52 protein-coding genes and 1 pseudogene are annotated in these 52,400 nt (G+C 62.7%); 27 read left to right on the top strand and 26 right to left on the bottom strand.

All coding sequences use genetic code 11. The annotated features are described in order from the left end of the window. Positions 1–407: 407 nt before the first annotated feature. The 5 genes from tcuB to JQ629_RS30245 all read right to left on the bottom strand — a co-directional run bounded on the left by tcuB (position 408) and on the right by JQ629_RS30245 (position 6,691). A complete protein-coding gene (gene tcuB, locus JQ629_RS30265; protein WP_212415721.1) occupies positions 408–1,514 on the bottom strand; it encodes a tricarballylate utilization 4Fe-4S protein TcuB in 1,107 nt (368 codons plus the stop codon). An 87-nt stretch (positions 1,515–1,601) separates the two neighbouring features. Beyond that, positions 1,602–2,633 carry an alpha/beta hydrolase gene (locus JQ629_RS30260; protein ID WP_212415720.1) on the bottom strand — a complete coding sequence of 344 codons (1,032 nt, stop codon included), beginning with the start codon at positions 2,631–2,633 and terminating at the stop codon, positions 1,602–1,604. Positions 2,634–2,789: 156 nt separating this feature from the next. Then, positions 2,790–4,190: an FAD-dependent tricarballylate dehydrogenase TcuA gene (tcuA, locus tag JQ629_RS30255; RefSeq protein ID WP_212415719.1), complete on the bottom strand. Its 1,401-nt coding sequence runs from the start codon at positions 4,188–4,190 to the stop codon at positions 2,790–2,792. A gap of 140 nt (positions 4,191–4,330) precedes the next feature. Further along, the gene (locus tag JQ629_RS30250; protein WP_212415718.1) at positions 4,331–5,641 is read right to left on the bottom strand and encodes an MFS transporter; all 1,311 of its coding nucleotides are present in this window, start codon (positions 5,639–5,641) and stop codon (positions 4,331–4,333) included. Positions 5,642–5,791: 150 nt separating this feature from the next. Continuing rightward, positions 5,792–6,691 carry a transcriptional regulator GcvA gene (locus JQ629_RS30245; RefSeq protein WP_212415717.1) on the bottom strand — a complete coding sequence of 300 codons (900 nt, stop codon included), beginning with the start codon at positions 6,689–6,691 and terminating at the stop codon, positions 5,792–5,794. 115 nt (positions 6,692–6,806) lie between these two features. On the opposite strand from JQ629_RS30245, the gene JQ629_RS30240 reads away from it, so the two are divergent. Together JQ629_RS30240 and JQ629_RS30235 are read left to right on the top strand one after the other, a co-directional pair. Beyond that, complete coding sequence (locus tag JQ629_RS30240; RefSeq protein WP_212269718.1) at positions 6,807–7,010, top strand: DUF1127 domain-containing protein; 204 nt, start codon at positions 6,807–6,809, stop codon at positions 7,008–7,010. Between the two features lie 70 nt (positions 7,011–7,080). Continuing rightward, complete coding sequence (locus JQ629_RS30235) at positions 7,081–7,698, top strand: GNAT family N-acetyltransferase (protein WP_212415716.1); 618 nt, start codon at positions 7,081–7,083, stop codon at positions 7,696–7,698. Positions 7,699–7,764: 66 nt separating this feature from the next. On the opposite strand, the gene JQ629_RS30230 is transcribed toward JQ629_RS30235, so the two are convergent. Next, the gene (locus JQ629_RS30230; RefSeq protein WP_212415715.1) at positions 7,765–8,604 is read right to left on the bottom strand and encodes an oxidoreductase; all 840 of its coding nucleotides are present in this window, start codon (positions 8,602–8,604) and stop codon (positions 7,765–7,767) included. Between the two features lie 120 nt (positions 8,605–8,724). Here JQ629_RS30230 and JQ629_RS30225 point away from each other — a divergent pair, with 120 nt between their 5' ends. Then, complete coding sequence (locus tag JQ629_RS30225; protein WP_212415714.1) at positions 8,725–9,627, top strand: LysR family transcriptional regulator; 903 nt, start codon at positions 8,725–8,727, stop codon at positions 9,625–9,627. A gap of 2 nt (positions 9,628–9,629) precedes the next feature. Here the strand turns inward: JQ629_RS30225 and JQ629_RS30220 are convergent, their stop codons facing one another. Both JQ629_RS30220 and JQ629_RS30215 read right to left on the bottom strand, forming a co-directional pair. Continuing rightward, entirely contained in the window at positions 9,630–10,457 is an 828-nt protein-coding gene (locus JQ629_RS30220; RefSeq protein ID WP_212415713.1) for an enoyl-CoA hydratase, read from the bottom strand. 111 nt (positions 10,458–10,568) lie between these two features. Next, complete coding sequence (locus JQ629_RS30215; protein WP_212415712.1) at positions 10,569–11,273, bottom strand: SDR family NAD(P)-dependent oxidoreductase; 705 nt, start codon at positions 11,271–11,273, stop codon at positions 10,569–10,571. Between the two features lie 189 nt (positions 11,274–11,462). On the opposite strand from JQ629_RS30215, the gene JQ629_RS30210 reads away from it, so the two are divergent. Next, on the top strand, positions 11,463–13,247 hold the full coding sequence (locus JQ629_RS30210) for an acyl-CoA dehydrogenase family protein (protein ID WP_212415711.1): 1,785 nt from the start codon (positions 11,463–11,465) through the stop codon (positions 13,245–13,247). Between the two features lie 48 nt (positions 13,248–13,295). After that, positions 13,296–14,384 carry a Zn-dependent alcohol dehydrogenase gene (locus JQ629_RS30205; RefSeq protein WP_212269724.1) on the top strand — a complete coding sequence of 363 codons (1,089 nt, stop codon included), beginning with the start codon at positions 13,296–13,298 and terminating at the stop codon, positions 14,382–14,384. A gap of 174 nt (positions 14,385–14,558) precedes the next feature. Here the strand turns inward: JQ629_RS30205 and JQ629_RS30200 are convergent, their stop codons facing one another. Together JQ629_RS30200 and JQ629_RS30195 are read right to left on the bottom strand one after the other, a co-directional pair. After that, the gene (locus tag JQ629_RS30200) at positions 14,559–14,912 is read right to left on the bottom strand and encodes a nuclear transport factor 2 family protein (RefSeq protein ID WP_212415710.1); all 354 of its coding nucleotides are present in this window, start codon (positions 14,910–14,912) and stop codon (positions 14,559–14,561) included. A 113-nt stretch (positions 14,913–15,025) separates the two neighbouring features. Then, the gene (locus JQ629_RS30195) at positions 15,026–16,498 is read right to left on the bottom strand and encodes an amidase (RefSeq protein ID WP_212415709.1); all 1,473 of its coding nucleotides are present in this window, start codon (positions 16,496–16,498) and stop codon (positions 15,026–15,028) included. Positions 16,499–16,672: 174 nt separating this feature from the next. Here JQ629_RS30195 and JQ629_RS30190 point away from each other — a divergent pair, with 174 nt between their 5' ends. After that, positions 16,673–17,674: an ABC transporter substrate-binding protein gene (locus JQ629_RS30190; protein WP_212415708.1), complete on the top strand. Its 1,002-nt coding sequence runs from the start codon at positions 16,673–16,675 to the stop codon at positions 17,672–17,674. Here JQ629_RS30190 and JQ629_RS37315 read toward each other — a convergent pair. Further along, positions 17,661–17,909 carry a hypothetical protein gene (locus JQ629_RS37315; protein WP_249135379.1) on the bottom strand — a complete coding sequence of 83 codons (249 nt, stop codon included), beginning with the start codon at positions 17,907–17,909 and terminating at the stop codon, positions 17,661–17,663. The genes JQ629_RS30190 and JQ629_RS37315 overlap by 14 nt on opposite strands. Between JQ629_RS37315 and JQ629_RS30185 the strand changes: the two genes are divergently transcribed. After that, positions 17,821–18,192, top strand: coding sequence for a GNAT family N-acetyltransferase (locus JQ629_RS30185; RefSeq protein ID WP_249135378.1), 372 nt, complete (start codon positions 17,821–17,823; stop codon positions 18,190–18,192). The two genes, JQ629_RS37315 and JQ629_RS30185, sit on opposite strands and share 89 nt — an antisense overlap. Before the next feature lie 162 nt (positions 18,193–18,354). Here JQ629_RS30185 and JQ629_RS30180 read toward each other — a convergent pair whose 3' ends face one another. Further along, positions 18,355–19,509 carry an alpha/beta hydrolase gene (locus tag JQ629_RS30180; RefSeq protein ID WP_212415707.1) on the bottom strand — a complete coding sequence of 385 codons (1,155 nt, stop codon included), beginning with the start codon at positions 19,507–19,509 and terminating at the stop codon, positions 18,355–18,357. Between the two features lie 473 nt (positions 19,510–19,982). On the opposite strand from JQ629_RS30180, the gene JQ629_RS30175 reads away from it, so the two are divergent. Further along, positions 19,983–20,435 (top strand): hypothetical protein, encoded by a 453-nt coding sequence (locus tag JQ629_RS30175; protein WP_349631348.1) that lies wholly within the window; start codon positions 19,983–19,985, stop codon positions 20,433–20,435. 52 nt (positions 20,436–20,487) lie between these two features. On the opposite strand, the gene JQ629_RS30170 is transcribed toward JQ629_RS30175, so the two are convergent. Both JQ629_RS30170 and JQ629_RS30165 read right to left on the bottom strand, forming a co-directional pair. Then, complete coding sequence (locus JQ629_RS30170) at positions 20,488–22,032, bottom strand: acyl-CoA synthetase (protein ID WP_212415705.1); 1,545 nt, start codon at positions 22,030–22,032, stop codon at positions 20,488–20,490. A 199-nt stretch (positions 22,033–22,231) separates the two neighbouring features. Beyond that, positions 22,232–23,404 (bottom strand): acetyl-CoA C-acetyltransferase, encoded by a 1,173-nt coding sequence (locus JQ629_RS30165; protein ID WP_212415704.1) that lies wholly within the window; start codon positions 23,402–23,404, stop codon positions 22,232–22,234. A 148-nt stretch (positions 23,405–23,552) separates the two neighbouring features. Between JQ629_RS30165 and JQ629_RS30160 the strand changes: the two genes are divergently transcribed. The 8 genes from JQ629_RS30160 to JQ629_RS30125 all read left to right on the top strand — a co-directional run bounded on the left by JQ629_RS30160 (position 23,553) and on the right by JQ629_RS30125 (position 32,704). Beyond that, positions 23,553–24,221 (top strand): TetR family transcriptional regulator, encoded by a 669-nt coding sequence (locus JQ629_RS30160; protein WP_212269733.1) that lies wholly within the window; start codon positions 23,553–23,555, stop codon positions 24,219–24,221. 99 nt (positions 24,222–24,320) lie between these two features. Then, complete coding sequence (locus tag JQ629_RS30155; RefSeq protein ID WP_192737070.1) at positions 24,321–25,079, top strand: SDR family NAD(P)-dependent oxidoreductase; 759 nt, start codon at positions 24,321–24,323, stop codon at positions 25,077–25,079. 152 nt (positions 25,080–25,231) lie between these two features. Next, positions 25,232–26,038: an enoyl-CoA hydratase/isomerase family protein gene (locus tag JQ629_RS30150; protein ID WP_212415703.1), complete on the top strand. Its 807-nt coding sequence runs from the start codon at positions 25,232–25,234 to the stop codon at positions 26,036–26,038. A 51-nt stretch (positions 26,039–26,089) separates the two neighbouring features. Then, entirely contained in the window at positions 26,090–27,961 is a 1,872-nt protein-coding gene (locus JQ629_RS30145; RefSeq protein ID WP_212415702.1) for an AMP-binding protein, read from the top strand. 154 nt (positions 27,962–28,115) lie between these two features. Further along, complete coding sequence (locus tag JQ629_RS30140) at positions 28,116–29,243, top strand: acyl-CoA dehydrogenase family protein (RefSeq protein WP_212269736.1); 1,128 nt, start codon at positions 28,116–28,118, stop codon at positions 29,241–29,243. A gap of 134 nt (positions 29,244–29,377) precedes the next feature. Beyond that, entirely contained in the window at positions 29,378–30,625 is a 1,248-nt protein-coding gene (locus JQ629_RS30135; RefSeq protein ID WP_212275905.1) for an acyl-CoA dehydrogenase, read from the top strand. A gap of 118 nt (positions 30,626–30,743) precedes the next feature. Beyond that, the gene (locus tag JQ629_RS30130) at positions 30,744–31,988 is read left to right on the top strand and encodes an acyl-CoA dehydrogenase (protein WP_212415701.1); all 1,245 of its coding nucleotides are present in this window, start codon (positions 30,744–30,746) and stop codon (positions 31,986–31,988) included. 2 nt (positions 31,989–31,990) lie between these two features. Then, the gene (locus JQ629_RS30125) at positions 31,991–32,704 is read left to right on the top strand and encodes a nitroreductase (protein WP_212415700.1); all 714 of its coding nucleotides are present in this window, start codon (positions 31,991–31,993) and stop codon (positions 32,702–32,704) included. 83 nt (positions 32,705–32,787) lie between these two features. Here the strand turns inward: JQ629_RS30125 and JQ629_RS30120 are convergent, their stop codons facing one another. The 3 genes and pseudogenes from JQ629_RS30120 to JQ629_RS30110 form a co-directional block, all read right to left on the bottom strand. Further along, positions 32,788–33,045, bottom strand: a complete 258-nt coding sequence (locus JQ629_RS30120; RefSeq protein WP_212269740.1) for a hypothetical protein — start codon at positions 33,043–33,045, stop codon at positions 32,788–32,790. A 296-nt stretch (positions 33,046–33,341) separates the two neighbouring features. After that, positions 33,342–34,127 (bottom strand): enoyl-CoA hydratase/isomerase family protein, encoded by a 786-nt coding sequence (locus JQ629_RS30115; RefSeq protein ID WP_212415699.1) that lies wholly within the window; start codon positions 34,125–34,127, stop codon positions 33,342–33,344. A 33-nt stretch (positions 34,128–34,160) separates the two neighbouring features. Further along, positions 34,161–34,316: pseudogene (locus tag JQ629_RS30110) on the bottom strand (cyclic nucleotide-binding protein); the annotation flags it as partial. 243 nt (positions 34,317–34,559) lie between these two features. Between JQ629_RS30110 and JQ629_RS30105 the strand changes: the two are divergent. Together JQ629_RS30105 and JQ629_RS30100 are read left to right on the top strand one after the other, a co-directional pair. Then, positions 34,560–35,228, top strand: coding sequence for a Crp/Fnr family transcriptional regulator (locus JQ629_RS30105; RefSeq protein WP_212415698.1), 669 nt, complete (start codon positions 34,560–34,562; stop codon positions 35,226–35,228). 17 nt (positions 35,229–35,245) lie between these two features. Then, entirely contained in the window at positions 35,246–36,130 is an 885-nt protein-coding gene (locus JQ629_RS30100) for a DUF6537 domain-containing protein (RefSeq protein ID WP_212415697.1), read from the top strand. Here JQ629_RS30100 and JQ629_RS30095 read toward each other — a convergent pair whose 3' ends face one another. After that, on the bottom strand, positions 36,131–37,534 hold the full coding sequence (locus JQ629_RS30095) for a TAXI family TRAP transporter solute-binding subunit (protein WP_212415696.1): 1,404 nt from the start codon (positions 37,532–37,534) through the stop codon (positions 36,131–36,133). It lies immediately after the preceding gene. A gap of 413 nt (positions 37,535–37,947) precedes the next feature. On the opposite strand from JQ629_RS30095, the gene JQ629_RS30090 reads away from it, so the two are divergent. After that, positions 37,948–38,301: a DUF3307 domain-containing protein gene (locus JQ629_RS30090; RefSeq protein ID WP_212269744.1), complete on the top strand. Its 354-nt coding sequence runs from the start codon at positions 37,948–37,950 to the stop codon at positions 38,299–38,301. Between the two features lie 331 nt (positions 38,302–38,632). Further along, a complete protein-coding gene (locus tag JQ629_RS30085) occupies positions 38,633–39,037 on the top strand; it encodes a hypothetical protein (protein WP_212415695.1) in 405 nt (134 codons plus the stop codon). Between the two features lie 139 nt (positions 39,038–39,176). Here JQ629_RS30085 and JQ629_RS30080 read toward each other — a convergent pair whose 3' ends face one another. Both JQ629_RS30080 and JQ629_RS30075 read right to left on the bottom strand, forming a co-directional pair. Beyond that, positions 39,177–39,497 carry a YkgJ family cysteine cluster protein gene (locus tag JQ629_RS30080; protein ID WP_212415694.1) on the bottom strand — a complete coding sequence of 107 codons (321 nt, stop codon included), beginning with the start codon at positions 39,495–39,497 and terminating at the stop codon, positions 39,177–39,179. Positions 39,498–39,648: 151 nt separating this feature from the next. After that, entirely contained in the window at positions 39,649–40,347 is a 699-nt protein-coding gene (locus JQ629_RS30075) for a helix-turn-helix transcriptional regulator (RefSeq protein ID WP_211999372.1), read from the bottom strand. Between the two features lie 114 nt (positions 40,348–40,461). Between JQ629_RS30075 and JQ629_RS30070 the strand changes: the two genes are divergently transcribed. Both JQ629_RS30070 and JQ629_RS30065 read left to right on the top strand, forming a co-directional pair. Next, positions 40,462–40,710, top strand: a complete 249-nt coding sequence (locus JQ629_RS30070; RefSeq protein ID WP_212415693.1) for a hypothetical protein — start codon at positions 40,462–40,464, stop codon at positions 40,708–40,710. A gap of 67 nt (positions 40,711–40,777) precedes the next feature. Then, positions 40,778–41,509, top strand: coding sequence for a glutathione S-transferase family protein (locus tag JQ629_RS30065; protein WP_212415692.1), 732 nt, complete (start codon positions 40,778–40,780; stop codon positions 41,507–41,509). A gap of 86 nt (positions 41,510–41,595) precedes the next feature. Here the strand turns inward: JQ629_RS30065 and JQ629_RS30060 are convergent, their stop codons facing one another. The 4 genes from JQ629_RS30060 to JQ629_RS30045 form a co-directional block, all read right to left on the bottom strand. Continuing rightward, the gene (locus JQ629_RS30060) at positions 41,596–42,816 is read right to left on the bottom strand and encodes an ABC transporter substrate-binding protein (protein WP_212415691.1); all 1,221 of its coding nucleotides are present in this window, start codon (positions 42,814–42,816) and stop codon (positions 41,596–41,598) included. Between the two features lie 290 nt (positions 42,817–43,106). Beyond that, on the bottom strand, positions 43,107–43,424 hold the full coding sequence (locus tag JQ629_RS30055) for a hypothetical protein (RefSeq protein ID WP_212415690.1): 318 nt from the start codon (positions 43,422–43,424) through the stop codon (positions 43,107–43,109). A gap of 214 nt (positions 43,425–43,638) precedes the next feature. Further along, entirely contained in the window at positions 43,639–44,484 is an 846-nt protein-coding gene (locus tag JQ629_RS30050) for a dienelactone hydrolase family protein (RefSeq protein ID WP_212415689.1), read from the bottom strand. A 135-nt stretch (positions 44,485–44,619) separates the two neighbouring features. Beyond that, a complete protein-coding gene (locus JQ629_RS30045; RefSeq protein ID WP_212415688.1) occupies positions 44,620–45,249 on the bottom strand; it encodes a pyridoxamine 5'-phosphate oxidase family protein in 630 nt (209 codons plus the stop codon). Between the two features lie 126 nt (positions 45,250–45,375). Here JQ629_RS30045 and JQ629_RS30040 point away from each other — a divergent pair, with 126 nt between their 5' ends. After that, on the top strand, positions 45,376–46,269 hold the full coding sequence (locus JQ629_RS30040) for a LysR family transcriptional regulator (protein ID WP_212415687.1): 894 nt from the start codon (positions 45,376–45,378) through the stop codon (positions 46,267–46,269). 82 nt (positions 46,270–46,351) lie between these two features. Here JQ629_RS30040 and JQ629_RS30035 read toward each other — a convergent pair whose 3' ends face one another. Both JQ629_RS30035 and pobA read right to left on the bottom strand, forming a co-directional pair. Further along, on the bottom strand, positions 46,352–46,795 hold the full coding sequence (locus JQ629_RS30035) for a PaaI family thioesterase (protein ID WP_212415686.1): 444 nt from the start codon (positions 46,793–46,795) through the stop codon (positions 46,352–46,354). Between the two features lie 235 nt (positions 46,796–47,030). Next, positions 47,031–48,200, bottom strand: coding sequence for a 4-hydroxybenzoate 3-monooxygenase (pobA, locus tag JQ629_RS30030; protein ID WP_212415685.1), 1,170 nt, complete (start codon positions 48,198–48,200; stop codon positions 47,031–47,033). A 270-nt stretch (positions 48,201–48,470) separates the two neighbouring features. Between pobA and JQ629_RS30025 the strand changes: the two genes are divergently transcribed. The 4 genes from JQ629_RS30025 to JQ629_RS30010 all read left to right on the top strand — a co-directional run bounded on the left by JQ629_RS30025 (position 48,471) and on the right by JQ629_RS30010 (position 51,980). Continuing rightward, positions 48,471–49,487, top strand: coding sequence for a TRAP transporter substrate-binding protein (locus tag JQ629_RS30025; protein WP_212415684.1), 1,017 nt, complete (start codon positions 48,471–48,473; stop codon positions 49,485–49,487). A 194-nt stretch (positions 49,488–49,681) separates the two neighbouring features. Then, positions 49,682–50,191, top strand: coding sequence for a TRAP transporter small permease (locus JQ629_RS30020; protein WP_192737094.1), 510 nt, complete (start codon positions 49,682–49,684; stop codon positions 50,189–50,191). Between the two features lie 6 nt (positions 50,192–50,197). After that, positions 50,198–51,514, top strand: coding sequence for a TRAP transporter large permease (locus JQ629_RS30015; RefSeq protein WP_211999387.1), 1,317 nt, complete (start codon positions 50,198–50,200; stop codon positions 51,512–51,514). A gap of 4 nt (positions 51,515–51,518) precedes the next feature. Continuing rightward, positions 51,519–51,980 carry a DUF3237 domain-containing protein gene (locus tag JQ629_RS30010; RefSeq protein ID WP_212415683.1) on the top strand — a complete coding sequence of 154 codons (462 nt, stop codon included), beginning with the start codon at positions 51,519–51,521 and terminating at the stop codon, positions 51,978–51,980. The last annotated feature ends 420 nt before the right edge of the window (positions 51,981–52,400 follow it).

Here is a 52,400-nt window from a genome sequence, read left to right as displayed (position 1 = left end):
GAGAGCACGGCATAAGCCGTAAAGCCATTGCGCAGGGAAGGCCGGGTGTTCTCCGCTGCCCTGTATGCTCGTGTGCAGCCTACTTAGTGCTAACCGCACACGGGACCGCGGGTGCAGCGCGCACCCGGTCTTCCCTGCGCCCTCTGTATTTAGGGCGGGAAGTTTCTGGCAAACCTCGGGCGCTGTGCGTCGCGAGAACGGGAAAGCGTGGTTTGGATAACGGCGCAACAACAAACACCGCCGTCGTCCCGGCCTTGAGCCGGGACCCATACGCCGCGGCCCATCCGTGAGATCGCTGGCGTTAGAGACCTTCTGCTAACAATGACTGCCGCGGAGTATGGGTCCCGGCGTTCGCCGGGACGACGCGTGGAGGAGCTGAGAGCCGCTGACGACGTCGGATGGCGGTGTCAAACATGCCCCATCATCCGCCGCTCCCGCGCATAGCGCACCAGGGCGACGAACCGATAAATGCCATGCACGAATTTGCCATAGGGCATGGTGACGAACAGCGAGAACACCACGCCGAGATGCAGCGCCAGTAGCGGTCCCATCGCCGGTGTTGCGCGCAGGAACAAGAGCGCCATGCCGGTCAGGCTGGTCAGGAACAGCATCACGATGAACGCGACATCCATGCCGAGGCGTTTTTCATCGACCAGCACAGGATCGCGCTTCCATTTTTCGAGGAGCAGTCCCACGGGTCCAATCAACAGCCCAATGCCGCCAAGCGTGCCCAGCACGACAGGCAGGTCCCACCACGGGTAGGGCGCCTGACGCGCCAGGAAATAATGATAGAGCGTCGCGACACTGGTCGAGGCAAAGCACAGTCCAAAACCGTAGAAGGTGAGGTGGTGATAGATCTTGCGGCGGTCGGTCGGGCGGTCGTCCTCGTTGAAGCAGCCGACGCCGCCGCCATCGAGATAACGCAACTCGCCGGCGTCGCGGATCGCCTGCCAAATCGAGCCCGCATCGGCGCGCATGCCAACGGGCTCGCCGATATCGCGCCAGAACGCGCGCACCCCCATGACAAGCGCCACGATCGCATAGAGGAAGGCGGCGCCGAACAGCGCCGCCATCGCGTTGTGCGGCATCAATTTGTAGAACGCGCCGGGGCCGGTGTGGACGCCGAACAGCACTTGCCGGTCGTGGAAGGCGGCAAAGCCGAAGATGAAGGCGGCGACGCTGAGCGCGGCAACGATGCTGATGACGAGGCCGTTGCGCGCGAAGGCGCCGGAAAAGGCGCGGGGCCAGACGTAAGCGGCATAGGACTCGTTTCGCGCGACGGCAAGCGTCTGCGGCACATTGACGTTGAATTCATGCGGCGGCGAGAACTGGCAATCGGTGTAGCACGCGCCGCAGCCGTGGCAGAGATTGGCGAGGTAATTGAGGTCGCCGTCGGAAAACGCGCGGCGCATTTCCATCGCCGGAAACACCGCGCAGAGCCCCTCGCAATAGCGGCAGGAGTTGCAGACCGTCATCAGGCGGTCCGCCTCCTCCAGAATTCTCGTTCCGTGCATTGCGCTGTGCTCTTCTTGTCTGACGCGTTTTCTTCACGCGAACCGGTGGCCACTTCGCTTGAAAACGCTATGCTTTCGACGCGTCGGTTACTTGGTGAGACCCTTGCCTTCGAGCCATTTCTGGATCAGGGCCGCAACCTCGGCATTGTTCTTGTCCATCATCACCATGTGCGAATTGCCCTTGATGCCGGCTTTCGGCAGGTCGACGACATCGACGCTGCCGCCGGCGGCCTTGATGCTTTCCGCAAAGGCGACGCCGGTGGCGCGGATCTTCGGCCAGCGCGAGTCCTGCTCGATATAGTCGCCATAGATCATCAGCGTCGGGATGTTCTTGAGCACATCGACCTTGGCGGGATCGCCGACCCCGGCCGGTTCGATCGCGATCAGCGCCTTGACCTTGTCGGGGCGCGCCTGCGCCACCTTGAAGCCGAAGCTGCCGGCCTGGCTGTGGAACAGGATGACGGAGGGGCCGACGCGGTCGATCTCGGCGATATAGGCGGCAATGATCGCGTCGTCGGTGGTGGTCCAGCGCGGCACGTTCTGCTTGACGAAATTCTCATAGCCGTCGTTGGGAAACTGGCTGCCCGGCATCAGCTTGCGCTTGGCCGGATCGGCATTGTAGGAGCCGGCGCCGTCGCCGATGCGAAAGCGCTCGAACGGATTGGCTGTGGTGAGGAACACCGGCTCGCTCTTGAAGATATCAGGATATTGCGCCCAGCCGGCGCGGCCGCGCTCGACGGCATCCGAATTGTAGACGGCCCAGCCCTTGCGCAGAAAATAGTTCAGCCAGCCTTCGCGTCCGTCCGGCGTGGTCTCGTAGGTGACGCCGGTCAGCCCGCCGCCATGCCACATCAGCAGCGGATAGGCGCCCTTCTCAACGGCGGGCAGAAAATACTGCACGTACATCTGCTCGACCTGGTAGGTGCCGTTCGGATCGACCTTTGCGGGCACGCCGCCCGGCGTGAACGTCACTTCCTTGACCGGCTTGCCGGAGATTTCGACCAGCCGTCCGCCGACATGGAACGAGCCCATGTCGCGCAACGCGATCGGCTCGGCGGCATTGGCCAGCGTTGCGTTCATCAGAACTGCCGCAGCAGAAGCAATTGCAAATCGAGACATGAACCCTCCCTTTATCTTCTCCCTCTCCCCGCACTTCGCGGGGAGAGGGTTGGGGTGAGGGGCTCTCGCCGCAGACCGTGCTCGCGGAGAGAGCCCCTCACCCGGATTGCTTCGCAATCCGACCTCTCCCCGCGAAGAGCGGGGCGAGGTAACTCACTAATTCTTCGCATTTCTGGCCGCTTCCCGTCCCGCCACCCGTCCGAACACGCTGCCGATGGTCATGCCGATGCCGGCGGCGTAGCCCTTGCCGAGCACGTTGCCGGCCATGATCTCGCCGGCGGCGAACATGTTGGCGGAAGGCTTGCCGTCCTTCATCAGCATGCGCGACTGCTTGTTCACGCGGGTGCCGAGATAGGTAAACGTAATGCCGGGCCGCACCGGATAGGCGAGGTACGGTGCGGCCTCGATCTTGCGCGCCCAATGCGTTTTTTGCGGCGTGATGCCTTCGGTGCGGCAATCATCCAGGATGGTGTGGTCGAACGTGCCGGGCTGCACCGCGGCGTTGAAATCGGTGATGGTCTTTTCCAGCGCGACCGGGTCGAGCTCAAGCTTGGTGGCGAGCTCGGCGATGGTGCCGCCCGCGATCGGCGGGAACAGCGTCGGCATGAAGCTCGTGACGACAGCCGAATCGAAAATGATGTAGGCGATCTGGTCGGGCTGGGCCGCCACCAGCCGGCCCCAGATCGCGTAGCGCTTCGGCCAGATGTCCTCGCCCTCGTCGTAGAAACGTTGGGCGTGCTTGTTGACGACGATGCCGAACACGACCGAGTCGTGTCGTGTAATGATGCCGCCGTCGAATTTCGGCGCGCGGGCGTCGATTGCGACCGCATGGCATTGCGTGGGATCGCCGATGTCCTGCACGCCCTTGGCCAGCAGCATTTTCAGAATGGAGCCGCGGTTATAGGGCGTGCCGCGAATGAGAAAGTTGTCGGCCGCTTCGCCCCAATATTCCTTCAGCCATTCGATGTTGGCTTCAAAGCCGCCGGCGGCGGCGACCAGCGCCGAGGCGCGGATTTCTGTGGCCCCATCGATCGGCTGCTTCAGGTGAGCTGCCAGGAACATGCCGTCCTCGATGTGGAGATCAGCGATCTCGGCGTCATAGATGATCTGGACGCCGAGCTGTTCGGCGGTCAGATACAGCGCGTTCAGCATCGCGCGGCCGCCGCCGAGGAAGAACGAATTGGTGCGGCCGAGGCTGAGCGTGCCGCCGAGCGACGGCTGCCAGCGCACACCCTGTTCGACGATCCAGTTCAGGATGTCCTTGGACTCCCGGATCATGAATTTTGCCAGCTCTTCGTCGGTCTCGCCGCCGGTCACCAGCAACAGATCCTGCCAGAATTCCTCTTCGGTGTAGGGCCCGGTGAGGATGTCGGTCGCCGCGTCATGGGCGCAGCGCATGTTGCGGGTGTGGCGGGTATTGCCGCCGCGATAGAATTTTGGTGCGCCCTCCAGCACCAGCACCGAGGCGCCGGACCTGCGGGCGCTGATCGCGGCGCACAGCGCGGCGTTGCCGCCGCCGATCACCAGAACATCGAACCTGCGTTTCAAATCCACCATGCGCTCTTGTTATCGTTGTTTGCATGGAAATCAAATTGGCGGCCGCGCGACATGCGACAATGTCGGATGCCGCACGCATCGCGGAGTTACAACTCCTGCGCCGCCGGACAGTCCATTGCCCGGCGCATCCTTGCAACGCTCTAGGCGGGAACGGCGTCACGGGTCGCGATCGTTTCTCCGTCGCGATAGATGGCGAGCGCCGCGATGATGCCCAGCGCCGCGGCGCACATCAGCCAGTAGGCGGGGGATGCCTTGTCGCCGGTGTGACCGATCAGCCAGGTCGACGCAAATGGCGTAAACGTCCCGAACAGGCCTGCGGCGAGCGCAAAGGCCAGCGAGAAACAGGTGGTCCGGACGTTCGCCGGCACCACCTCGACCAGCGCGCCCAGCATGGTGCCGCTGTAGATGCCGAAATAGAACGAGAACATCATTTCGACGGCGAGCATCTTGCCGAAGGTGGGCGCCGCGATCAGCCAGTGCAGTGCCGGATAGGCGGTCACCAGGGACAGGCATGCAATCGCCAGCAATACCGGCTTGCGCCCGATCCGGTCGGACAGCGCGCCGCCGACCGGATTCCAGATGAAATTGGCCACGGCCACCAGGAGGGTGACGAGGAGCGCGTCCGGCGTAGACAGCTTCAGCACGGTCTTGCCGAAGGTCGGCGTGTAGACGGTGACGAAGTAGAAGGTCGTGGTGGTCAGCACCGCCATCATCATGCCGAGAATGACGATGCGCCAGTTTGCCACCGCGGACGCGAACACTTCCGATGCGGTCGGATGCGTCTTCATGGCGAGGAAGGCGGGCGTCTCTTCGAGCGTCCGCCGCAGCACGAAAATGAAGGGAATGATGAGGCAGCCGATGAAGAATGGAATGCGCCAGCCCCAGGCTGCGACCGTTTCTGCCGGCATCACCTCGCTCAGCACATAGCCGAGGATCGCGGCAACAAAAATGGCGACCTGCTGGCTGGAAGATTGAAACGAGGTGTAGAAGCCCCTGTTGCCGGGGGTGGCAATCTCCGCCAGGTAGACCGAGACACCGCCGAGTTCGACGCCGGCGGAAAATCCCTGCAGCAGCCGGCCAAGCAGCACGATGACGGGAGCGGCGATGCCGATCGTCTCAAACCCCGGACAGAAGGCGATCACGACCGTCCCGATCGCCATGATCCCGAGCGTCACGATCAAACCCCGGCGCCGGCCGATGCGGTCGATATAGGCGCCGAGCACGATGGCGCCGACCGGGCGCATCAGCGCGCCGAGCCAGAACACCCCGAACGCATTCAGCAGCGCCGCCGTTTCGTTCTGGGCAGGAAAGAACGCCTTCGCGATGGCGCTGGCGTAAAATCCGAACAGGAAGAAATCGAATTGCTCGAGGAAATTGCCGCTGGTCGCGCGCAGGATGGCGCCGATACGCGATTTGATCTGCGGTATTTCCGAACCACTTGCCTGCGCCATGACGCCGTCCTCCCGCTATGTTGCCGCCGGCGCAAAAAGCCTCGCTGGCCGAGACAGTTAGCCTGCCTACTGCGACAATTTGGCACAGTTGGGCGTGACGGCAACCCGCAAAACGTGGAAGGTGCCCTGAGAACGCGGAATGTCGGGCTTTCAGGGCTTGTTCTGCACCGAGGCAATCAGCCATTGCCGGAACGCCGCCAGTTTCGGCGGGTCCGTTCGTCCCGCCGGCGAGACCAGATAGAAGCCGGCATCGGTCGGCAGCGTGATCTTGAAGGGCACGACGAGGCGGCCCTTGGCGATGTCGTCCTCGACATAGGCCGAGCGGCCCATCGCGACGCCGAGGCCGTCGATGGCGGCCTGCACCGTCATGAAGATGAGGTCGAAGGTCACGCCCGGCTGTTTGGAAAAATCCGCCGGCAGGCCGGCCGCTGTCAGCCACAGCCGCCAGTCGTCGCTGTTGAAATTGCTGGTGTGCAGCAGCACGTGGTCGCGGAGGTCTTCCGGGCATTTCAGCGGCTTGCTGCCCTTCAAGAGGTCCGGGCTGCATACCGGGAAAAGCTCGTCCGCCATCAGCCAGTCGGCGCGCAGGCCCGCCCATTGGCCGCGGCCGTAGCGGATCGCGGCATCGACATTGTCGCGCTGGAAGTCGACCAGATTGGTCGAGGTGGTGATACGCACGTCGATCCCGGGATGCGCTTCCTGGAACGCGGCAAGGCGCGGCAGCAGCCATTTGGCGGCGAGCGAGGCCAGCGTCGAAACCGTCAGCACATGGTCGTCGTCCTTGCGCAGCAGCCGGTCGGTGGCGAGCCGCAGGTCGTTGAAGGCGGCGCGGATGCCGGGCAGGTAATCCACCGCCTGCGGCGTCAGCGTCAGCGCCCGGTTCTGGCGCACGAACAGGCGGACGCCGAGCTCTTCTTCCAGCCGCTTGATCTGATGGCTGATCGCGGTCTGCGTGACGTTCAGCTCGGCCGCCGCCTGCGTGAAACTCAGATGCCGGGCGGCAGCCTCGAAGGCGCGCAACCCATTCAGCGACGGCAGCCTGGCGGTCATCTCCAGCACTTCCCCAATATGAGTTTTTATCATCCGAAGCGGTACAAAGTGTCGTTTGTGAAAGGCCTTGGGAGCGCAGATATTAGCGTCAACAGATTAGAGATAGGAGCTTCAAATGTCTACTTTCACGCATGAATCGATGATAAATCATCATGGACAGAGCCTTTTCAGCCAGGTCGCCGAACTGATCCATGTCTGGCGGCAGCGTTCCGCGGCTCGCCGGGAACTGGCCAACTGGTCCGACCGGGAACTCCACGACATCGGCGTCTCCCACGGCGATGCCATCTACGAAGCCTCAAAACCATTCTGGCGGGCCTAAAGGCAGCCAGGCCGGCGTCGCCTCATCAGGGGGACGCCGGCCATTTTTTCGGGAGCAATGGGAGCGTGCGATGACGACAATGCGTTTCGACGATCTCAGGCAATATTCGGACCTGCTGCGCGCGCGCAGCGGCGAGGCCCTGACCGTGCGTTTCGTCGAGCCGCGCGATGCCGAGGCGCTTCAAAATTATTTCCGTTCGCTGACGATCCGCTCCCGCTACAACCGCTTCCTCGGCGCCACGCGTGAACTGCCGCCGTCGGTGCTTGAGGATTTCATCCATATCGGCGAAGCCGACCGCTTCAGCGTGGTCGCGAGCATGCTGGTCGATGGCCATGAGATCATCGTCGGCGAAGCCCGCTACGCGTTCGAGAACGGCAGCATCGAATTCGGCCTGTCGGTTGACGACCGCTGGCAGGGCCATGGCATCGGCAAGGCGCTGTTGAAGAATCTCGAATGCCGCGCGGCCTCATTCGGCGCCGAGCGAGTGTTCGGCGATACGCTGCGTTCCAATGAGGCCATGATCGGCCTCGCCCGCAAATCCGGCTATGCCTTCATGCCGGCCCCCGGCGACTGGAAGCTGGTGCGTTTCGAAAAGCATATCGACGTCGAACCGCAAGACATCCCCTGTGCAAGCTGGCGGCTCGCCGCCCTCTCCCGCCAGGCCACTATGTCCTCGGTTGCGGTTTGACGAAACTAAGCCCGGTTCTGGCTGACCAGAACCGGGCTATTTTTAGGCCCCGGCGTTCAGCAACATTTACGCAGCCTCTTCAGTCCAGTCGGTCGACGTTGAAACCTCGCGCCAGGCCGCGAGCTCCTTGGCGACGAACGCGTTCTTGGCCTCGATCCGCTCCACCGTGTCGCTGCCGAGCGGCAGCCGCAGCGGCGGCGTCTTGGTGTTGGCAAGCCTGATGAAGGCCTGCGCCAGCTTGCGCGGATCGCCGCGCTGGCCGTGATTGACGTCATCCGCGTGCGCGCGGGTCTTGCCGACGCTGTCGGCGTAATCCTCGATATGCTGCGCGGTGCGCGCCAGCGAGGACTCGTCGAGGAAATCGGTGCGGAAGAATCCGGGCTCGACCACGGTGACATGGATCCCGAGCGGCGCCACTTCGCCGGCCAGCGCTTCGGAAATGCCTTCGACCGCGAATTTGGTCGCGCCATAGACGCCCCAGCCCGGGAAGCCAGCGTAGCCGCCGACCGACGAGATATTGATGACGTGACCCGCGCGCTGCCGTCGCATGTGCGGCAGCACCGCACGGGTAACACCGAGCAGGCCGAACACGTTGGTGCCGAACAGCTTTGCTGTCTCCGCGGCGCTGGCTTCCTCGATCGCACCCAAGAGGCCGTAGCCGGCATTGTTGACGAGGATATCGATGCGGCCGAACTTGCGGACCGCCGCGCCCGCGGCCTCGTGCGCCTCGGCCTCGCTGGTGACGTCGAGGCGGGTCGCCAATAAACGCTCATGCGAACCGAGCCGGGCGGTGACGGTGGAGGGATCGCGCGCGGTCGAAACCACCGCATCGCCCGCTTTCAACGCGGCTTCCGCGATCAAAGCGCCAAACCCCCGGGAAGCTCCTGTGATGAACCAGACGCGCATGTTCTTAGCCCTTTCGTTGCTGCCCGGCGCTTGCGCCGGGCCGATGGGCAATCATTAGCGGCTGGCCATAGATGAGATAATACGTTAAGTATTTCACAAGCTACTGAGCAAAATTCATCAATGCGAATTGACCCTTCCGACCTCGCAACCTTCCTCGCGATCGCCCGGCACCGCAGCTTTCGCGCGGCGGCGACCGAACTCGGCGTCTCGGCCTCGGCGCTCAGCCACGCGCTGCGCAATATCGAGGAGCGGCTTGATCTGCGCCTGATCAACCGCACCACCCGCAGCGTCGCGTTGACCGAGGCCGGCCAGCGCCTCTTCACGCGCATCAGCCCGGCGTTTCGCGACATCGACGACGCGCTGGAGGACCTGAACAATTTTCGCGGCAAGCCGGCCGGCACGCTGCGCTTCAATGCCGCCCGGCAATCCACCCAATTGGTGCTGTTGCCGATCGTGACGGAATTTCTGAAAGAATTTTCCGACGTCAGCGTCGAGATCGTGATCAACGATGCGCTGATCGACATGGTCTCGGCGGGCTTCGACGCCGGCGTCAGGTTTGGCGAGACGGTCGCCGCCGACATGATCGCGGTGCCGATCGGCCCGCGGCATCGGTTTGCGGTGATCGGCTCGCCCGGCTATTTCAAGCGGCACAAGCCGCCGGCGACGCCGCATGATCTGAAGGGCATGCCGTGCATCCGCTACCGCTTCTCCGGCGGCGCGCTCTATCGCTGGGAATTCGAGCGTGGCGGCATCGAGGTCGAAATCGACGTCGCGGGCCCGCTGACGCTGAACGACCAGGATCTGATGGTGGATGCGGCGCTGGAAGGGGCAGGACTCGCTTTCGTATTCGAAGGCCAGGTCGCTGACTTGATCGCCAAACGCAAACTCGTACGCGTACTCGCCGACTGGTGTCCCGCCTATCCCGGCTTCTTCCTGTATTACCCGAGCCGCCGCCAACTCCCGGCGGCGCTGCGCGCCTTCGTCGATTTCGCAAGATCGCCTGCGAAGACGCCTGCGAAATAGATCTAGCCGCCCCTGAACACCGGCTTGCGCTTTTCGATGAAGGCCTGCACCGCTTCCTTGTGATCCGCCGTCACCTGGGTGCGGATCATGCGTTCGGCTTCATGATCGCGCGCGGTGGCGAAATCGAACATCAGGGCTTCGTCGAGATTGTCCTTCATGTAGCGGATCGCGATCGTCGGACCTTCAGCGATCGATTTGGCGAGCGCAAAGGCTTCGGCCTGCAGCCTGTCGTCCGGCACCACGCGGTTGACGAGGCCGATCGTCTCGCATCTGGCGGCATCGACGCGCTCGCAGGTGAACATCAATTCGCGGGCGCGCGAGGTGCCGACGAGGCGCGTCAGCAACCAGGCGATGCCATAGTCGCCGCTCAGTCCCACCTTGAGATAGCCGGTGGAAAGGAACGCCGATTGTGCGGCGATACGGATGTCGCAGGCCATCGCCAGCGCAAGCCCGGCGCCGACCGCGGGGCCGGGCAGGGCCGCAATGGTCGGCTTGCGCACCGAGACCAGGGCGCCGGTCAGCAGGCGCTGGCGTTCCTGCAGATCGGCGACCCGCTCGTCATGCGACATTTCGAGCTTCTTCTTGTCGCGGTTGGCACCCATGCCCTTGACGTTGCCGCCGGCGCAAAATGCGGTGCCGGCGCCGGTGAGCAGCAGCGCGCCGACTTCGGGATTCTCGCCGCAGGTCTTGATCATGTTGCGCAGCGCCGGCGTCAGATGATCCGACATCGCGTTGCGCGCTTCGGGGCGGTTCAGCGTGATGATGGCGACGCGGTCGCGGATCACGCACAGCAATTCATTGGTGCCGGTGTCGACGGTGATTTCGGTCATGCTTCCCCCAGCATTTCTTTTGTTCGTCATTCCGGGGCGATGCGAAGCATCGAACCCGGAATCTCGAGATTCCGGGTCTGGTCCTTCGGACCATCCCGGAATGACGGCGCACTAAAACTTCTCCACCCATGGCCGCAATTCCAGTTCCCACGTCCAGGCGCTGCGCGGCTGTTGCAGCACGTTCCAGTAACTCAACGCAATGGCGTCAGGGTCTAGCATCGAATCCGGCCGGTCGGCGGGCTCGGTGCGGGCGGCGCTGCGGATGCCACCATCGATGACGAAATGCGCGACGTGAATGCCCTGCGGCGACAATTCGCGCGCCATGCTCTGGGCAAGGCCGCGCAGCGCGAACTTGCCCATCGCGAACGGGGCTGACTGCGGATAGCCCTTGACGCTGGCGGAGGCGCCGGTGAACAGGATCGCGCCATGCTTGTTGGGCAGCATGCGCAACGCCGCCTGCTGCGCCACCAGGAAACCGCCGAAGGCGCTGACCGCGATCGCGTTGGCGACGTCGGCCGGCACCAGGTCGGTGAAGGGGCCGCGCGCCCGCCCGCTGGCGTTATAGACAACGAGATCAGGCGTAGCGATCTCGCGCTCGACCTGACCGAACAGCCGTTCGACGTCGTCGGCGTTGGTGGCGTCGCAGGCATAGGCGCGGGCGCCGGTTTCGGTGCACAGCGCGCCGAGTTTTTCGATTTTGCGGGCGGCCAGCGCGACGCGGATTTTTTCGCGCGCGAAGAGCCGCGCCAGCGATGCGCTCAATCCCTCGCCGGCGCCGACGATCAGGGCGGTTTTGTAGGTTGGCGGGGTCGGCATGGCGGCTCTCCAGAAATGACCGGGAACAGGTATTTAGGGGCGTAATTCCGCCAGACAACCCGCCGGGTCACGGCGAGGCTGATATCCGTCCGCCATGGGGTGACCCTCCAATTATGCTTGTTGACGGCTTGATCGCCTGCGTTATCGGTAGATGATCAATATCGGGCGGAACGAACAAGAGATAAAAAAATGCAGCAACCCCTCACGCATGATCGCAGCACGGCCGCGGCCGACAAGCCAGGATTGCTTGCGCCTGATACCTCGGGGATGAATTTCTACCGGGCCGATCCGGCGCTGACCGATCTGCTGCGGCTGCATCTGCCGGAGCCGCTGTTTCGCCACATCGAACCGCATCTCGACCGGCTCGGCGGGCTTGCCGGCGGTCATCTCGACGAATGCGCGCGGCTCGCCGACCGACACACGCCGGTGCTGCACCAGCGCGACCGTTTTGGACGCGATTCCCAGTATATCGAATATCATCCGGCCTATCGCGAACTGGAGAAGGCCGCATTCGGCGAGTTCGGCATTCACGCGCTCTCGATCCGCAAGGGCATCATGGGATGGCCGGACAAATATCCCGTTGTCGCCAAGCACGCCTTTACGTTCCTGTTCAATCAGGCCGAGTTCGGGCTGGGCTGCCCGATCAACGTCACCGATGGCTGCGCCAAGCTGTTGAATAATTTCGGCAGCGAGGCGCTGAAGGCAAAATATCTCGACGGCCTGACCCAGACCGACATGAACAAGCTGACCCAGGGCGGTCAATTCATGACCGAGAAGGAAGGCGGTTCCGACGTCGGCACGCTGACCACGACGGCCGTGCAGGAGGGCGATCACTGGCGGCTGCATGGCGAGAAATGGTTCTGCTCCAATGCCGACGCCGAAGTGGTGATGCTGCTGGCGCGCCCGGAAGGCGCGGGGCCGGGTACGCGCGGCGTCGGTCTGTTTTTGATGCCGCGTCGGCTCGAGGACGGATCACAAAATCACTACCGGATCGTTCGCCTGAAGGACAAGCTCGGCACCCGTTCGATGGCCTCGGGTGAGATCAAGCTGGAGGGCGCGATTGCCTATGCCGTCGGCAAGCTCGATCGCGGCTTTGTGCAGATGGCCGAGATGGTGAATTCGTCCAGGCTTTCCAATGGCGTCAAATCCACCGCGCTGATGCGGCGCGCGTGCCATGACGCGATGACGGTGGCGCGAAATCGGGTGGTGTTTGGCCAGCGCATCATCGACCTGCCGCTGGCGCGGCGGCAATTGATGAAGATCATGCTGCCGACCGAACAGGCGCTGTCGATGAGCTTCCTCACCGCTGACGCGCTCGACCGCGCCGAGGCCGGTAGCCAGGATGCCGCGGCGTTGCTGCGCATCCTGACGCCGACCTTAAAATTCCGCGCCACCCGCGATGCCCGCAAGGTCTGCGGTGATGCGCTCGAGATGCGCGGCGGCATCGGCTACATTGAGGAATTCGCGACCCCGCGCCTGTTGCGCGACGCACATCTCGGTTCGATCTGGGAAGGCACCGGCAATATCGTCGCGATCGATGCGCTGAAACGCGCGGTCGGCCGCCACGGCGCCGATGCGGCGCTCGCCGCCGATCTGCACGCCCGCCTCGATGACAGCGCCAATGTGCCGCAGGCTTGGCGCAACCGCCTGCGCGAACTGACCGACCGCGCTATCGGCTTTGCGCGCGAGGTCGCCAGCAAGTCGGATAACGAAGGCGATGCGCGGCGTGCGACCAGCCTGCTTTATCATGTCGCCAGCGCCGTGGCCTTGGCATGGGAGGGCGGCCGCATCCATGAGATGCGCGGCGATGCCAAGCGGCTGCTGCTTTCGCGCATGGTGATCGATCACCGGGTCTCTTCGTCAGATCCGTTCCGCTTGGCGGAAAATGCCACGCAGCGTGCGATCACGGAGCACCTGCTCGGCGAACGCGCGGTGGGCATGGCCGAGGTTGGCGAATTGCTCACCGCAGCGTAGGCTTCCGACCACGCTGATATTCAAGAAAAACAATCAAGGGAGTACCCGATGAAGGCCGCCGTTCTGCATGAAGTCAATCAGCCGCTCGTGATCGAGGATGTCAGCGTGCCGAATCCCGGCCCGCGCGAAGTCCTGATCCGCACCCGCGTCGCCGGTCTCTGTCACTCTGATTTGCATTTCATGGAAGGGCTTTATCCGCATCCGCTGCCCGCGGTGCTCGGCCATGAATCGGCCGGCGTGGTGGAGAAAGTCGGCTCCGACGTCACCTATGTGAAGCCCGGCGATCATGTCGTGACGTGCCTGTCGGTGTTCTGCGGCACCTGCGACAATTGCACCACCGGCCGCACCGTGCTCTGCACCGACACGACGGTAAAAATGCTGCCGGGCGTGTCCAACCGGCTGTCCTGGGCGCGCTCGGAGAAACTCAACCAGTTCCTTAATCTGTCGTCGTTCGCCGAGCAGATGCTGGTGCACGAAAACGCCATCGTCAAAATCCGCAATGATATGCCGCTCGAACTGGCCGCGCTGATCGGTTGCGGTGTCATCACCGGTTACGGCGCGGTCGTGAACACGGCCAAAGTCACCGCCGGCGAAACGGTCGCGGTGATCGGCTGCGGCGGCGTCGGCATGGCCGCGATTAACGGCGCTGCGATCGCCGGCGCCGGCCGCATCATCGCGATCGACACCAATCCCGCCAAGCTGCAGCTTGCGACCAAACTCGGCGCCACCGACATCGTCGATCCCCGCAATGGCGACGTCGTGCAGCAGGTGCGCGAACTCACCAAGGGCGGCGTCAACCATTCCTTCGAAGTGCTGGGCCGCAAGGAGACCGCGGAGCAGTCGTTCGCGATGCTGGCCGCCGGCGGCACCGCGACCATCGTCGGCATGATCCCGTTCGGCCAGAAGATCGAGCTGCACGGCTTCGACTTCCTGCGCGAGCGCCGGATCCAGGGCTCCTCGATGGGCTCCAACCATTTCCGCGTCGACATGCCCCGCCTGGTCGAATTCTACATGCGCGGCAAGCTGCATCTCGAAGACTGGATTTCGGCCAAGCTGAAACTGTCCGAAATCAACGAGGGTTTTGCGGCGATGAAGGCGGGCAAGACCGTGCGCAGCGTGATCATGTTCGATGCGTGAGTGAACTGCAGTAGAATGCGCGGACGCGAGCCGCGCATTCTATGTCGTCCCGGCCTTGAGCCGGGACCCATAACCACCGGCGGCACTGTTTTGCGCGCTGGTCGTTGTGTTCCTTATCCAATCACGCGGGCCGCGGCGTATGGGTCCCGGCCTTCGCCGGGACGACAACTGGTGTCACCGCGACACGTGCGCCGAAACCGCCAGCCACTTCCCGTTCTGTTTCGCCCAGCAGTCCGTATAGCGCCCACGACCTTCCTGCCCATCCGCCGTCGTGTAGCGCGTTGCGGCGTGGATAATGGCGAAATCGCCGAGGATGCGAATCTTCACGTCTTCGGCTCGCAGATTCCGGATCGTCACCGGCACGGCGGTCTGCTTGAGAAAGCCTGATCGGTCGACCAGCGATTTGTCGGGATTGGAGCAGTAGAAATCCTGCGCCAGAATCTGGTCGAAGCGTTTGACGTCGCAATTCTGCACCGAAGCGACATAGTCGCGGTTCAGTGTGGTGAGTTCTTCGATGTCGTTGCTCATGGGTCTTCGTTCCTCGTCATTCCGGGGCGCGCGAAGCGCGAACCCGGAATCTCGTAGTAATAATTTCTGGATTCCGGGTTCAGCCCTGCGGGCTGCCCCGGAATGACGACCAACTAATCATCCAACATCGGCGGCGGCTTGAACCCGCCGAATTCGCGCTCGATCAGTTCGGCGAGCCTCAAGGGCGTGCGGTCCTCCAGCCAGGGGCCGACGATCTGCACCCCGATCGGCAATCCGTCCGGCGCGAAGCCGGTCGGGATCGCGGTGGAGGGCAGGCCGGGCAGGGTGGCGATGCCGGGCCAGGCGAGCTGATCGGAATAGACGTGGTCCTTGCCGTCGATCCTGATGCGGCGTTGTTCCTGGTCGGCGGAGTGATCGTGCGGATAGGCCGGTGTCGGCATGATCGGGCAGATCACGGCGTCAAACGTCTTGAACAACTCGCGCCACTGCGCGCGCAGACGCACGCGCCCGCCGTCCGCCATCAGCCAGTCGCGATGGCTGAGCGCGATGCCGCGCAGCCGTTCGGCGCCGAGGCTGGTGTCGTCGGCAGGAAGTGAGGCCGCGGCAGCCTGCGCGCCGGCATAGACCTCGGGCGCAAAGGATGCCGCGAGGAACGACATCAGCATCCGCATATAGAGCCGGGATGATGCGGCGAAGTCCGGCAGCAGCCGGCTTTGCCGCTCGATCCTGACGCCGGCCTTGGCGAGATTGGCGGCAAGCGTTTCCAGCGTTCCGCGCACAGTCTTGTCGGTCGGCATCAGCGGATCGGTATCGATCAGCAGCACGCGGAAATCCTTCAACGCGGTGTGGCGCGCCGCTGGCAGTTCCAGTCTGTAACCCTTGCCGGCGTCGAGCGGATCGGGGCCGGCCATCACGTCGAGCAGCAGCGAGAGATCGGCCGCGCCGCGCGCCATCGGTCCGATCACGGAAAGGTCGCGGTTGGACGGCAGCGGCGGCAAGGGCGGCGGCGTGTGGCCGCGCATGGCCACGAGGTCAAAGGTCGGCTTGTGCGCATAGATGCCGCAGTGAAACGCGGGAACGCGCAAGGAGCCGCCGATATCGGAGCCGAGCGACAGCGCGCCGTAGCCGGCTGCGAGTGCCGCCGACGATCCGCCGGACGAGCCGCCCGGCGTGCGGCCGAGATCGAACGGATTGTTTGTCGTGCCGTAGATGTCGTTGTAGCTCTGCCAGTCGGCGAGGGCGAGCGGCACGTTGGTCTTGCCGAGGATCACGCCGCCGGCGGCCTTGACGCGAGAAATGGGGAGCGCGTCTTCGGTCGGCTTGAAATCCTTCTGTGCCGGAATGCCCCAGGTCGTCGGCAGGCCCGCGATATTGAAGGATTCCTTCACCGTCATGGGGATGCCGAGCAGCGGCTTGCTGACGCCGCGCGCCAGTTCCGCGTCGGCGGCACGCGCAGCGGCGAGGCCGCTCTCGAAATCGCGCACGCAGACCGCATTGATCTTGGCGTCATGACGTTCGATGCGGCCGATCGCATCCTGCGCCAGTTCGACGGCGGAAATCTTTCTTGCAGCGAGCGCTGCCGATAGTTCAACGGCGGTCTTGAAGCTCCATTGCGACTTGGCCAAGGCTTGCTCCCGGTCTGTTCTTGATGAGGCGGCGATGATGCTCAGTTTGGCGAGGTGCCGCAAGAGCAATAGCTGTACAGCGGCAGGGCCGCCATGCTGCCAATGCTATTGGCGCGCTCGCCTTTCGCGCGCTAGTCTCCCGATCAACAAAAAATGAAAAGACGGGAGACGACCATGAGGATCACTTGGGTGGCAGCTGCCGCGATCGCTTTCGTCATCGGCAGTGCAACGACGACGGCCGGTGCGGCCGAGATCAGGTTGGCCGAACAGTTTTCGATGGGCTACCTGCAATTCAACGTCATGAAGCGCGGCAAATTGATCGAGAAATACGCGTCGCAACGCGGCCTGAAGGATTTCAAGGTGTCCTGGCAGCGCTTCAACGGACCGGTGGCGATGAACGAGGCGTTGCTGTCGAACTCTACCGACATCGTCAGCGGCGGCGTGCCTGGTCTGATCACGCTGTGGGACAAGACGAAAGGCACTTCGTTTGAAGTCAAGGGCATCTGCGCGCTCTCTTCGCAGCCGTTTCTCCTGAACACCGCTAATCCCGATATCAAATCGATCAAGGATTTCAGCGAACGCGACCGTATCGCGGTGCCCTCGATCAAAGTGTCGGTGCAGGCAGTGCTGTTGCAGATGGCGGCGGCGGAAGCCTTTGGCGAGGCCAACTACGCCAAGCTTGATCCGCTGACGGTGTCGATGTCGCCACCGGATGCGACCATCGCGTTATTGAGCGGCGCGGGCGGCGTCTCCTCGGCCTTCAGCGTGCCGCCGTTCCAGTTCCAGCAACTCGAGCAGAAGAACATCCGCACCATATTGACCTCGTTCGACGTGCTGGGGCCGCATACGTTCACGGTGGCATGGACCTCGGCGCGGTTCCGCAAGGACAATCCCGAACTCTACGCTGCCTTCCTCGACGCCGTGAAGGAAGCCACCTCGATCATCGCCGCCGATCCGAAGGGCACCGCGCAAAGCTGGATCAACGATTCCGGCTCCAAGCTGCCGCTCGAGATGGTGACGAAGGTGGTCACCGGGCCCAATGTCGAATGGACCATGACGCCGGCGGCGACGATGAAATTCGCCAGATTCATGCGCAAGGTCGGCACCACCAGGAACGAGCCGGCGTCATGGAAAGACCTGTTCTTTCCGGAGATCGGCGACCTCAACGGCAGTTGAGGCCGGAGCGCAAACTCTGCGAAGCAAAATCAAAAGAGAGATATTCCATGCCACCGACCGCGAGCCGGAAATTTCCCCTGTTGTCCACCAAGCGGCTGACGTTACGGGCCGCGACGCCAAAGGATGTTCCCGCATTTCGCGCGCTGATGTCGGTTCCCGATGTAACGCGTTTTTCCAACTGGCCCGATGCGCCGTCCACAACGCGGGTCGAACGCGCCTTGCGCTGGATGTCCAAGCTCCACGGCTCCGGCAAGGGCTGTGGCTGGATCATCGAGATCAGCGGCACAAAGGCGCTGGCCGGCGCAATCCGTTTCAATAGTTTCGAAAAGAAATGGCGCTGCGGCCAGGTCGGCTACGAGTTGCATCCGGATTATTGGGGCAAGGGCCTGATGACGGAGGCGGTCAAGGCTGTCGTGGCGTGCGGTCATCAAACGTTTGGGCTCAATCGCATTGATGCCTGGACGTTGCCAGGAAATACCGCATCCGACCGTGCTGGAAAAATCGGGCTTTCAGTATGAAGGCACCATGCGGCAGAAAGCCTGGTTCAAGGGTGCGTTTCATGACTTTCGAATGTTCGGCCGCATCGCGGCGGATGCCGCGAATCCGAGATGAGCCGCGGCACGTTCGGTCAGGTCGGAGAACTTTTTGACGCGGGAACCCAAGGCGATCCGGTCAAACCATCAGCGGACAGATTTGGCCTTTTCCAGAAACTGCAGCAGCAGCCGGCTCACTTCGGCAGGCTGCTCCTGCTGCACCCAATGGCCGGCGCCATCGACGAGATGGCAGCCGATCATATTGGTGCAGGCCTTCGACTGCATGGTCTCGAACACACCAGGGCGCTGATAGGTGCCCCAATCCTGCTTGCCCGAAATGAAGGCCGAGGGCACGTCGATGGTGCGGCCCGACCAGGTCTGCAATTCAGGCAGAAACGCTCCGGACGTCCCGCAGCGATACCATTGCAGGCCGCCCTGGAAACCGGTGCGGGTATATTCGGCGCTGTAGAACGCGAGCTCGCTGTCCGGCAGCCATGTGTTCGCGGCGATCGCGGCTGCAGAGGGCATTTCCTCGGCGACGGTCGCGGCCATGTCCTTTACGAAATCCATCACATAATAGGTCGGCAGTTTGGCGATTTCGGCCGCCGTCCATGATTTCAGCGGATACGGCGCGTTGTCTTTCCAGTCCGCGCTCTTGTGATGGTAGTAGGCGCGCAGGAAATCATGCACGCCCTGCGGCGCGTGGTGCATGTTGGCGTTGGCCTCGCGCGTCGAATAGTACCATTGGTAATGTTTGCGCGGCCGCGGCAGCGCCGCCAGCTCGCGATGGATGGGGTCTTCCGCTGCAGGCTTGGCCGGTGCATCCGCGGTGTTGAACGGCAGCGCCGGCGGGCCGGCGAACGGCGCGCTCATCAACGCGACCGACCGGAACACATCCGGCCGCAGCAGCGCGCACCAGGCGGCGACGGACGAGCCGAAATCATGCCCGATCACGGCATCGACGCTTTTGTAGCCGAAAGCCGACACCAGCCCGAGCGCGTCGCGCACCAGATTGGTGAGCCGGAACGAGGCGAGATCGCCATCGTAATTGGCATCCCACCCCGTGGTGCGGCCATAGCCGCGCTGGTCCGGCGCGATCACGTGATAGCCCGCGGCGGCCAGCTGCGGCATCACCTTGCGCCAGCTGAAGGCAAGCTCGGGAAAGCCGTGCAGCAACAGCACGCAGGGCCGGCCGCGGGTCTCAAAGCCGGCTTCCAGCACATGCATGCGCAGGCCGTTTATACCGTCGATGTAGCGCGAGCGAATGCCGGAGGGGAGCGGGATGTCGGGGAGGGCGGTCATGGCGTTTCCTCGTCATGGCCGGACTTGTTCCGGCCATCCACGTTCTTCTTGGTGAGACTGTAAAGACGTGGATGCCCGGGACAAGCCCGGGCATGACCGAATCTAAGACTCGCGTCGTCCCGGCGAAGGCCGGGACCCATACGCCGTGTCCTATCGATGAGAGTACCGACGTTGGATACCTTCTGAAACAACAAGGGCCGCGGAGTATGGGTCTCGGCCTTCGCCAGGACGACAGCGAGATATTACCCCTTCACCGCCGGCTTCGGCCAATACCGGTCCCGCAAATGCCGCTTCACCAGCTTGCCGGTCGACATGCGCGGCTCCGTTGCTTGCCTTGCCGCCCCCAACACAACGGCTTGAACCTTGGCCGCCTCCGGGGCCACTAACGACCGCAACACGAACTCGCAGGATGCATACCAATGCATTGGCTGGGGCTGACCAATTTTCACGGCTGGATTTCGCGCCTCGTTCTGGTGATCGCGGCAGCGAGCCTGCTGCTTGGCTCCGCCGCGCGCGCGGCTGACGTGACGGATCTGACCCAGAACCTGCCGCGCGGCTATTTTGGCGAGTTCAGTTGGGATGGTGACAGGACGGTGCAAAACGTCGTCATTACCTTCGATTCGGTGCGCGCTCTGAACGAGAAGCATGTGGAAGCGTTGGGATGCGGCTCATACGAGGTCGGACGCCAGGTGACGAAGATAAAGGTCCAGATGTTCGTCAGATTGTCGGATCTGCAGGTCGAAATCTTCGAGCTGTCGCCCGAGGGGAACGCCCCCTTCGAGACTGGCGGCAGCCATCGCGGAAAACTGTCGAAAGACTTTCAGCGAATTGAGGCGCAATGGACCACTACTGCCACCAAGCAGCGCGGGCGAATGCATCTGCGCGCAGCGCAATCCCTCACCTGCTCGCCGGCAGCATCGATGTAATCTCGTCCCTGATGCAAAGTGCCCACCCTCCCAGGGAGTGTGCAAGCACGGCTCACCCCTTCGCCGCCGGCTTCGGCCAATACCTGTCCCGCAGATGCCGCTTCACCAGCTTGCCGGTGGGCGTGCGCGGCAGTTCGGCCTCGAAGTCGATGCTTTTGGGGCATTTGATCGGCGACAGATGCTTTCTGCAGAACAGGATCAGCTCTGCCTCGAGCTCCTTGCCGGCTTTGGCCATGTCGTGCGGCTGCACCACCGCCTTGACCTCCTCGCCCATTTCCTCGTTCGGCACGCCGAACACCGCGACGTCGGCGACATCAGCGTGGGTGATCAGCACGTCCTCGGTTTCCTGCGGGTAGATGTTCACGCCGCCGGAAATGATCATGTAGCTCTTGCGGTCGGTGAGGTAGAGAAAGCCCTCGTCGTCGAGATAGCCGACGTCGCCGAGCGTCGACCAGCCGCGGTCGTTGTAGGCGCGTTTCGTCTTCTCGGGATCGTTGTGATAGGCGAACACAGGCGCGTCGGCGAAATAGACCGTGCCGATCTGGCCGGTCGGCGCTTCCTGATCGTTCTCGTCCAGAATCTTGACCTTCCCGACCACGGCGCGGCCGACGGTGCCGCGATGGCTCAGCCATTGCTGCGAGTTCGACACCGTGACGCCGTTGCCTTCGGAGCCGGCGTAATATTCGATCAGGATCGGTCCCCACCACTCGATCATCTTGGCTTTCACATCGACCGGGCAGGGCGCGGCGGCGTGGATGGCGCCCTTCAACGATGAAACGTCGTAGCGGTTGCGCACCTCCTCCGGCAGCTTCAGCATCCGCACGAACATGGTCGGCACCAGCTGCGATTGGGTGGCCTTGTATTTCTCGACCAGTTTCAGGAATTCCTCGGCGTCGAAGGATTCCATGATGATGGAAGTGCCGCCGAGGATGGTCGCCATCATGTTGAAGCGCAAAGGTGCCGCATGATAGAGCGGCGCCGGCGACAGATAGATGCTGTCAGCATTCATGCCGCACATGTCGCCGCAGAGGACTTTCAGGAACTGGTTGGGCACGTCGATCTTGTTGCCCTCGAACGCCTTCTTGATGCCTTTCGGCCGTCCGGTCGTGCCCGACGAATACAGCATGTCGTAGCCGGCGACCTCGTCCGCGATCGGCGTCGTCGGTTGCGCGATGGCTTCCTTGTCCCAGGAGCGGAAACCCGCTTGCGGCTCGTCGACCATGAAGAACAGCGGTTCGCCGGGCTCGCCCTTGATCAGGCCTTGCACCTTCTCGGCGCATTTCGGCGTGGTGATGAAGACTTTTGCGCCGCAATCCTTGATGATGTAGGCGATTTCGTCCTCCGTCAGATAGCGGCTGATCGCGGTGTAATAGAGTCCCGCGCGCTGCGCCGCCCAGCAGATCTCCATGAACGCCAGGCGGTTCTCCATCAGGAACGCGATGTGGTCGCCGGCCTTGAGGCCGAGCGCGCGGAACAGATGCGCCCCCTGGTTCGAGAGTTCGTCAAGCTCGCGATAGGTGATTGCTTTTCCGGTGCCCGCCATCTGGTAGGCGATCTTGTTCGGATGCGTGCGGGCGTAGATCGACGGATGGGTCATGGAAAAATCCTGAAACAATCACCGGTGTCGTCCCGGCCCAGATGCGCATTTGCGCATCAGGAGCCGGGACCCATAACCACCGAATCGAGTTGTTGGAATGAGCTGGAGCTCCAGCTTTGCATAACCACGAACTCCTGTGGTTATGGGTCCCGGCTCAAGGCCGGGACGACACCATTGTTGTTGCGGCCAATTGCGAAACTTACAGCCGTTCCACAATCGTCACGTTCGCCATGCCGCCGCCTTCGCACATGGTCTGCAGGCCGTAGCGCTTGCCGCGCTGCTTGAGCGCGTTGACCAGCGTGGTCATCAGCTTGGTGCCGGAGCCGCCGAGGGGGTGGCCGAGCGCGATCGCGCCGCCATTGACGTTGAGCCTTTCAGGATCGGCGCCGGTGGTCTTCAGCCACGCAACCGGCACCGCGGCAAAGGCCTCGTTGACCTCGAACAGGTCGATGTCGTCGACCGACATGCCGGCCTTCTCCAGTGCGCGCTTGGTAGCGTGCAGCGGAGCATCCAGCATGATCACGGGATCGCCGCCCATCATGGTGAGGTGATGGATGCGTGCCAGCGGCTTGACGCCGAGCGATTTGAGGCCCTTTTCGTTGACGACCATCACGCCCGAAGCGCCGTCGCAGATCTGGCTGGCGCTGGCGGCGGTGTGCTTGCCGTTCTCGGCGATCAGCTTGACGCCCTTGATGCCGTCGAGGCTGGAATCGAAGCGGATGCCCTCGTCGATGTGGTGGGTGTCGGTCGTGCCATCGGCGCGGGTGATCTGCAGCGAGACGATCTCGTCCTTGAACTTGCCGGCCTGGGTGGCGGCAATCGCGCGCTGGTGGCTGTTGTAGGAATAGGTATCGAGCTCTTCCTTGGACAGACCGTATTTCTCCGCCATCATTTCGGCGCCGGTGAACTGGCTGAACATGATGTTCGGGTAGAGCTTCTCGATGCCGGGGCTCTTGTAGTGACCAAAGCCGTTCTTGGCCGGCAGCGACGACGCAAGGCCCATCGGCACCCGCGTCATCGATTCAACTCCGGCTGCGATCACGCAATCCATGGTGCCGGACATCACCGCCTGCGCCGCGAAATGCAGCGCCTGCTGCGACGAGCCGCACTGGCGGTCGATCGAGGTGGCGGGCACGCTTTCCGGCAGCTTTGAAGCCATCACGGCGTTGCGGCCGATATTGTTGGACTGTTCGCCGGCCTGCATCACGCAGCCCATGATGACGTCTTCGACCTGCGCGGGATCGGCGCCGCTGCGATCGATCAGCGAATCCAGCACGGAGGCGGCGAGATCGGCCGGATGCCAGCCTGCGAGACGTCCCCCCTTGCGGCCCCCGGCGGTGCGAGCGGTAGCGACGATATAGGCCTCGGCCATGTCTGTTCTCCCTGAATTGTTGTTGGATGGCTTTTGAATGATGAGCCGGATTTAAGGGGTGGCCCGGGATTTAGTCAATCAATCAATTAACTCTTGAGTGCAGCCGCGGCATGCGCTTATGTGCGGCCGGAATTTCCGGCAGGCAGTGATGGCATCAGGGTTGAATACCAGCATACCGACCAAACTGGCGGGCGGAAAAAATACCACCGCCGAGAAGCTGCTTGTGGCGGCAAGCGAATTGATGATCGAGCGCGCCTCGATCGAGGTTTCGCTCTCCGACATCGCTCAGAAATCCGGCGTCAACGCCGCTTTGGTGAAATATCATTTCGGCAACAAGGACGGCCTGTTGCTGGCGCTATTGGCGCGCGACGCCGCAACCGAAATGTCGCAGCTCGAATATCTGATCAGCCAGCCGATTTCGCCGACCGCAAAACTCAAGCTGCATATCGGCGGCATCATCCGCGCCTATTACCAGTTCCCGTACATGAACCGGCTGATCCACTATCTGCTGCATGAAAGCAGCACGGAAGCCGCCGACGAGGTGTCGAAGTTTTTCGTGGCGCCCCTGCTGGAGTTCCAGAAGCGGTTGCTCGCGGAAGGCATCAAGGCCGGCGAATTCCGCAACATCGATCCCGTGATGTTCTACACCAGCCTGGTCGGCGCCTGCGATCACCTATTTTTCGGCCGCCACGCGATGTCGCGGGCGACCGGCGTCGGTCCGGTCACCGATGAAGTCTGCCGCCAGTACATCAAGCACATGGAAGCGCTGATCTGCGGCGGCATGCTGAGTGAAAAGAAAGCCGCGAATGGCGAGTAGCGAATAGCGAATGGATTTTTCCATTCGCCGCTCCCTGTTCGCCATTCGCACGTCCAGAGAAGAAACGTCCAAGGAAAAGTTCAAGGAAAGGGTCTCAAAATGCAGTTGAATGATGTTGCCGTTCTCATCACCGGCGGTGGCTCCGGTCTCGGTGCCGCTACCGCCCGCGCCATGGCCGCCAAGGGCGCAAAAATCGGCGTGATCGACCAGAACAAGGAAAACGCCGAAGCAGTCGCCGCCGAAGTGAAGGGCGTCGCCCTGCATGCCGACGTCACCGACGAGGAAGCGATCAAGGCCGCGATCGCCAAGGCCGAAGCCGCGCACGGCATCGCGCGCGTGCTGATGAACTGCGCCGGCATCGGCGGCTCGCAGCGCACCGTCGGCAAGGACGGCGTCTATCCGCTGGCAAAATTCGTCCGCATCATCAACGTCAATCTGATCGGCACCTTCAACGTGCTGCGCCTGTTCGCCGAACGGCTGGCCACCGCGCCCCCGATCGGTGAAGAACGCGGCGTTGCGATCAACACCGCCAGCGTCGCGGCCTATGAAGGCCAGATCGGCCAGATCGCCTATTCGGCGTCGAAGGGCGGTGTCGTCGGCCTCACGCTGCCGGCCGCGCGCGACCTCGCCAGCCTGAAGATCCGCGTCAACACCATTGCGCCGGGCCTGTTCCTGACGCCGCTGCTGATGGGATTGAACGAGGAGGCTCGCAAGAGCCTCGGCGCGCAGGTGCCGCATCCGGCCCGGCTCGGCGATGCTTCCGAGTACGGCAACCTCGCGGTCCACATCGTCGAGAACCCGATGCTCAACGGCGAAACCATCCGCCTCGACGGCGCCATCCGCATGGCGCCAAGGTAGGCGGCGTAATCTCCGCGAGTCGTCCCGGCGAACGCCGGGACCGATACTCCGCGGCGGTTCTTGCTTAAGAAGGTCTCTACGACCGTGCCGCCACGCAGCGGCACGGCGTATAGGTCCCGGCCTTCGCCGGGACGACGACGGAGGAGCGCTTCGTGACTCAACCGCTGCTGATCGAACATGAGGACGGGGTCGACCGGGTGACGCTCAATCGCCCTGATAGCCTCAACGCGCTCAACCCCGACATGATCAATGCGCTGAATGCGTATTTCGAGGGGCTTCAACGCAACCGCACCACGCGGGTGGTGGTGCTGAAAGGGGCCGGTGCGTCGTTCTGCGCCGGGCTTGATCTCAAACATGCCATGAAACGCCGGGCCGGGCAGCAGGAGCCGCCCGGCGTCACCGAGTCGCTGGATTCGCAGCGCCGGATCGCCGACATCGTGATGCTGATGCGGCGTTGTCCGCAGCCGATCATCGCGCTGGTTCAGGGCGCCGCGGCCGGCGGTGGTTTCGCGCTGGCGCTGGCGGCAGATATTCGCATCGCCACCAGATCGGCGCGGATGAATTGCGCCTTCATCAAGCTCGGCCTCGGCGGCTGCGATATCGGCACCAGCTATTTCCTGCCGCGCCTGGTCGGCGTCTCCGTGGCGTCGGAACTGATCCTGACCGGACGCTTCATCGGCGCGGAGCGCGCGCTCGCCGTCGGCCTCGTGTCTGAAGTGGTCGACGAAGGCGGGCTCGATGCGGCAGCGGAACCTTATGTCGAGGCGATGATGACGGCCTCGCCGGTAGGCCTCCGGCTTTCCAAGGAATGCCTCAATATGAGCGTCGATGCCGGCTCGATCGAGGCTGTGATCGCGATGGAAGACCGTAATCAAGTGCTGTGCAGCCGCTCGGAAGAATTCGGCGAAGGCATCAGGGCCTTCCTTGAAAAGCGAAAGCCTGTCTATATCAAACGATAGCAAGACAAGAACGAAGGATCCGAAAAAGGACCGAATTCCGGGAGACGCAATATGAGTGGGAACGCAGCCGAGGTGCTGACCAAGCCCGGCTTTCGCAAGATCGAATGGCTGAAGCGCGACATCGATGTCGCGCGGCGGCCGGACGGCGTCATCGTGCTGAAGTCGCGCATTCCGCTGCAGTCTTACGAGAAGCATATTCCGGCGTCGCTGGCGAAATGGGCGAAGCAAGCGCCCGATCGCATCTGGCTGGCGCAGCGCGGCGGCGCGGACCGGCAATGGCGAAAGGTTTCCTACGGTGAAGCCAAGCGCACCGTCGACGGGTTGACGCAGGGCCTGCTCAATCTCGGCATTGCAGATGGCCATCCGGTCACGATCTTGTCCGGCAATTCCATCGAGCACGCGCTGATGACGCAGGCCGCGATGCAGGCGCGCCTGCCGGCGGCGCCGGTGTCGCCGGCCTATTCGCTGATGAGCCAGGATCATCTCAAGCTCAAATACCTCTTCAACCTGATCAAGCCTGCGGTCGTGATGGTGCAGGATGGCCCGACCTTCGAGAAGGCGCTGAAAGCGCTCGATCTCACCGGCGTCACCGTCGTGCACGTGCTGCGGCCCTGCGAAGGCATCAAGAGCGTGTCGTTTGCCGACCTCGCCGCGACGACGGTGACGAAGGCCGTTGACGAGTCGATCGCAAAGATCACGCCGGACACCGTCGGCAAGCTGCTGTTCACGTCGGGCTCGACCGGCATGCCCAAGGCCGTCATCAACACCCAGGAGATGATGTGCGCCAATGCGGCGATGATGATGCAGGTGCGGCCGCGCGATCCGAACGGGCCGATCGCGACCATGCTGGACTGGATGCCGTGGAACCACACCATGGGCGGCAACGCCGCATTCCATCCGATCCTGGTCGATGGCGGTACGCTTTATATCGACGACGGGCGGCCGATGCCGGGCCTGTTCGAGGAGACCCTTCGTAACCTCTGCGAAGTGTCGCCGACCTATTACGCCAACGTGCCGGCCGGTTATGCGGCGCTGGCGGCGGCGATGGAAAAAGACGATGCGCTGTGCCGCAGCTTCTTCAGGAATCTGACCGTCATGGCCTATGGCGGCGCGCGGCTGCCCGACGATCTCTATGATCGCATGCAGGCGCTGGCGGTGAAGACTACCGGCGAACGCATCGTGTTCTATACCGGCTGGGGCTCGACCGAGACCGCGCCGACCTCCACCGGTACCTATTGGGACACCGAGCGCGTCGGCTTGATCGGGCTGCCTTTCCCCGGCGTAGAACTGAAGATGGTGCCGTGCGGCTCGAAATATGAGCTGCGCCTGCGCGGCATCAACGTCACACCCGGCTATTTCGGTCAGCCCGATCTGACGAAGAAGATGTTCGACGAGGAAGGTTTCTACTGCATCGGCGATGCCGGTGTGTTCGTTGACGACAACGATCCGCTGCAGGGCATCATCTTCGCCGGCCGCGTGGTCGAGGATTTCAAGCTCACCACCGGCACTTTTGTGCACGTCGGCTCGCTACGGACTGACGCCATCGCCGCCGCGACGCCTGCGGTGCATGACGCGCTGGTCGCGGGGCAGGACCGGGAATTCATTGGCCTGCTGGCCTGGCCCAATCTGCATGCCTGCCGGCAAATCGTCGGCAATCCCGACGCGTCGTTTGAAGACGTGGTCAGGCATCCCGAAATTATCGCCTGCCTGAAGCGCGGGCTGGAAGCGCACAACGCCTCCTGCACCGGCAGCAGCATGCGGATCGCCCGCGCCATGCTGATGGCGGAGCCGCCCTCCATCGACGGCAACGAACTCACCGACAAGGGCTACATCAACCAGCGCGCCGGCCTCGAACGCCGCGCCGCGCTGGTGGAGAGGCTTTACGCCGACAAGCCGGGAGACGACGTGATCATTTTGAACTGATCGTAGGATGGGTAGAGCCATGACGACGCTCTACCCATTGGTCATTCCGGGGCGCGCGTAGCGCGAACCCGGAATCCAGAGGTTATCATATCGAGATTCCGGGTTCGCGTTTTCAACGCGCCCCGGAATGACAGCAAGGAAAAGGTAAGCCGCCATGAATTTCGATTTCTCCGACGAACAAAAGCAGATGCGCGACGCGGCGAGGAAGTTCCTTGCCGAGAAGTGCCCGCCGAAAGCGGTGCGTGAGGTGCTGGACGGCAAGGCGACCTACGACAAGGCCTTGTGGAAGGGCCTCGCCGAAATGGGCTTTCTCGGCGTGGCGATCCCGGAAGAGTTCGGCGGCGCCGGCGCCGGGCATCTCGAGCTTTGCGTGATCGCTGAGGAAATGGGCCGCGCGCTGGCGCCGGTGCCGTTTTCCTCGACGGTGTATCTCGCCGCCGAAGCGCTGCTGCTGGCGGGCTCTGACGCGCAGAAACAGAAATGGCTGCCGAAGATCGCCTCCGGAGAAGCGATAGGCACGCTGGCGCTGTTCGAGGGCAAGGGCAATCCATCGCCGCAGGCGATCAAGTTGTCGGCCTCCGGCGGTACGCTGAGCGGCGTCAAGAAGCCGGTGCCGGACGGCGCCATCGCGGACTTCGCCGTCGTCGCCGCGCGCACGGGATCGACCGGTCGCGATGCCGATATCTCGCTGTTCCTGGTCGACCTCAAGGCCGGCGGCGTCGAGGTCAGGTCGCTGACCAACATCGATCCGACCCACGGCCAGGCCGAACTGACCTTCAAGAACTGCAAGGCCGAGCCGCTCGGCGCCGCCGGTGAAGGCTGGGGCATTCTCACGCAAGTGCTCGACCGCGCTGCTGTGTTGATGGCGTTCGAGCAGGTCGGCGGTTCCGACCGCGCGCTGGAGATGGGGCGTGATTACGCGCTCGACCGTATCGCCTTCGGCCGGCCGATCGGCTCGTTCCAGGCGGTCAAGCACATCCTTGCCGACATGTATGTCTCGGCGACCTTGGCGCGCTCGAATTGCTATTACGGCGCCTGGGCGCTCTCGACCAACGCCTCGGAACTGCCGGAAGCCGCCGCCGCTGCGCGCATCAGCGCGACGCAGGCGTTCCAGCATTGCTCCAAGAACAATATCCAGGTCCATGGCGGCATGGGTTTCACCTGGGAGTTCGACTGCCACATGTACTACCGCCGCGCCAACGCGACTGCAGTGACGCTCGGCAGCCTGTCGTACTGGGAAGATCAGCTGATCGACCGCATGCGCAAGAAGAACGCGGCTTGAACGTCATTCCGGGGCGCCGCAGAGCGGCGAACCTCAGATGTGCAATTGCACATCGGGGAATCTCGAGATGATAACTTCTGGATTCCGGGTCTGGTCCTTCGGACCATCCCGGAATGACGAGCAAGGACAAACAAATGAACTTCGATGACACCCCGCAGGAGGCCGCGTTCCGCGCCGAGGCGAAAGCCTGGATCGGGGCCAATGCGCCGAAGCAGTACGAGGAAGAGCTGCGCAAATCCTCGCTCGGCCGCACCGTGCTCAAGGGCGCCAACATCCTCGAGGTCGCAAAGGCCTGGCAGAAGAAGAAAGCCGATGCCGGCTGGGCCTGCCTGCATTGGCCAAAGGAGTATGGCGGCCGTGGCTCCTCGCCGATCGAGCGCGTGATCTGGCAGCAGGAGGAAGGCCCGTTCGGAAAACTCTCGGGCATGTTCATCATCGGCCACGGCATGTGCGGGCCGACCATGATGGCGTTCGCGGGCGAGGAGGAGAAGCGAAAGTACCTGCCGCCGCTGGCCTCGGGCGAAAAGGTCTGGTGCCAGTTGTTCTCCGAGCCCGCCGGCGGCTCCGACGTCGCCGGGCTTCGCACCCGCGCCGAAAAGAAAGGCGATGACTGGATCATCAACGGCCAGAAGATCTGGACTTCCGGCGCGCATTATTCGGATTACGGCATCCTGCTGACGCGCACCGATCCCAATGTGGCCAAGCACAAGGGCCTCACCATGTTCTTCCTGGACATGAAGAGCCCGGGCGTCGAGGTGCGACCCATTAAGCAGGCCAGCGGCCAGTCCGATTTCAACGAGGTCTATTTTACGGATGTGAAGATACCGGACTCGCAGCGGCTGGGCGCCGTCAATGACGGCTGGAACGTCTCGCTGACGACGCTGATGAACGAGCGGATGTCGATCGGCGCCGGCGTTTCCACCGGATTTCCGGAGCTGTTCGATTTCTGCAACAGCCTGATGCTGGACGATGGTCCTGCGATCGAGGACCGCAACGTGCGTTCCAGGCTGGCGAACTATGCGGTGAAGGCGAGCGGGCTGAAATACACCAGCATGCGCGCGATCTCGGCGCTGTCGAAGGGCGATCGTCCGGGACCCGAAAATTCGATCGGCAAGCTCGTTGCCGGCTCGATGGTGCAGGAAGTCGCGATGTACGCGCTCGATCTGCAAGGCGCTGCCGGCGCGCTGAGCGGGCCGGAGGACGCGGAGGTCGCCGGAAAATTCCAGGCCATGCTGCTGCGTGCGCCGGGCACCCGCGTCGAAGGCGGCACCGACGAGATCATGCGCAACATCATCGCCGAACGCGTGCTTGGCCTGCCCGGTGACATCAGGGTCGACAAGGACGTGCCGTTCAACAAGATTCCGACCAAGGGACGCGCGTAACAAACCGTCATTCCGGGATGCGCCGCGAGGCGCATACCCGGAATCCAGAGATTGTGGATCGAGATTCCGGGTTCGCGCTGCGCGCGCCCCGGAATGACAAGAAGAGAGGAATCCGCCAATGAACTTCGATGATACCCCGCAGGAAGCCGAATTCCGCGCCACCGCCCGTAAGTGGATGGAGGCCAACGCGCCGAAAAAATACGAGGCCGAGCTTTCGAAATCCTCGCTCGGCCGCATCCGGCTGGAGAAGGAAGAGATCGTCGATGTCGGCAAGGCCTGGCAGAAGAAGAAGGCCGAAGGCGGCTGGGCCTGTCTGCACTGGCCGAAGGAATATGGCGGCCGCGGCGCCACGCCGATCGAAAAGGTGATCTGGCAGCAGGAAGAAGGCGTCTACGGCAAGCTGACCCAGCCGTTCCAGATCGGCGAGGGCATGTGCGGCCCGACCGTGATGGCGTTCGGCAGCGAGGAGCACAAGCGGCATTATCTGCCGAAGCTTGCGTCCGGCGAACATATCTGGTGCCAGCTGTTTTCGGAGCCCGCCGGCGGCTCCGACGTCGCGGGGTTGCGTACGCGGGCTGAAAAGAAGGGTGACGACTGGATCATCAACGGCCAGAAGATCTGGACCTCGGGCGCGCACTATTCGGATTACGGCCTGTTGATCACGCGCACCGATCCCAACGTGCCCAAGCACAAGGGCCTGACGATGTTCTTCCTCGACATGAAGAGCAAGGGCGTCGAGGTGCGGCCGATCAAGCAGGCCAACGGCATGCAGGAGTTCAACGAGGTCTATTTCACCGACGTCGTGATCCCGGACAGCCAGCGCCTCGGCGCGGTCGGCGACGGCTGGAACGTCTCGCTCACCACGCTGATGAACGAGCGCATGTCGATCGGCTCGCGGCTGGCGACCGGTTTTCCTGAAATGTTCGAGTTCTGCTCGAACCTGATGACCGATGACGGGCTCGCGATCGACGATCCAGCTGTCCGTTCCAAACTTGCGAGTTGGGCGGTGAAGGCCAGCGGACTGAAATACACCAGCTACCGCGCGATCTCGTCGCTGTCGAAGGGCGAGCGGCCGGGACCGGAGAATTCCATCGGCAAGCTGGTGTCGGGCACGATGCTGCAGGACATCGCGACCTACGCGATGGACCTGGAGGGTGCAGCCGGTGCGTTGACCGGCGCGGATGAAGAAGCCGCAAGCGGCCAGTTCCAGCAGATGCTGCTCTCTTCGCCGTCGATGCGTATTGCCGGCGGTACCGACGAAATCCTGCGCAACATCATCGCCGAGCGCGTGCTCGGCCTGCCCGGCGATATCCGGGTCGACAAGGACGTGCCGTTCAACAAGATCCCGACCAAAGGGCGATGACCATGGATGCAAAAGCGCCGAAGGCGCGCTACGCGGCCGAAGACCGCATCGGCGTGCTCGAGGAATTGCTCGGCGAACGTTACTCGGTGCGCGCCTTCCTGCCGCGCGAGGTGCCGCGCGAGACCATCGAGCATATCCTCACCGTGTCGCAGCGCACCGCGTCATGGTGCAACAGCCAGCCATGGCAGGTGCTGATCGCGAGCGGCGAGGCCAAGGAGCGGTTTCGCAAGGCGATCTATGCCGAGGCTTCCTCGGGCGGCAAGGACGAGCATGATTTCACGCCGCCGCGCGAATATCTCGGCGTCTATCTCGAGCGCCGGCGCGAGAGCGGATTCCAGCTCTACAACACGCTCGGCATCGCCAGAGGCGATAAAATGGCTTATGCCAAACAGGCGCTGGAGAATTACAACTTCTTCGGCGCGCCGCATGTGGCTGTCATTCACACCGACGAGCCGCTCGGCACTTACGGCGCGGTCGATTGCGGCGCCTATGTCGGCAATTTCATGCTGGCGGCGCAGGCGCTCGGTCTCGGCACCATCCCGCAGGCAGCACTGGCGCGGCATTCCGGGCTGATCCGCCGGCACTTCAACCTCGCCGACGACCGCCGCGTGGTCTGCGGCATTTCGTTCGGCTTTGCCGACAATGCGCACAAGGTCAACAGCTACCGGACCTCGCGCGCAAGCGTGGCCGATACGGTCACGTTCTTCGACGAATAGCGTATTCAAATCATCAAGCGCACGGGAAAAGCCCCGATCGCCAATGGCGGCCGGGGCTTTTCGCTATCTGGATTCAGACGAGATCAGTAGGCGCAGACATTGACGGTGCGCAGGCGCAGACCGCGGCGGGTTTCGACCCACTGCTGCTGGATGCAGTCGTTGTAGCCATAGCCGGTGTTGAGGTAGACGCCACCGAAGCCGACGCCGAAGCCGTGACCCCAGCCGTGGCCCCAATGGCCGTGGTGGTGGTGATGATGGAAGGGGCCGGCGGCGGCGGGCGCGGCAGCGGCGAGGGTGAGGGCGGTGGCGGCGATCAGTCCGAGGGTAACCTTGCGAAGCATTGTATTCTCCAATTTGAAAGGCGCGGGGGCCGTTGTTTCGTCCCTGCACCTCTGTCGGCGCGACTTGAATATTCGTTCACGCCGGTTCCGGAGAATCGTGTTTCAGGAATGTTTCGTGGGGGCGGGGGACGACATCCTCTCCTCCCTTCTCCCCTTGTGGGAGAAGGTGCCTTCGCGCAGCGAAGGCGGATGAGGGGTTCTCTCCTCGCGGTAAAACTTCGAGATGAGGATAGAGACCCCTCATCCGTCGCGGACTTCGTCCGCGCCACCTTCTCCCGCAAGGGGAGAAGGAAGAATCAGAATCGCGGCGCCCTCTTTTCCGCAAACGCCTTGATGCCTTCCTTGATCTCGTCGCCGCGCATGCTCTCGCGGTGGCGCTGGTTCGCGGCGGCCTCGTCGAGCTTGCCACGGGCGAATTCGTTAATGGCGCGTTTCATGCCGCGCATCGCGACAGGCGCGTTACCGGCGAGGATGTTCGCAAGCTTGCCGACTTCCTCGTCAAGCACCTCCATCGGCACCATCGCGGTGAGATAGCCGATCCGCAGCATCTCGGGCGCCGAGATCTTCTGCGCCGTCAGAAACAATTTCTTGGCATTGTCGACGCCAAGCCGCGTCACGTAACGCTCGATGCCGCTCTTGTAATAATGCAGGCCGAGCCGCGCCGCCGGCATGAACATTTCAGCCGTATCGACGCCGATGCGGAAATCGCAGGCCAGCGCCAGATCGGTCGAGCCGCCATAGACGCCGCCATTGAGCCGGCAGATCGTCGGTACCCCGAGATCTTCCAAACGGTTGACCACCACCTCGAACGCCGAGCCCGCGCTCTGCTCTTCCCTGGCGCTGGTGGCGCGGTCGGCGACCGAATTGAGATCGTAGCCGGCCGAGAAGGCGCGGCCGGTGCCGGTCAGCACCAGCACCCGGATGTCAGGATCGGCCTCGATCCGGTCGAACAGTTTCACGAGTTCGCCGAGATCCTCGCTCTGCAGCCGGTTCAAATGTTTCGGCCGGTTGAGGCGGATGGTGGCGCGCGCGCCGCTGATGTCGAGTACCGGCGAGCTCGCCGCCGCGGCTGAATTGGGCATATCGTTCTCCATTCTTGTTATTTACTTGTTCTCTTATTTGTTTTCTTGCGCGCGCCGTTTGGCCTCGGCGTCGATGGTCCGGGCGAGATCAGGATGCCGTGCCATCAGCAGGCGAAAATCGACGAGGTCAAGCACCAAGAGCCTCGACAGCCGCGTGGTGGTGACATCGGCGGAACGCAGATTGTTGCCGAAAGTGCCCGCCGCAGGGGAGGCCGTCAACGACGGCCGGCAAACCGCGATACCGCGTCGAATTCCCCGCCGGCGAGGCTGCGCGGCAAGCCCGGCGGGGATCGATTTTGTCAGGGACGGGCGAGAATCGCGATAAATCGTCGTTTTTTCCCCGTATATCAAAAATAGCCTGCGGCCATTACGATAGCGGCACTGCGACACAATCGCGAAAAAATTCACTCCGTTAAAATTGGTTGGCTTCCAATGGATCCGTCTCATTTGGCACAACATGCCGGCACGGCCGGCGCCCTCTTCGCGTCGATCTTCGTGATCGCCACCACCACGATGCGGACGATGATTCCTTTGCGGGTGTTCGGCATTCTCGCCAACATCGCCCTGTTCCTGACCGCCATTCCGTCCCGTAATTATCTGGTCATGGTGGTGCAGGTGGTGATGCTGCTGGTCAATTCCTATCGGCTGCACCAGATGCTGCAGCTCGTGCGCGACGTGAAAAAATCGGTCAACAGCGACCTGTCGATGGAGTGGCTAAAGCCGTTCATGACCGAGCGCGATTGCGCGGCCGGAGAGATGCTGTTCTACAAGGACGAGAAGGCCGACGACATGCTCTACATCGTCAGCGGCAAGTTCAAGCTGGTCGAGTCCGGCATCGTCTTGCCGGTCGGCGCCATCGTCGGCGAGCTTGGCATGCTGTCGCCGTCGAACATGCGCACCCAGTCGCTGGAATGCGTCGAGGCCGGCCTCGTGCTGAGCGTCAGCTACAGCAAGGTCGAGGAACTCTACGTTCAAAATCCGGCGTTCGGCTTTTACTTCCTTCGCCTCGCCAGCGCCCGGTTGTTTCAGAACCTCGAGACGCTGCAGCACCAGCTGGCCCAGCAAACGGCGGCATCTGCCGCCGGGCCGAAACCCGCGTAGAGGCCGGAGCCAAGGGAGTGTCAGACCGCGGTTTCCTGTCGTCGTTGCGTTATCTGTTCGCCGATTTCATCGGTGAGGAGGACGACACCCCGCCATTCCTGCCCGACGGCTTGCCAGAAGCGGTGACCGATGTCGCGAGCGATGCCATCCATCTGCTGATCGACTATCAGAGCACGAGTTATGCGCAGCTTTACGTCGACCGGCTGCGGCGGTTCGTCGGCCGCAACGGGGTCGATGATGCGATGCTGGTCGAGATCGCGCGGCTGATGGCGGTGCGCATGAGCTATGAGGATCCGATCCGGATCGCGCAGCTCAAGCTTGCCGAATTCAACGAGGGGTCCGGCGGGAACTACAATCCGGTCGTCGACATCAGGAAATTCCGGGTCGACGAACTGGTCAGCGCGCTTCCCGCCATTATCGCGGAATATCTGATCGATGCGCTTAACTGGGCGGGGTGGGCGCACAAGCGGATTTCCATTCGGTTCAGCGCGGCAAGCCGTCTCGGCGTTCGCCGCCTCAAGATTGAAGCCGGGTTGAAGCGGTGGCGGCGCTATTCGGTGCGTTACGCCAAGGAGCGGCTGTGGGTCGAACGCTGGCTGCACATGATCAGCCGCAGCCTGGACAAACAGCCGGCCGCGGCTTCTGAAATCGTGCAGACCGCGACCATGATCGAGGGCTATGGCGACGTCTACCGTCAGGGCATGGCGGACTGGAACGCGATCATCGACGGCCTGGCCAAGCCGACCTTCGACGGTGTGCTGGCGCTATCAGATCTCGCCGGAGCGGTAGCGGAAGCGCGCGCGGCGGCGCTGCCCGATCCGCGGCAGGCCGCGCTCAAGCGCAAGATCGAGGAAATCAGGGCGCGGGTGCGGGCCAGCGGCTCGAGCGCCGCTGCGGGGTGATTACGCGCTTTGCGCGGTCTTCACGGCTACCACCTTGTCGTCCTGGGGCGGCGGGTGCCGTTTCAGATGATCGCGGCGCATGCCGATTTCGTCGCGCACGAATTCATAGCCGAGCTTGAACGTGTCCAGCCCGTCGCTGGAGATGGTGCCGTCGCGCAGCCCTATCACCACGCGCCGAATAATGGCTTCAAGCTCGTCCTGCAGTTCGTCGAGCGCGTCGAGGGATTTAGCATCCGCCATCCGCTCGCCGATATCGAGAATGGCGGTGGCCAGCTGGCTGGCCTTTTCGGGCGCGATGCGCGTGACCTTGGTGTAGATGGTGGCGAACAGCGAGCCGATGATGCCGAGCGCCGCGAGGGCAACATACATCAGGTCACTGTAGCGCTCCACGAACGACTTGATCTCGTCGTTGATGTATTCGGTAGCCCCGGGATGCGCGACAATGAAGGCATCCTTGTCGGTCGCGGCCGGTTCGATCTTGGAGGCGAAGCCGCCGTCGAGCGCGAGTTCGGCCTTGTTCTCGTAGATGATGCGCGCGAGGTCGCTTACGGTTGTCGTCGACAGATTTGCCTGCGCGACCAGCAGCCATTGCAGCCCGATGGTCTCGATATCTTCCTCGGGCAGCGTCGGCGCCGCCGACAGCATGCCGGTCGTGACCGTTTCCTCCGAAAGGGCAGGATATTTCCGGGTGATCGCCTTCGCGGCGTCGATCGCGTTCAGCGTGAAGCCGCCGCGCCTGGCATATTGCTCGTAACTCCTGTCCTTCACGACCTTCGAGGCATGGACGACCGCGACCACGGCGCCGAAGCCTGACGCGAACAGCTTGTCGAAGGTCGACCCCGGCGGGGCCATCTGGATTCGCGCCGCTGCTTCGGGCTGCTCGGAAAGCTCGAGCATATTCCGGATCAGCGTGACGCTGCTCTCGCGGTCGGCGACGACGGCGATCTTCTTTTTCTTCAGCTCGGTGACGGTCTTGATCTTTTTGCCGGCGGGACTGATCAGCAGCAGCAGGTCGTGTTCAAGGATCGCAACCGCGCGCGCCCGGGACGGGATTTTCGCGTCGGTGCGCAAAATCGCCAGGTTGGCTTCCTTGCGGTCGAACTGGGCGACCGCCTTGGCGTTGTCGGCGTTGGGCACGATCTTGAGGCGCAGCCGCGACGAATTGTTCTTCAGGACGGCGGCAAGCCGGGCCGCAAAACGCGCCTCGGGCCCATTGGCTTCGCCGACGGCAAAGACCAGCGTCTCCGAATTTCGCACCAAAGCCCGGCCGCCCCACATCGTTGCGGCGGTAAGAATCAGGGTCAGGATCGAGAACAGCACGATCTGGGAGCGGTTGCTCTTGACGACCGGCATACGGAGGCGCCGTGGCATACCGGGTTTTGGCGTGGGGGCTTCAGCACTCATGGCTATACCCGGTCGGGGGACATCCCGCCGCCAAATCGGCGTCGCAGGCCATCCAAATGAATTCGTAAATACCTAGAAACGAACGACAATTTCCCTGTGCGGCAATGATATCCTGCCCCCGCCGGATTGCAAATCGCCCCCTCGCCGGTAACCTTACCCGCAAAAGCTGCGCGCCGATGCCGCAGTATCGCCGTTGGGCCACACCATTTTTTTTTCCAACCACCCACAGGTGCATTCCGGTCCGGGAGGTGCCATAAATAACGGCAACGTTCACGTCCGGGTTCGAGAAGAAAATTCGCTGACAGCCTAGACCCCCGGTTTTGTTGCCACCTTGTTAGTCCCAGCAAAGGGCGTCAGCTTTGTTGTTTCCTTCCATGTCGTCGTCGGTCCCGGTTGCTGCGCTCGTGGGATGGATGTTGCTTCTCACGGTGAAGCACATCATTGCCGACTTCATTTTTCAGACTTCCTGGATGGCGATCGGCAAGGACCAGAAGACCGGCTGGGCGATGCCGTTGCTGGCGCACTGCTCGGTGCATCTCGTGACATCGTTGCTGCTGATCATGGTGGTCGCGCCGCGGTTCTGGTTCGTCGCCTTTATCGACTTCGCCATCCACATCACGATCGATCGCGCCAAGGGGATCTGTGCATCGTCCTTCGGGGTGACGCTGGAGAATGAGCATCCCTGGTTCTGGACGCTGATCGGCGTCGATCAGGCGCTGCACCATCTCACCGGCTTCGGCCTGGCGATCTTCATGGCGGCGAACTGATCCGGCCAAAGCGTTTTCCAGCGAAGCATGCCCTCGGACTTGATCCGGGGTGGATACCGGTTCGCGTCAAGAAAACGCGTCAAAACAAGAATCGGACCGGAGTATTCCGGATAGGCACCAGCCTCCCCCACGCATAGCCTGCCCTGGTCTGCACGTGACCGCCGGCCAGCCCGTGGCGGCAGGGATTTAGGCGCAATTCGCGCCAGGCGAATCACCGGCTGCGCCGGTCTGATTTGGTCGAAACTGGCAAGAGCACCGGAACACTACTGGTACGGGTGGTTAACCTTTCGTTAGAGTATTGCACTGCATCTTCCGGATAGGGAGAACCGCAATGTTTTCAAGCCGCGACGCCTTCGAGAACGATTTCTGCCCGGTCCGGGACGAGTTGCTCGGCGAGATGTACCGCGCCAACGCCAACGGCCTGCCGCTTCTGGTGGAGAGTGTCTCCTCCGAGACGCGCGCGATGCTGGCGCTGTTCTGCTACCGCCGCAGCCACCTGCACTCGCTGGCCCTCGCCATTGCCGCCAGCTGCACCGAGCGCGAGCTGATCTCGCTGGGCGGGCGCGTCGGCTCGACCCTCTATGCGCTGTCCCGCGAGCCGGCCGCGCGCTCCGCGCCCTCGTCGTCCTATGGCAACCGCAAGCCGATCACGCTCTCGACCAAGCCGCTCTCCACCTTCGCTCCGATTGAAGACGAAATCGACGACGAAGACCTCGCCGAAGCGGTGCCGGCCTGAACCTCCCCACACGTCGTCCCGGCGAAGGCCGGGACCCATAACCACCAGCGAGAATTAGTTTACACGCTGGTCGTTGACTTCCTTTTCCAACAATTCCTGCTGCGGCGTATGGGTCCCGGCCTTCGCCGGGACGACAGACTCAACTCAACACCGCCAGCCCATGTCTTTTCCGCGCCATCGCGCATTCGGGATCGCCGGGCATGCAGGTCCGGCATACCTCGGGCCGCACCGCATAGATGGTGCACGCCGTCGCCTCGCCGACCTTGCCCGACAGCGCCGAACAGCGGTCGCCGTCGCAGCGCATTCCCGACAGCCGGTCGTTGACGAACTTTTCCGGGATCAGGTCGAGGTCGGCATCGTCCTCGGTCGTGAAGCGCGGCCAGTTCTGCGAATAGCTGCAGCAGGCGCCGCAGGCCTGGCAGGGGCTTTCGCTTTCGTTGGCTGATCCGGTGTTCTTCATGGTGGTCGTTTAGCGCGGAAAGCGGCGACCGGCCAGTGACACGCTCCGTCATTCCGGGGCACGCGTCTTCGCGTGAACCTCAGATGTGCAATTGCACATCGGGGAATCTCGAGATTCCGGGTTCGACACTACGTGTCGCCCCGGAATGACTTTACGTATCCTTCGGGGCTTCCCAGACCAGGCTGCGCCGCCATTTCGCCCGCAGCAAATCGCGCCGCTCCGGATATTTTTCGTCGTGGTACACCGCGTCGACGACCCGGTCGGTGCGAAAGCTCCGAAAATCCTTCCGCAGCTCGCACCACGCCGCCATGATCCGCACCGCCTCGTGATAGCCGATCGCGATCGGCCAGATCGTTCGCTTGCTCTCGCGGCCATGTTCGTCGCGATAGTCCAGGGTGATCTTCTTGCCTTCGTGAATCTGGGCGCGTGTCCGCACCATGTCGATACGGTCCGGTTCCCGGTTCCAGACCGACCGCGCGCGGCTTGCAGGTTCGAGAACGAAAGGCCGCAACCGTTCCGGGACCGTGTCGGCGATCTTCGCCATCAGGTCCTGCGCGGCGCGTGCCAGCACGGGATCGGCATGACCTACGACCCATTGCGCGCCGAGCACGGCGGCTTCGATCTCGTCGGGCGTCAGCATCAACGGCGGCAGGTCGAATCCCTTCTCCAGGATATAGCCCATGCCGGCCTCGCCGCGGATCGGCACGCGCTGTTCGATCAGCGTGGCGATGTCGCGATAGATCGTGCGTTTGGAGGTCTCGAGTTCGGCCGCGATCGCGTCCGCCGTCAGCGGCTTTCGCGTGCGCCGGAGCACCTGAATGATCTGGAACAGCCGGTCGGCGCGTCTCATGGCGAGTCTCTTTTCTTGTCTCTTTTCGCAAGCCCGCCTGGCCGATGCTGACAGCATGTTGGCAGCAGGGGGTCTGTATATCGGGACAACACCTCAACTGAAGGGAATTTGTCCATGACGATTTTCAGCGAATTTGGTCCCCTGGGAAGCCACCGGCGTTTGGTGAATACCCAGGCCTTCGCCCTGGAACAGCTGGTTTCCATCCACTGCGTCACGTCAGATCTGCGCTGGGCGATGGTCGAGCTGGCATGGCGTTCATTCACAGCAATGTGCGCCTTTGCGCAAGGGCGGTTGCTGTCGTGGGCCCGTGGGCGCCGTGCGCCGCGGGAAGAAGAAGGTCGCGGCCGGCATTGCTGCTGCTGACACCACGGTGGCAGCAGGGCGCCCTTAGGCTTTCCCCACGTTCTTGAGGCAATCAGGAGTTTTTCGGATGATCACGCTCTATGGCTTCGGCACTGGCTTTGGCTTGCCGGAAATCAGCCCCTTTGTGACCAAGACCGAGGTCCAGCTGAAGATGGCTGGACTTGGCTATCGCAAGGAGAAGGCGATGCCGCCGGCCTCGCCCAAGGGGCAGCTGCCATACATCGTCGACGAGGCCGAGAGCGTCGCCGATTCCACCTTCATCCGCGCCCATATCGAGGGCAAGTACGGCTTCGATTTCGACGCGCCGCTGAGCTTGCAGGCGCGGGCGCAAGCCTGGGCGTTCGAACGGATGATCGAGCATCACGTCTATTGGGCGTTGGTCGGCGCCCGCTGGGTCGATACCGAGAATTTCGCCAAGGGACCGGCGCACTTCTTCGACGGCGCGCCGGAGCACCTGCGTGAGAAGCTGCGCGAGGACGCGCAGTTCCGGGTGGCGGAGAACTACTTGCTGAGCGGTCTCGGCCGCCACGCCCCGGAAGAGGATGTCGATCTTGCGGTCCGCTCGCTGTTTGCGCTGTCGGTTCAGCTCGGCGACAAGCCCTATCTGTTTGGCGACACGCCTTGCGGCACCGATGCCACCGCCTTCGGTGCGATTGCCGGCATCCTGACGCCGTACTTCGAATCGCCGCTGCGGCAGCAGACCGAGAAGTTCGGCAACCTGACCGCCTATGTCGACCGGATGATGCTGCGATATTATCCCGAATTCGGCTGGGCGCCGCTGCAGCAGGAGGCTGCGTAAGGATGAACTCTGAGTCGGCGACGGGCAGGTTTGCTCGTCGTCCGCGCCTCCGACGCAGATTGGTCTGTTGTTTCGCCCGCACGCAGCTATTTTTGGGCCCGGGAGAAAGCCGTTTCGAGCACGTCGCCGATCGGTTGCCAGCTACGGCCGTCGAATTGAACCAGTCGCAGGTGTTTGATCGGCCGGAAATCCCAACGTCCAGTGTTGATTTTGATTCCGGGTAGCAAGATCGAGCCCTGGTAGTCTTCGAGGGCCGCTGCCTGCTTCATGACGTTGTCGCGAGACAGGTCATCGCCGCATTGTCTGAGCACCTGGGCGAGTGTCTCGGCGGCCGCGTAGCCGAACATGGCGGCGCTGTCGTCGTTGCCTCCGGCCCGGTTGTATTTTTCAATGAAAGTCTGCCAGTCCTTGACGGCTTGTTCGTCCTTCCAGACCGGATCATTGGCATCCTTCAGAAAGGTAGCGGTGATGACGCCCAGGGCCTTTTCCGGGCCGGCAGGCTTTAACACCGTCGCAATCGACGACGACATGTGGTTCAGCAGGAACACCGGGTGCCAGTTCAGTTCCGCCGCGCTACGGATCACTTTCGTCAGGTCCGCAGGCGCGCCCGCAAATACAAAAATCTCGGCGCCTGATCGCTTCAGGGCCGATACGTGAGTGCCCAGATGCTCGTCTGCGACATCGTAGGCGATGTCGACCTTGATCATCCGGGCGATGTCCCCGAGCCCGTCTTGCAGCCCCCTGAACAGTTCACGACCAAAATGATCGTTCTGCCAAAGCGCGACGATCCTTTTTCCGGGGTAGAACGCCTGGATGTAGTTGGCGTAGATGCGCCCCTCTTCTCGAATCGAGGGTTGCCAGCCCATTGTCCAGGGGAACAGGGTTGGATCGCTCAAATGATCGTCTCCGGAGGCGACAAAGAGTTGAGGAATTTGCCGCTCGTTCAGATATGTGCGGACGGCAAAATTCCCCGGAGTTCCGAAAGAACCGAACATCAGCAAGACATTCTCGGTCTCGATCAGGTCGCGTGTAAGTTCCAGGGCGGTCGACGGATTGGATTTGTCGTCACGGGAGATGAAGCGCACCTTGCGGCCGTTGATCCCGCCACGCTCGTTGATCATCTCAAAATACGCGGCTTCGGCCTTTCCGATCGCTCCGAACGCCTCCAAATTCCCGCTATAGGGCATAACGTTCCCTATGCGAATTTCAGTGTCGGAGACATCGGGCTCGCGCACCCGCTCGGTGATCGCGCCCAAAGACGCGAGCGCCACCACGATCGCAATCGGTGTTCGGATCCAGATCTGCATCGGATGAACTCAATTACAAAAAGAGTGCAGCCGGATTTCAAGGCAGATTGAAGGCGATCAACTTGATCTGAGTCAAGGACCGGAAAGCGGCGCGTGAGGCTTCGGCACCCTGGTTACAAATCGGGTTGCAAACCGTCAGAGGTGTCGTGGCGCGCACGCGCCCGCGCGATGTTTAGCGGGGGTAGACCGGACGTCGCCGGCGTTCGATCAAACCGCCGCGAAGCCAATTCTCCGCGTCTCCGGCGTGCCGGGTAGGAACCGGCACGCTCCAGCGGCCTGAGTGATCTCCGTCACATCGCGCGACTTTGAGCTTGGCTACGTTCCCGATCACAGCAGGCGGTATTCGCGCTGCACCAATCGGGAGAATGACTATGACGAAGATCAAGAAGCTCATTGTTTCGGCGATTGCAGTTCTCGCTCTGAGCACTGCCTCGCTGTCTATCAATAGCGCGGCGTTCGCTGGTGGGCACGGGCATGGTGGCCACGGCGGGCACGGTGGCCACGGCCATGGCGGCCATGGCCATCACGGCCATCACCATCATGGCCACCATCATCATGGCCATCACCACCACGGCCACCACCATCACGGTCATCATCATCACGCCCATGGCTACGGCTGCTGGCGGGTGACCTCGTACGGTGTGATCAACGTTTGCTCGGTCTATTGATCGGCTGACGCGTAAGAACTCGCCCGTAGACGAAACGGGCGAGTTTTTCATTGTGGGTCCAGCCGAACTTGCTCTGACGCGGACCCGCTAGCGCGCAACCATACGCGCATGGATGCCAGCTGGACGAGCTTCCGTTGCCGCTATCGGCATGCCCTCAGTTGAGATGGCGATCGAGAAACCGGTGCAGGCGCTGACTTGCATTGCCCGCTGCCTCGCCGTCGTATTCCAGCCAGTGACCAAACAGGGTCGTGCCGGGCTTCAGGTGCGGGTAATAGAATCCATGGTACGCGCCGGGATAGACAACCAGTTCGACTGGCGGCCCGTCGTTGCCCCAGCTGGCGATTTTACCTGAGCAGTCTGCCGCCGGCGTCCAATCGTCGAGGGCCCCGGTGAAAATGAGCGTGGGTATCTCCGGACGCGCCATGGCCTGTTGACACGGAGGATAGAACGCTGCCGCCGCCCGGAACTGCAGATTGCTTGGAGGGCCGAACAGTTCGAACGAATTTGGTTCCGCCACAGAGAGGGCAACCCGAGCACCCGCCGAGAAGCCGACCGCAGCCACACGGCGCGGATCGACGAAGGTTTGCCCAGCCAGGAAGACGAGCGCTCCGTAGGCATCCGGCCTGCGTCTGACGAAGGTGGCAAACGCGCTTGATGTGCAGGCGTGATCGGTACCAAGACGCGTTGCATAGCTGTCGACGAGCAGGACGACATAGCCCCGGGCGACAAGTTCATCGGTCAATTTTTGCTTTGTCGTGTCGTGCATCCCGGCACAGCCGTGCAGTCCGACGACCGCGGGAAAAGGCCCTGCGCCATCGGGCTTGGCCAGATCGCCCTGGATGCGCTCGCCCGGAATGAGCGTGCCTGAAACGAGCCGCTGAGAGGCGCTTTCAAACTCTACGCGCTGCAGCGGTGTGGCCCATGCGTCAGCCATCAGCGCACCTACGCCGCTCCAGAGCATCAGCAATGCCGCGGCTCGGGAAGCGACTGTTCCAGGCAATGGCGTCTCCCCTTGAATGTTCGCCTGGTCGTCCAGCGGGTGCGAAGGTTTCCGGTTTTCAGGTCCGGGCCGCTTCAGCCTGATACTACCGCGCCTGGAGGCCAAGCGGACATGATCGATTTATGAGTGCACCGCTCAGGTCGCCGATGCAGGCTGGCCCTTCAATGCGGCCAGTTCTGCTTCAAGCTCGGCGATGCGGGCGTCGCGAGAGGCCAGGGCCGCCGCGACGTCGCCCGCGTCGAATTTTTGCGGGATGTGCTGCGGACAATTGGTATCCCACGCCGAGATCCGGAACAGGATGACTTGTTCGGGCCGCGCCTTATAGCCCTTCGGCATCAACGCCTGCGTCAGCGCCGGGTCGTCATCGACCACGCGCGCCTCGCCCCAGATCTTGACGCGCCTCCGATGCGCATAGTCCATCACGAAGATATGCGCTTGCGGGTTCTCCGAGAGATTGCCTTGCGTGATGTATTGCCGGTTGCCGCTGTAATCGGCGAACGCGATCGTGTTCTTGTCGATGATTCTGACAAAGCCCTTCGGGCCGCCGCGATGCTGGATGTAGGGGTGGCCGGCGCCCGAGGCGGTGGCGAAATAGAAACTGTTGGTTTCGCCGAGGAAGCCCGCGAGATTTTCGTCGATCTCGGTGCGCCAGCCGCCGTTCTCCTCGACCAGGGCATAGGCGTCGCGCGATCCCTTGCGCGACTGCACCGCCTTCACCGCCGGGGTGAAGGCAACGTCGCTGGAATAGGTTTGAGCATCTGACATTGGAGTTGCTCCTGCCAAGTTCGATGGCGCCGGTGCGCCCCTGCTGTTCGATAAGATGCTATCTCCCGAATTTAAAACAATCATCCCGATTGACACGACACTATTGCAATATATGAAATAATGGGCATGGACCGTATCGAAGCCATGCAGGCCTTTGTCACCGTCGCCGATTTGCAGGGCTTTGCCCCCGCCGCGCGCAAGCTCGGGCTGTCGCCATCAGGCGTGACGCGGCTGATCGCGGCGCTGGAGGACCGTCTCGGCGCCCGGCTGCTGCAGCGGACCACCCGATCCCTGACGCTCACGGATACCGGCGCCCGTTACCTCGAGCGCGCCCGCCAGATCCTCAGTGATGTCGAGGAGGCCGAAAGCGCCGCCGAGGGCGAGCGCACCAGGCCGGGCGGCCGGCTGGCGGTATCCGCCCCGAACGGCTTTGGCCGGCTTCACGTCAGCCCTGTGATGACGGCCTATCTGAAACGCTATCCCGACGTCTCGGCCGAACTGCGGCTGTCGGACCGAATGATCAACCTGGTGGAAGAGGGCGTCGATCTGGCGGTGCGGATCGGCCATTTGCCGGACTCGACGCTGGTCGCGCGCCATGTCGGCGAGATGCGGCGGATCGTGGTGGCCTCGAAGGATTATCTCAAGCGGCGCGGGGAGCCCAAAACGCCGGAGGCGATCGCGACCCACGATACCATCCATTTCGGCGCCATGACCGCCGCGCCGGACTGGCGCTTTGCCGCCGAAGGCCGTGAGATCCGCGTCTCAAGCACGCCGCGGTTTACCTCCAACAGCGCCGACGCCGCGATCCAGTACGCGGAAGCGGGCGGGGGCCTGACCCGGGTGCTGGCCTATCAGGCCGCCGATTCACTGAAAGCGGGAAGGCTCCGAATCGTGCTGGCGGAGTTCGAGCAGCCGGCGCTGCCGATCCACATCGTCTATCCGACCTCGCGGCTGCTGTCGGCGAAAGTGCGGACATTCATTGATCTCGTGACCGAGACGGCGGATTGGCATTTTGGCTAAGCCGTCATTCCGGGGCGATGCGAAGCATCGAACCCGGAATCTCGAGGTTCCCCGATGTGCAATTGCACATCTGAGGTTCGCGCTATGCGCGCCCCGGAACGACGACGGCTTCCTTCTTCGGCACCACGCGGAACGTCGCATTGGCGCGCGCGATCACGACGTCGTCGGCCTTGATCAGGCTCTGCGCAAAGCAGATCGTGCGGCCGGTCTTGATCACCTCGGTCTCGATCGCAAGCCATTGCCCGACCTCCGCGGTGCCGACGAAGTCAACCGCGAGCCCGATCGTCACGAATGACGTCGTATAGCCTGTCGCCTGCGCGCAGCTATAGCCCATCGCGTTGTCGGAGAGGGCCGCGATCAGCCCGCCATGAATCAGGCCGCGGCCGTTGGTGTGCGGTTTTGCAAGTCGCAGCCCGATGACCACGGCCTTGTCGGTCCGCTTGGCATAAAGCGGCTCCCACGGCTCGGTGAGCGGGCTCTTGCGGGTGTGAAGCTCAAAACCATCGGGGATCTCGGTCGCGGTCATGCGGCTCACCTATTGAGGATGTCTGCCGCCATTGAACGCGATCACGGTTCGCAATGCACCGCCTACAAAGTTTTAAACGGGATTCGCATGAGTGTTTGAAATGCAGGACGATCCCCCGTCATTGCGAGCGAAGCGAAGCAATCCACTGCGAGCCCAGGGAGAGATGGATTGCTTCGTCGCAAGTGCTCCCTTGCGCAAACGCTTAGCGTTTGTCGCAGGCAATGACGGCATTTTCCTATAACGGCAACCCCACGTAATTCTCCGACAGCGACGCCGACGCGGCTTTCGAGCTCACCAGATATTCCAGCTCCGCCAGCTGAATCCGCGCGCCGAACTCGCCCTGATCCGGGAATTTGTGCAGCATCGCCGTCATCCACCACGAGAACCGCACCGCCTTCCAGACCCGTGTGAGCGCGCGTCCCGAATAATTATCGATCCCGGCACTGGATTTCTCGTCGTAATATTCGCGCAGCGCGCTCGAGAGGTAATGCACGTCGCTGGCCGCCAGGTTCAATCCCTTGGCGCCGGTCGGCGGCACGATGTGCGAGGCATCGCCGGCCAGGAACATTTTTCCGAACCGCATCGGCTCGGCGACGAAACTGCGCAGCGGCGCGATGCTCTTTTCGATCGACGGTCCGGTGACGAGTTCATCGACCGCCTTCTGGTCGATCCGGCGCTTCAGTTCGTCCCAGAACCGCTCGTCCGGCCATTGGTCGATGTGGTCGTCGAGCGGGCATTGCACGTAATAGCGGCTGCGCTGGGTCGAGCGCATGGTGCACAGCGCAAAGCCGCGCGCATGGTTGGAATAGATCAGCTCATGGCTGACCGGCGGGGTTTCGGAAAGAATCCCGAGCCAGCCGAACGGATAGATCCGCTCATAGGTCTGGATCGCCGAGGGTTTCACGCTGGCGCGGCTGACGCCGTGAAACCCGTCGCAGCCGGCGATGAAGTCGCAGTCGATTTCGTGGGCAACCCCGTCCTTGGTGTAGGTGACGCGCGGACGGTCGGTATCGAAATCATGCGGCTTGACCTCGCTGGCCTGATAGACCGTGGTGAGGCCGGCCGCCTTGCGTGCGTTCATCAGGTCGAGCGTCACCTCGGTCTGGCCGTAGATCATGACCGTCTTGCCGGTCGCCGCATGCATGTCGATGCGGTGCCGCGCGCCGCCGAAGGCCAGCTCCACGCCATGGTGCACCAGGCCCTCGCGATGGGCGCGCGCGCCGGCGCCGACCTCGTCGAGCAGCGCCACGGTGCCCTCTTCCAGGAGGCCGGCGCGGATGCGGCCGAGCACATATTCCGGAGTCTGGCGCTCGAGAATGACGTTATCGATGCCGTAGCGGTGAAGTAGTTGCCCAAGCAACAATCCAGCCGGCCCGGCGCCTATGATTGCGACTTTAGTCCGCAATTGCTTGCTCCCATGGTCTGATACAGATTGGCACGCCGACGCTTGCGCGAGGTGTTAAAATGATAATTATATCATATAACAATTTTCGCAAAGGGCGTTGGCGCGAAACATTGTCGTTTGTTGCGTTGCACCGCAAGGCCGTCCTGTCGACGGCGAACGGAAGCGCCGCGGCAACACGTCCGGCTTGAAAAGCCGCGCCAACTATATAACATGTTAATTAACAAGACCGGGCGCCAAGCCCGCCTTCATGCGCAAAGGGAGAGAATGCCGATGAGAAAAGCGTTTTTGGCGCTGCTGCTCGCCGCCAGTGTGACGCCTGCGATGGCGCAGGAAAAAAACTTCGAGTTGAAATTGTCGCATTGGGTGCCGGCGTCGCACCCGCTGCAGAAGGCGCTGGAAGACTGGGGCTCCGCGGTCGAAAAGGAATCCGGCGGCACCATCAAATACAAGGTGTTCCCGGCCCAGCAGCTCGGCAAGGCGTTCGACCATTACGACATGGCGCGCGACGGCATCGCCGACGTCACCTACATCAATCCGGGTTATCAGCCCGGCCGCTTCCCGATCATCGGCGCCGGCGAATTGCCGTTCCTGATGTCGGACGCCAAGGGCGGCTCGATGGCGCTCGACGCCTGGTACCGCAAATATGCCGAGAAGGAGATGAAGGACGTCAAGTTCTGCCTCGGCTTCATTCACTCGCCCTCCACGTTCCATTCGCGCACCAAGAAGATCGTGGTGCCCGACGACATCAAGGGCATGAAGATCCGCCCCGCCCACGCCACCATGGCGAATTACGTCACCCTGCTCGGCGGCACCAACGTGCAGTCGTCGGCGCCTGAGGTTCGCGACATTATCGAGCGCGGCGTCGCCGATGCCGTCACCTTCCCGTGGGGATCGGTGCTGCTGTTCGGTATCGACAAGGTGACGAAGTATCACATCGAGGCGCCGATCTACGTCACGACCTTTGCCTTCGTGATGAACAAGGACAAGTACAACCAGATGTCCGACCGCCAGAAAAAGGCGATCGACAACAACTGCAACACCGAGGCCGCCGGCCGCGTCGGCGAGCCCTGGGGCGTCTACGAGAATTCCGGTGTCGCAAAGATCAAGGCGCTGCCCGACCATGAAGTCTACAAACTGTCGCCGGAGCAGACCGCGCTGTGGAAGAAGGCGTCCGAGCCACTGATCAAGACCTGGGCGGACAATGTCAAGAAAGCCGGCGGCGACCCGGATGCGGCGATGACCGAGCTTCGCGCCGAACTGACCAAGCATAACGCTTTGGCGCAGTAAGGAGCGCACGCTGCGCCCCCTCTCCCGCTCTTGCGGGGGAGGGTCGGGGTGGGGGTGCCGCCGCGAGTCACACTGTTCGTGTGGAGAGAGCTTCCCCCACCCGTCACGCTTGCGCGTGCCGACCTCCCCCGCAAGCGGGAGAGGTAAGTCAGTCCCAAGCCACCGCTTCATTCGAAGTCACAGGACCTCCCCACATGAATCGCGCTTCGATGGATCGTTTCATCGATACGATCGAATGGATCGCGGCGGCATTTGTCGGCATCGTCGCCGCCAACATTTTCCTGGCCGTGCTGCTGCGCAATATCTTCAACTATTCGATCCCGGATTCCTTCGACATCGGCCGCATGATGCTCGGGATCCTGATCTTCTGGGGCATCGCAGCGACCAGCTATCGCGGCGGGCACATCACGGTCGATCTGGTCTGGGCCAATGTCGGTCCGAAATACCAGCGGATGATCGACGTGTTCGCGACGCTGGTCCTGCTGTTCGTGGTGGCGGTGCAGACCTGGACGCTGTTCGACAAGGTGCAGGGCACCTACAACGACAATGTCCTGACCTTCGACATGCGGATGCCGACCTGGCCGTTCTTCGCGATCGCGTGGGCCGGCGACGCCTCCGCGGTGCTGCTGATCGCGATCCGCACCTACCGCCTGATCTTCCATCCGGAAGACATCCATGATGCCAAAGAAACCACGGTAGAGTAGGGCATCATGAGTACCGACGCCGTCGCCATTCTCGGATTTGTCGCGCTGTTCGCGCTGATGCTGCTGCGCGTGCCCGTGGGCATGGCGATGGGCCTCGTCGGCGTCACCGGCTTTGGATATCTCGTCGGCTTTACCCCGGCGCTCAAGATGGTCGGCCAGACCTCGATGCGCACGGTGACCGACTATACGTTCGGCGTCATTCCGATGTTCCTGCTGATGGGCGCCTTCGTCAGCAATTCCGGAATGAGCCGCGAGCTGTTTCGCGCCGCCAACGGCTTCGTCGGCCATTTGCGCGGCGGCCTCGGCATCGCCACGGTCGCGGCCTGCGGCGGCTTTGCCGCGATCTGCGGCTCGTCGGTGGCGACGGCCGCGACTTTCTCCGCCGTCGCCTATCCGGAAATGCGCCGCTTCGGCTATCCGCAATCCTTCGCCACCGGCGTGATCGCGGCCGGCGGCACGCTGGGCGCGATGCTGCCGCCGTCGACGGTGCTGGCGGTCTACGGCATCATCACCGAGCAGGACATCGGCAAGCTGTTCATGGCCGGCATCATCCCCGGCCTGCTCGCGATGGCCATGTACATGATCACGATCTCGCTGATCGGCTGGTTCCGGCCCGACTTCCTGCCGAAGGGACCGCAAACCACCTGGCGCGAACGCTTTGCCGGCCTGAAAGACATCTGGGCGCCGGTCTTGTTGTTCGTCTTCGTGATCGGCGGGCTTTACGGCCTGCCGTTCCTGCCGCGCTTCACGCCGACCGAGGCGGGCGGTGTCGGCGCCACCGGCGCGTTCCTGATCGGCGTCCTCACCGGGCGGCTGAACAAGGAAAAAATCCTGAACTCGCTGCTGCAGGCGACCCGCACTGCGGCGGCCGTCTTCACCGTGCTGATCGGCGCCCTGATCTTCGGCTATTTCCTCACGGTCACGCAGACCCCGCAAAAGGTCACCGAACTGCTCACCGGCCTCGGGCTCGGCCCCTACGGCATCCTCGCGCTGATCATGGTGATGTATCTCGTGCTGGGCTGCCTGATGGACGCGATGGCGATGATCATCCTGACGGTACCGATCATCTTCCCTGTCATCATGCACCTCGGCTTCGACCCGATCTGGTTCGGCGTCATCATCGTGATGACGGTGGAACTGGGCCTGATCCATCCGCCGGTCGGCATGAACGTCTTTGTCATCAAGAGCGTGGTGAAGGACGTGTCGTTCACCACGATCTTCCGCGGCGTGATCCCGTTCGTCGTGACCGACCTGATCCGCCTGGTGATCCTGATTGCATTTCCGATCCTGGCGCTCTGGCTGCCGCAACGCATGATGGGGTAACTCCATGACTCCTCAGCTTGAGACAAAGTATGTCTTCACGCTCACCGTTCGTATTGGCGAGGTGACCTCAGCCGGCGAAACCGGCCATGGTGTGCGGCGGATCATCCCGATCCTTGGCGGCGAGGTGCGCGGCGAGGGCGTCAACGGCAAGATCTGCGCGTTCGGCGCGGACTTTCAGATCATCCGCCCCAATGAGCTGATCGAACTGGAAGCCAAATACGCCTTCGAGACCGACGACGGCGCGACCGTCTATGTCGAGAACAAGGGCCTGCGCTTCGGCCCGGTCGATCTGCTGCAGAAGCTAAAACGCGGCGAGCCGGTCGATCCCAGGCTGATCTACTTCCGCACCGTGCCGAAATTCGAGACCGGCCACGAGAAATACCGCTGGCTGATGGAAAACCTCTTCATCGGCTCCGCCGCCCGCCACACCGACCGCGTCGTCATCGACGTGCATCAGGTGTTGTAGGGCACGCTTTTTCCGCGTCATTGCGAGCGGAGCGAAGCAATCCATCTTGCGCCAAGCCGAGGCATGGATTTCTTCGCTGCGCTCGCAATGACGGAGAGATGCGACAAAACGACCCGACGGGCAAATCAATTCTGATTGTCGGAATTCGTGTCAAGCCCCAAAATAAAAAATATTTCTGTTTACCAGAACACAAATCAGGGGCATATATTCGCCCATCCCGTCCTACTCAGAAGGGCGTCGGCCGTCGTCACGGACGTTGGACGGGTTGCGGTGGACGCTGGTTTACGCTGAGACGATGGCGTGGATAAGCGTACGGCAAAACCGTGTGGTCCTGGCGCCCGTTGCTGGCGTCAAGCCGTCGGCTAAGCGTGAGCTGAACCGGCGGTGACGGAGTCAACCAAGAACTCGTCTCCGGGGAGA

The sequence above is a fragment of the Bradyrhizobium sp. AUGA SZCCT0222 genome (genome assembly GCF_018130205.1).
GTDB lineage: Bacteria > Pseudomonadota > Alphaproteobacteria > Rhizobiales > Xanthobacteraceae > Bradyrhizobium.
Note: the sequence above shows the minus strand (reverse complement) of the source record. Positions and strands in the feature narration are given on the sequence as shown.

Coding starts and splice junctions, on each gene's coding strand:
- tcuB (WP_212415721.1), bottom strand. CDS start 1,514: ATGCACGGAACGAGAATTCTGGAGGAGGCGGACCGCCTGATGACGGTC.
- JQ629_RS30260 (WP_212415720.1), bottom strand. CDS start 2,633: ATGTCTCGATTTGCAATTGCTTCTGCTGCGGCAGTTCTGATGAACGCA.
- tcuA (WP_212415719.1), bottom strand. CDS start 4,190: ATGGTGGATTTGAAACGCAGGTTCGATGTTCTGGTGATCGGCGGCGGC.
- JQ629_RS30250 (WP_212415718.1), bottom strand. CDS start 5,641: ATGGCGCAGGCAAGTGGTTCGGAAATACCGCAGATCAAATCGCGTATC.
- JQ629_RS30245 (WP_212415717.1), bottom strand. CDS start 6,691: ATGACCGCCAGGCTGCCGTCGCTGAATGGGTTGCGCGCCTTCGAGGCT.
- JQ629_RS30240 (WP_212269718.1), top strand. CDS start 6,807: ATGTCTACTTTCACGCATGAATCGATGATAAATCATCATGGACAGAGC.
- JQ629_RS30235 (WP_212415716.1), top strand. CDS start 7,081: ATGACGACAATGCGTTTCGACGATCTCAGGCAATATTCGGACCTGCTG.
- JQ629_RS30230 (WP_212415715.1), bottom strand. CDS start 8,604: ATGCGCGTCTGGTTCATCACAGGAGCTTCCCGGGGGTTTGGCGCTTTG.
- JQ629_RS30225 (WP_212415714.1), top strand. CDS start 8,725: ATGCGAATTGACCCTTCCGACCTCGCAACCTTCCTCGCGATCGCCCGG.
- JQ629_RS30220 (WP_212415713.1), bottom strand. CDS start 10,457: ATGACCGAAATCACCGTCGACACCGGCACCAATGAATTGCTGTGCGTG.
- JQ629_RS30215 (WP_212415712.1), bottom strand. CDS start 11,273: ATGCCGACCCCGCCAACCTACAAAACCGCCCTGATCGTCGGCGCCGGC.
- JQ629_RS30210 (WP_212415711.1), top strand. CDS start 11,463: ATGCAGCAACCCCTCACGCATGATCGCAGCACGGCCGCGGCCGACAAG.
- JQ629_RS30205 (WP_212269724.1), top strand. CDS start 13,296: ATGAAGGCCGCCGTTCTGCATGAAGTCAATCAGCCGCTCGTGATCGAG.
- JQ629_RS30200 (WP_212415710.1), bottom strand. CDS start 14,912: ATGAGCAACGACATCGAAGAACTCACCACACTGAACCGCGACTATGTC.
- JQ629_RS30190 (WP_212415708.1), top strand. CDS start 16,673: ATGAGGATCACTTGGGTGGCAGCTGCCGCGATCGCTTTCGTCATCGGC.
- JQ629_RS30185 (WP_249135378.1), top strand. CDS start 17,821: ATGTCGGTTCCCGATGTAACGCGTTTTTCCAACTGGCCCGATGCGCCG.
- JQ629_RS30180 (WP_212415707.1), bottom strand. CDS start 19,509: ATGACCGCCCTCCCCGACATCCCGCTCCCCTCCGGCATTCGCTCGCGC.
- JQ629_RS30170 (WP_212415705.1), bottom strand. CDS start 22,032: ATGACCCATCCGTCGATCTACGCCCGCACGCATCCGAACAAGATCGCC.
- JQ629_RS30165 (WP_212415704.1), bottom strand. CDS start 23,404: ATGGCCGAGGCCTATATCGTCGCTACCGCTCGCACCGCCGGGGGCCGC.
- JQ629_RS30160 (WP_212269733.1), top strand. CDS start 23,553: ATGGCATCAGGGTTGAATACCAGCATACCGACCAAACTGGCGGGCGGA.
- JQ629_RS30155 (WP_192737070.1), top strand. CDS start 24,321: ATGCAGTTGAATGATGTTGCCGTTCTCATCACCGGCGGTGGCTCCGGT.
- JQ629_RS30145 (WP_212415702.1), top strand. CDS start 26,090: ATGAGTGGGAACGCAGCCGAGGTGCTGACCAAGCCCGGCTTTCGCAAG.
- JQ629_RS30140 (WP_212269736.1), top strand. CDS start 28,116: ATGAATTTCGATTTCTCCGACGAACAAAAGCAGATGCGCGACGCGGCG.
- JQ629_RS30135 (WP_212275905.1), top strand. CDS start 29,378: ATGAACTTCGATGACACCCCGCAGGAGGCCGCGTTCCGCGCCGAGGCG.
- JQ629_RS30130 (WP_212415701.1), top strand. CDS start 30,744: ATGAACTTCGATGATACCCCGCAGGAAGCCGAATTCCGCGCCACCGCC.
- JQ629_RS30125 (WP_212415700.1), top strand. CDS start 31,991: ATGGATGCAAAAGCGCCGAAGGCGCGCTACGCGGCCGAAGACCGCATC.
- JQ629_RS30120 (WP_212269740.1), bottom strand. CDS start 33,045: ATGCTTCGCAAGGTTACCCTCGGACTGATCGCCGCCACCGCCCTCACC.
- JQ629_RS30115 (WP_212415699.1), bottom strand. CDS start 34,127: ATGCCCAATTCAGCCGCGGCGGCGAGCTCGCCGGTACTCGACATCAGC.
- JQ629_RS30105 (WP_212415698.1), top strand. CDS start 34,560: ATGGATCCGTCTCATTTGGCACAACATGCCGGCACGGCCGGCGCCCTC.
- JQ629_RS30095 (WP_212415696.1), bottom strand. CDS start 37,534: ATGAGTGCTGAAGCCCCCACGCCAAAACCCGGTATGCCACGGCGCCTC.
- JQ629_RS30090 (WP_212269744.1), top strand. CDS start 37,948: ATGTTGCTTCTCACGGTGAAGCACATCATTGCCGACTTCATTTTTCAG.
- JQ629_RS30085 (WP_212415695.1), top strand. CDS start 38,633: ATGTTTTCAAGCCGCGACGCCTTCGAGAACGATTTCTGCCCGGTCCGG.
- JQ629_RS30080 (WP_212415694.1), bottom strand. CDS start 39,497: ATGAAGAACACCGGATCAGCCAACGAAAGCGAAAGCCCCTGCCAGGCC.
- JQ629_RS30075 (WP_211999372.1), bottom strand. CDS start 40,347: ATGAGACGCGCCGACCGGCTGTTCCAGATCATTCAGGTGCTCCGGCGC.
- JQ629_RS30070 (WP_212415693.1), top strand. CDS start 40,462: ATGACGATTTTCAGCGAATTTGGTCCCCTGGGAAGCCACCGGCGTTTG.
- JQ629_RS30065 (WP_212415692.1), top strand. CDS start 40,778: ATGATCACGCTCTATGGCTTCGGCACTGGCTTTGGCTTGCCGGAAATC.
- JQ629_RS30060 (WP_212415691.1), bottom strand. CDS start 42,816: ATGCAGATCTGGATCCGAACACCGATTGCGATCGTGGTGGCGCTCGCG.
- JQ629_RS30055 (WP_212415690.1), bottom strand. CDS start 43,424: ATGGGCGTGATGATGATGACCGTGATGGTGGTGGCCGTGGTGGTGATG.
- JQ629_RS30045 (WP_212415688.1), bottom strand. CDS start 45,249: ATGTCAGATGCTCAAACCTATTCCAGCGACGTTGCCTTCACCCCGGCG.
- JQ629_RS30040 (WP_212415687.1), top strand. CDS start 45,376: ATGGACCGTATCGAAGCCATGCAGGCCTTTGTCACCGTCGCCGATTTG.
- JQ629_RS30035 (WP_212415686.1), bottom strand. CDS start 46,795: ATGACCGCGACCGAGATCCCCGATGGTTTTGAGCTTCACACCCGCAAG.
- JQ629_RS30025 (WP_212415684.1), top strand. CDS start 48,471: ATGAGAAAAGCGTTTTTGGCGCTGCTGCTCGCCGCCAGTGTGACGCCT.
- JQ629_RS30020 (WP_192737094.1), top strand. CDS start 49,682: ATGAATCGCGCTTCGATGGATCGTTTCATCGATACGATCGAATGGATC.
- JQ629_RS30015 (WP_211999387.1), top strand. CDS start 50,198: ATGAGTACCGACGCCGTCGCCATTCTCGGATTTGTCGCGCTGTTCGCG.
- JQ629_RS30010 (WP_212415683.1), top strand. CDS start 51,519: ATGACTCCTCAGCTTGAGACAAAGTATGTCTTCACGCTCACCGTTCGT.